Raw genomic sequence first — 57,103 nt, 5'->3', positions numbered from 1 at the left:
GAAATGTTTGACTTGCTCATTTGCTTTTTTGATAGTGTGTGCTCACTTAAAATTTAACGTTGGCGCTTTGTTTTGTTCAGTTTTCAAAGAGCAATGTCTTTCGGAACAGCTTATTTATAATAACATTTTTCATTACTGTAAGTCAACAACTTTTTTTAAAAACTTTTTAAAGTTTGTAATCTGTTTGCAACTCGTTCGTAACGACAGATATAAATATAACACCATTACGTTAACTGCGCAATACCTTTTATAAAGTTTTTTTGAGATAATGTTGTTTTTCTTTCAAACCCTAGAATCCACTCTATTGAAAGACATGAAATTATAATTAAAAAACAAAAACCGAATTGGACTTACCAGGATCAAGAGCTACGCCCATGATCCCAGCCATCCGAATTCGGCCCTACAATCAAAACTCATTTTGCTTATATTAGCGATGTCTCATTAAAGGGAATAACAGGACGTCACGGATAGAAGGAGAATTGGTCAATAGCATAACCAAACGGTCAACACCAATTCCCAGTCCGCCAGTCGGCGGCATTCCGTATTCTAACGCCTCCAAGAAATCTTCATCCATTTCATGAGCTTCATCATTACCTTGCTCTCGTTCTTTCAATTGAGCTTCAAAGCGTTGACGTTGATCAATGGGATCATTAAGTTCAGTGAAGGCATTCGCGTGCTCCCTACCTACAATGAATAACTCAAAACGATCTGTGAAACGGGAATCTTCCGGATTTTTCTTTGCTAAAGGAGAGATTTCCACTGGATGCCCATAGATGAATGTAGGTTGAATTAACTTATCTTCGACCTTCTGTTCAAAGAATTCATTTACGATATGGCCGAACTCCATGGATTCCTTAACTTCAATCCCATTTTCTTTAGCAAGCTGCTGGGCTTCTTCTTTACTCATTTCAGTCCAGAAGTCTACACCAGTATGCTCTTTTACAGCGTCAACCATGTGAAGTCGTTTCCATTCCGGTTTTAACTCTATCTCATACTCACCATACTGGATGGTAGTCGTCCCAAGAACTTCTTGAGCTATATGGGCAATCAGGTTTTCCGTTAAACTCATGATATCTTGGTAATCCGCATAAGCTTCGTATAATTCGATCAATGTGAATTCAGGATTGTGCCTTGTGGACACTCCTTCATTTCTGAAAACCCGGCCAATTTCATAAACTTTCTCCAATCCGCCAACAATTAAGCGTTTTAGATGCAGTTCAATGGCGATCCTTAAATTCAAAGGCATATCCAAGGCATTATGGTGAGTAAGGAAAGGGCGTGCAGCAGCTCCACCAGCAACAGAGTGCAATAGCGGCGTCTCCACTTCAAGGTATCCATGATCGTCCAAATACCGTCTCATGGCTTGTACAATACGACTGCGCATGATCAACGTATTTTTACTTTCCTCATTTGTAATTAAATCGACATAACGTTTACGATAGCGCTCTTCAACGTCCTTCAAGCCATGAAATTTATCAGGTAACGGGCGAAGCGCCTTAGCAAGGAACACATACTCTTTAGCTTTAATGGAAAGTTCCCCGACTTTCGTTTTGAAGATAACGCCAGTTACCCCTACGAGATCACCAAGATCTGTTTGGTTGAAAATTTGGTAAGAATCTTCCCCTATATTATCCAAACGGACGTAGATTTGGATTTGGCCGCTAATATCCTGGATATGGGCAAATCCCGCTTTCCCTTTTCCGCGCTTCGTCATGACACGGCCAGCGATCGTAACTTCAATTTCTTTTTCTTCAAGATCTTCCTTTTCTAATTCACCATAAGCACTGATTATCTCCTGAGTGTTATGTGTGCGCTCGAATCTGCTCCCGAAAGGGTCTTGTCCATTATCAATCATGGCCTGCATTTTATCGCGCCTTACCTGCAGTTGGTCATTCAATTCTTCATGACTCATGAATATCATCTCCATCTTTATTAATAAATGCCTTATATAATTAATCAGAAATTCTTTTGCATACATATTTATTCTTACATAAAGTAAAGGAATTCAACAGCTTTTTATCTTAAAACGTTGTTTATGTACATATAAAAACTGCCAGGATTACTGGCAGTTAAGATAAGCGTATTATAGGAAAATAGGAAGGTAATGTCAAACATCAGACCATTTGGATATTTTGTTGCTTCGCTTCAATATCATCAACAAGTCCATAAAGAAGCTTTACAACATCTTCCCTTGTTTCACAATCATTAATTCCTTTGCGAGCCGTAGCATTCCCTTTAACACCCTTTAAATACCAAGAAGCATGCTTACGCATTTCACGAACAGCTACATTTTCATTTTTCAACGCAATCAGACGATCCATATGAAGCACGCAAACGTCCATCTTTTCACGAACTGAAGGTTCATCCATCAGTTGACCGGTTTCTAGATATTTTACAGTCCGGTAGATCATCCACGGGTTACCTAGGGCTGCACGGCCGATCATGACTCCATCAACACCCGTTTCCTTCAGCATTCTTTCCGCATCCTGTGGAGTTTCCACATCACCGTTACCGATAAGGGGAATATTAATCGACTTCTTCACTTCACGGATGATGTCCCAGTTAGCTTTTCCTTCATACATTTGAACTCGTGTCCTGCCATGCATGGAAACAGCTTTACCGCCTGCGCGTTCAACAGCCTGAGCATTCTGAATCGCAAAAACATGCTCATCATCCCAGCCAATGCGCATTTTTACCGTTACCGGCTTTTCAACGGCATCAACCACCGCTGAAACCATCTCATAAATTTTGTTTGGATCGAGAAGCCACTTCGCACCCGCATCACATTTAGTGATTTTAGGAACAGGGCAGCCCATGTTGATATCAATGATATCAGCATTTGTATTTTTATCTACAAATTGTGCAGCTTCGACCAAAGATTTCTTTTCACCGCCAAAGATTTGCAAGCTTAACGGCTTTTCTCTTTCATCTATATAAAGCATATTCATCGTTCTAGCATTTTGTAAAACGATTCCCTTATCACTGACCATCTCCGCACAAACAAGACCAGCACCAAATTCCTTGACGGTCAAGCGGAATGCCGAGTTACAGACTCCCGCCATCGGTGCCAGCACTACCGGATTCTTCATTTCTATATTGCCTATTTTTAACACGTTGACCTCCTATAACATTCTTTCATTTATCGTCAGGTGGCTGAAGCTCCTCAATGGAAACATGAAGAATTTCCGCCACTTCCAGTAAAAATGCCTCTGAAGGGTTGCGGTTCCCTCGTTCGACTTCTCCCAGCAAGGAAACGGAAACACCTATTTCCCTCGCAAACCCTTCCTGGGTATAACCCTTTAACTTTCGAAAAGCGCGAATACGCCTTCCCCATTTTTCACCTTCCATAATCGAACTCCTTCTTTATCCGAAATCTGTTCAAGCAGGTCGCTCAAAGGTGCAGCCATTTGCGGAAGTGATATATCAGGGTCCACTTCCATTAAAGGCACGATAACAAAAGCCCTCTCGTGCATACGAGGGTGCGGTACTGAAAGAATCTCTGTCTCAATATTTTCTTGATTATATAACAAAATGTCAAGGTCTATAGTACGGGGACCCCACCTGATTTCCCTTTTTCTTCCTAAATCTTTTTCTATTTTCATACAAGCGTGAAGTAAGTTTTCGGGTTCTAAATCGGTTTCCACTTTAAGAACAGCATTTAAAAAACAGTCCTGGTCTTCATATCCTATCGGGTCTGTTTCATATAAAGAAGAGCAAGCCACCATCTTGATATGCGGATTTTCAGACAATAATTGGAAAGCTCTTCGGAATGTTTCAAGGCGATCCCCTAAGTTCGACCCTATTGAAAGGAAAGCAATATTTACCACAATCAGCGTCCCCTTACAATCTCTATAGCAACCGACTCATAGTGACCTGCTATTGGGGGATCTGGTTTATAAACCTTCACGGTGCATGTCTCGATGGAAGAATATTTATTAAGTAGTTCAGAGGCAATTTTTTCAGCGACAGCTTCCACTAACTTAAAAGGTTCTCCCTCAACAACACTTTTACACACTTCATATAACTCGCCATAGTTGATTGAGTCTTCAAGCTTGTCACTATTCCCAGCCTTGGCTAAATCAGTCTGAACGATTAAGTCCACTTTAAACCGCTGACCAAGCTTCGTTTCTTCCGGAAAAACTCCATGATAACCATAAAACTCCATCTTATTCACATATATCTTATCCATTTCATTCACCTTTTCCTAATAGAGCGTCCATCATCTTTGCTGCCCGGGCCATTTCCTTCACATCATGTACACGAACCATCTGACAGCCTTGTTGAATTCCATGGCAAATTGTAGCGGCAGTGCCTTCCATCCTCTCACTAGGCGGCAGGTCAAGAACATGGCCAATCATGGACTTTCTCGATGTCGCCAGCAGCACGGGATAACCTAATGATACCAGCTTATCAAGATTCCTCATCATTTCCAAATTAAACTTTAAATCTTTCGCAAATCCAATACCTGGATCGAGAATGATGTTTTCATCCTTGACTCCCGCATCCTTTACCAATATGATGCTTTCGAATAAATCTTGAAGTACATCCCGGACAAAATGTCCATACTCCATATTATCCCTGTTATGCATCAAGATAATCGGCACCTTATATTCCGCAGCAACCTTTGACATCAAGGAATCGGCTTTACCTCCCCAAATATCATTTAATATATGGGCTCCTGCCTTTACCGCCTCTTCTGCAACTCTTGATTTATACGTATCGACCGATATTGGAATCTCAATATTACGCGATATCGCTTCAATAATCGGGGCGACTCTCTCTATTTCCTCTTCATCCGATATCCTCTCATAGTTAGGACGGGTTGACTCACCACCAACATCCAATATATCCGCCCCATCGTTGACCATTCGTTCGGCATGCTTTAAAGCAGCATCTATCCGATTATATTTTCCGCCATCCGAAAAGGAGTCCGGCGTAACATTCAAAATCCCCATGATTAAGGTTTTCTTGCTGTAATCCAAATCAAATGAACCGCATTTTATTTTTGATGCTCCTGCTAATGACATCCAACGTTCTCCTTCACCTAAAGAAATCTATATATACGAGTTTACCCATTTACATAGGTATAGTGCAAGCTCCATGAAAATCAGGGATACTTCAGCATACTTTGCTACAAAAAGAAAAGCAAAGCCCCTTAGGAACTTCGCTTCTCATTTAGTGTCTAGTCTTACTCAAAGTTATATAATGGTGTACTTAAGTAGCGTTCACCATTACTCGGTATTATGGCAAGGACCTTTTTGCCTTTTCCCAGTTTGTCAGCCACTTTAATGGCAGCTGCAATTGCGCCTCCAGAAGAGATTCCGCCTAGGATTCCTTCCTCTTTTGCTGCGCGGCGGGCATAATCAAACGATTCCTCTGTATTGACTTGAATGATTTCGTCATAGAGATCTGTATTCAAAATACTAGGAACGAAGCCTGCTCCGATTCCTTGGATTTTATGAGGTCCTGGAGTACCACCCGATAATACTGGAGAGTCCGCAGGTTCAACAGCGTAAATTTTAATGTCAGGGAATTTTTCACGCAGGACTTCACCGGCACCTGTTATGGTTCCGCCAGTACCGATTCCGGCAACGAATGCATCCAGGCCTTCATCTCCAAAGGCTTCAACGATTTCAGGGCCTGTAGTGTTCCGATGTACTTCAGGGTTGGCTTCGTTTTCGAATTGCTGTGGAATGAAGTAACCTTTTTCTTTAGACAGCTCAGTCGCCTTTGCGATTGCACCCTTCATTCCTTCAGGCCCAGGAGTAAGAACTAATTCTGCCCCATATGCGCGAAGCAAGTTACGGCGTTCCAAGCTCATCGTCTCCGGCATAACCAGAATTGATTTATAGCCCTTTGCCGCAGCTACCATTGCCAAACCTATTCCCGTATTTCCGCTTGTAGGTTCAATGATCGTATCACCTGGCTTAAGAGTACCATTTTTTTCTGCCGCTTCGATCATCGCAAGGGCGATACGGTCTTTTACACTACTGCCTGGGTTAAAATACTCAAGTTTCAAATAAATATCTGCACTGTTTTCATTTTGAAGCTTGTTTAACTTAACAATAGGTGTTTGTCCAATTAAATCGATTACAGAATTAGCTATACGTGCCATTTTCTCCACTCCCTTATCATTTCAATACCGAGTATGTTTATTGGTTTTATAATTTTAAAGTTACCAGTTTTAATAGTTCATTGTCAATGATTATATACTATATTCTAAATTTTCTCACACAACCATTGACCTACTTTTCTTCCTTCAATCCATAAAACCATTCTACATCAAATTCGTCCCAGAAAATTTTCCCTGAGACCGGTGCCTGAATCTGTTCAAGAGCTATTTGGCGATGAATCTTATCTTTAACTTCTTCATATTCATACTGCTTGCCCTCTATTCTTTCATGCAGGTAGAGAACGGCCCAGCCATCCTCCGTTTGGATTGCATCACTCCACTTTTTCACCTTCAATTTCTCGGCAGCGGTAATGTATTCCTTGGAGACTTGCTCGTTATCCTGGGATATATAACCCATGTCGCCTCCTTGATTGGCAGTGAATTCATCAAGGGACTTCTCCATTGCCAAGACATCAAAGGAGACACCTTTCTCCAGTTCACGTATGACTTGGTCTGCCTGCTTTTTTGTAGAAGTGGTGATATGGGAAATATGGAAAGCAGTAGGAATTCTGTAGATATCCTTATTATTATCATAATGACTCCGCATTGCCGTTTCGGAAACCGAAACGTCCTTAGTGAGGAGCTTCTCGAGAAGGAGACTCGACTGAATTTCCTGCCTCAGTTGATCGTTACTTTTATTAAGGTTCTGACCGGCAGTCCCATACATCGTTTTCATCATTTTAAGTTCCCGATCAAGCTCTTCATCCGAAGTCTTCACTTTGTATTTTTCAGCTGCCTGTTTCACTACCTCTTTATCGACCATTTCCTCAAGTACATCTTCCCCATATCTTTTTTCGAGCTCATTAATCCATGCTTCCCGGGAAATATCCTTGGATCCAACCTTTGCGGCGGTTTCTTCCCCAATGACGGATTTTGAAATGATTAGTGGTTTTATGACAAAGATAATGATAGTCAATAGGTTCAACAAGGCAAGGCCAGCAATAATCGCCCGAAGCTTTTGTTTTGGCAAACCCTTATCCCCCGTAAATTATTTTTTTGTTTCTGCCTCTAAGTCCTCGAGTTCTTCCTTCGAGAATTGGTAGGTCTGATTACAAAAATGACAATGCGCCTCCGCTTGTCCGTCTGTCTCAATGATATCCCGAATCTCAGCTTGCCCTAGGCTAATCAATGCATTCGCAATTCTTTCCTTGGAACATTGACAGGAGAATTGGACATTCATTTTTTCTAGTATATCCACATTACCCTCACCTAAAATTTCGGTTAGGATTTCTTCAGGAGTCATGCCACTTTGAATCATCTTGGAAACAGGAGTTATCGTGCTTAGCCGATTTTCGATTTTGGAAATCGTATCTTCGGATGTACCCGGCATCAACTGAATGATAAATCCACCCGCTGCAAGGATTGAATTATCCGGATTCACTAGAACCCCCACCCCCACAGATGATGGCACCTGTTCGGAAGTAACAAAGTAATAAGTGAAATCTTCACCTAACTCTCCCGATACAAGCGGTACTTGCCCCGAAAAGTAATCACGAAGACCAATGTCTTTGATAACAGTCAGCAATCCATCGGTACCCACCGCTCTCCTTACATCCAGCTTTCCCTGCTCATTCAAATCAAAGTGGGTTTGCGGGTGAGTGACATATCCGCGGACTTCTCCCTTTGCATTGCTGTCGACCAGGATGGAACCAATCGGTCCACCGCCCTCGATTTTAATCGTCAGCTTTTCTTCACCTTTTAACATTCCGCCCATCATAACGCCTGCCGTCATAGCCCGTCCAAGGGCAGCAGAAGCAGTAGGCCATGTATAATGGCGTCGCTGCGCTTCTCCTACGGTGTCTGTTGTTGAAACAGCATATGCCCGTACCTGTCCTTCATAGCCTAACGCCTTTATTAGATAATCCTTCATTTTTTTTGCTCCTTTCAAGCTTTGTATTACTTCTTCACTTGCTCACGGTTACGTTTATAAATCAGCTGCAGCCCCTTCAAGGTCAAAAATGGCTCCACAACGTCAATCACAGTGGACTCGTTGGCAATTAAGGTAGCCAGTCCGCCTGTCGCTATTACCGTTGGTTCTAGATTACTTTGCGCCTTAATTCGATTAACGATTCCTTCTACCTGTCCAACATATCCATACAAAATGCCAGCCTGCATGGCGGACACCGTATTTTTCCCAATAATCCCTTCCGGTCGGCTGATTTCTATTCTTGGAAGTTTGGCTGCTTTTGAATAAAGTGCTTCAGTAGAAATATTTATACCCGGAGCAATGGCTCCGCCCATGTATTGTTTATCCTCATTTATGTAGCAATATGTCGTTGCCGTGCCAAAATCCACGATAATGAGAGGGCTTCCATATTCCTGAATGCCTGCAACCGCATTAACGATTCGGTCAGCTCCCACCTCACGGGGATTTTCGTATTTAATATTCAATCCAGTTTTTATTCCAGGTCCAACTATTAGCGGTTTAATTCCAAAGTATTTTTTGCACATGCGTTCAAGCGCAAACATAATCGGCGGAACTACCGAAGAAATAATGATTCCATCAAATTGATCAAACGAAAGACCTTCATGTTGCAGCAAAGACTTTATGACCATTCCATACTCATCTTCTGTCTTGTGACGGTTAGTCTCTATTCGCCAATGATATTTTAAAATATCTTCATCGTATACGCCTAATACAGTATTCGTATTCCCAACATCCAATACAAAAATCATCGCTTCATCACTCCGGTAAATTATTCTCCAACATCATATCACACTGTTATTTCCCACGCTATTAGTCGCACTTTTCGAAGGGTACCCCCAAAAACTTTATCATAAGAGTTAAGAAAAGGGTATTTCCGAGGCGGAAATACCCTTTTGAATTTAGTCAACTTAAGACTTTTTATTGTCATCTTCGTTCGGGAAGGAAAGCGGCTGATCTTGAGGTGCACCTTCTTTGATTGGAGGAGTATTCAATCCTTCCTCCGTTATTTCAAGGTCCTCAGGTCCTCTTTTATCCAATGGATCTAATAGGGCCTCTTTTTCTTCCTTCTTCTTATTGATGTTCACCTTGACATTCTCATCAGTGGTTAAATTCCCATTCAGTGCCGTATAATCACGTTCTGGCAATTTACCATTATGGAATAAACTTTTGATTTGTTCAGCATCAAGTGTTTCCACTTCAAGCAAGGTTTTTGCAACCAAATCAAGTTTTTCACGATTTTCAGTAAGTATCTTCTTACATCTTTCGTAAGCTTCCTTGATGATACGTTGAATTTCAAGATCGATTTCATATGCTATTGCATCTGAATAGTTTTGATCATTGTTGAAATCGCGGCCTAGGAAGACCTGACCTTGAGAATTACCGAATTGAAGCGGCCCGAGCTTACTCATGCCATATTCCATAACCATGCTCCGAGCTATGCCCGTTGCACGCTGGAAGTCGTTATGCGCACCGGTACTCACTTCTCCGAATGTAACTTCTTCGGCTACACGGCCACCCAATAGTCCTACGATTTTATCTTTAAGCTCAGGTTCCGTCATGAAGAAACGATCTTCTTTCGGCAGCATAACTGCATAACCGCCAGCTTGACCACGAGGGACAATCGTAACTTTATGAACGACCTCGGCATCATCCAGAACCAATCCAATAATGGTATGGCCCGCTTCATGCCACGCTACGATATTTCTTTCCTTTTTGGAAATGACACGGTTTTTCTTGGCAGGTCCAGCGATAACACGATCCGAAGCTTCATCCAAATCGGACATGTCGATCTTCTTCTTATCTTGACGGGCAGCTACAAGAGCCGCTTCATTCAGTAAGTTTTCAAGATCGGCACCAGAAAATCCTGGAGTACGCTGAGCGATCGCTTTCAAATCGACTGTTTCTGCTAAAGGTTTATTGCGTGCATGCACTTTCAGCACTTCTTCACGGCCCTTGACATCAGGTCGCCCTACCGTTATTTGACGGTCAAAACGTCCTGGACGCAATAATGCCGGATCCAATACATCAGCACGGTTAGTCGCAGCAATGATTATGATTCCTTCATTACCACCGAAACCATCCATCTCCACCAGGAGTTGGTTCAATGTCTGTTCACGTTCATCGTGTCCGCCACCAAGACCTGCGCCACGTTGACGTCCGACTGCATCAATTTCATCGATAAAGATGATACATGGTGCATTCTTCTTAGCATTTTCAAACAAATCACGAACACGGGATGCACCGACACCCACAAACATCTCAACAAAATCAGAACCACTGATTGAGAAGAAAGGAGTTCCGGCTTCACCAGCTACTGCTCGTGCTAGTAAAGTTTTACCTGTACCAGGAGGCCCAACTAAAAGTACCCCTTTAGGAATACGGGCACCAAGCTCGGCATATTTGCGAGGGTCTTTCAAGAATTCAACGACCTCGACAAGTTCCTGCTTTTCTTCGTCCGCTCCGGCAACATCATTGAAGCGTACTTTTTTCTTATCATCATTATACAATTTCGCCTTACTTTTCCCGAAGTTCATGACGCGGCCACCACCGCCGCCTTGAGCTTGGTTAAGTAAAAAGAAGAAGAGGATAAAAATGATTACAAATGGAATGATGGAAGTGAAAAATGTCACCCAGCCACTTGTCTTTTCTGGAGGTTCGACAGTGATGATGTCTTTATCCAGCTTGGTTACAGCGTCATTGATCCGGCTTTGCGAATACTCACTGAAAGGCACGTACGTCACAAAGAATTTGTTTTCCTCATAACCTTTGAGCTTTCCTGTGATTTCAAATACACTGCTTTCGGGCTGCATCGTAAGTGATGTAACGTCCCCACTCTCCAAATGCTTATAGAATTCATCTTGGGTCAATTTTACGTTTGGTTCATTGTTATTATTAAAAATGCTTACAATCCCAATGATGACCAAAAAGATCAGTAAATAAAATATGGTATTACGGAAGATCCGATTCATCCCTTACCTCCTCCCACGGGTAAACAAACTATAGTAAATACTATCATACAAAATTAATGAATTACAATAATTTAACACCGCTGTTTTTATCTGGTCTTCTCTTTCAAACAGGTACGATTAATTCGAGTAAATTTCAGGCTTCAATATGCCAATATACGGGAGATTACGATACTTTTCCGCAAAATCTAGACCATATCCGACAACAAATGCATCCGGTACGATGAACCCGGCATAGTCCGGAGTGATATCCGCTTTCCTGCCTGTTGGTTTATCCAATAAGGTAACGATTTTAATTGATTTTGCTTTTCGGTAACGGAAAAGTTCCGCAAGATAGCTAAGAGTCAAACCGCTGTCGATAATATCTTCGATGATTAAAATATCCCGGCCCTCAACTGATGTATCAAGATCCTTGATGATTTTCACTTCACCGGAAGATACAGTGGAGTTACCATAGCTTGAAACATCCATAAAGTCCATTTCAAGATGTGTATCAACGCGTTTCAGTAAATCTGACATAAATGGCATGGCGCCTTTCAGCACTCCGATGGCCAACGGGAACTTACCTTGGTAATCAGCTTCAAGCTGCGCACCCAATTCCCTGATTTTCTTTTGAAGTTCTTCCTCTGTTATTAAAACCTTTTCAATGTCGTTTTGCATGGTCATTGTAATTAATTGCCCCCCATGAAGAATTAAGCTTTTTTATATTCTAAGTAGATTAAAGATTTTTCATCAGAAATTATATCCGGCTCAACATTCGATTTCTTTAAACCAGGCAGCCAAATGACCGTTCCCGTTTGATCGATGATGACCGGCCACACATTTCTTTCTAGCATCGGGATCTTTTCATTAATAAAAATATCCTTTAACTTTTTAGTTCCACCTAATCCCTTGACGGCCATCCGCTCGCCTTCATTCCTGGTTCGGACTGTAAGAGGAAGCTGAACAGCTGATTCGGGAAGCATAAAAGAATGATTTCCTCTAAGTACCGGAATTTCTTCTTTTATATAGTGCGCTTTAATCTTATATCCATTCGGAAGAATAGTCTCACCGGGAATTTGTAATTTAAAGGAATATTTATGGCTTTTTTGCCGGAAAAACCTAAACGTGCAAGTTTGATATGATTTTTCCGCAATAAGGCCCTCCGGAAGATGCAATTCTGCAGATGGTTGAGGACTCAAAAACAAAACTAAAAGTTGGTCAATATGTAATGCCGAAAGCGATGAAGGTCTCTCCAAATAAAGATAGTTTAATATTAGTTGAATCGCCCTTCTTTGTAAAGGTTTAGGCATCGCGAGAACCTTATCAATCTGAATAACCGCTTGATCTTTATCCTGTGTGATCCAAACATCGGACATTTTGCTTGAAACCAGGTTCATAAAAAACTCTTCGTCTTCATAAAGCTCTTCACTGAATCGTTGAAAATGCTCATGAACCTTGCCATTTTCTTTCTTTAAAAATGGAAGGACTTCATGTCTAAAACGATTTCTTGCATAGACACCCGTTTCATTGCTCGGATCAAACCTTGGTTCAATATCATGAAGGCCCGCATATTCGATTATTTGGCTTTTCGTGATTTCAAGAAAAGGCCTGATCAGATTCCCGGTATGGAAACGTCTCTTTATAGGAATACCTGCCCTTGCCTTCCCCGTCGCCCCTCTTGTTAAACGCATAAGCATCGTTTCGATTTGATCATCTCCATGATGCCCCAGGACAAGAGTGGAGGCTTGGTGCTTATCCATCATTTCTTCATAAAAAGCAAAACGCAGCTTTCTTGACGTTATTTGTGAACTTTCCCCCGTCTGTTTCATCCGGGCAGGAACATCGATCCTTTTTCCCTCAAATGTAATGCCCCACCGTTCACATATATGCTCGACATATTTATAATCCTCATAGGATTCTTCACCACGAAACATATGGTCAACACTGGCAACGATCATCTCGTAATGAAAAAGAGATTGAATTTCCTTAAGGATATGGAGAAGCACCAATGAATCCGGTCCTCCGGAAACGCCTATTAGCAACTTCGAGTTTTCCTTAATCAATTCGTTTCTATAAATGGTGCTCAGAACTTTTTCCTTTAACATACAATCTTCCTTCTTTATGAACAGGCATTAGTTTTATACGATTCAATCATGAAATGGTTTCAATTATTCCATGGCATTCACCTAATAACTATATCATAACAACTGTTCATATATGTAAAGAACATAGAGCATCGATATGATGGCAACCAGCAAAAAAGTTTCAAAAAAACCGCCACTTTTCTTTTTTGAATGGTTTTGGGACCTTCTTGCTTGTCTCGTTGCAGGTTGAATTGTTTGTGACTGGCCGGTAGCTGCCTGGGTCGGACCCTTTTTCTTCGAGTGATTTTGCTTACTTAGCACCGTGACCAAATCCTCCCGCATTTGAAGGGCAGAATCATACTGCCCGTGAAGTGCTTTATCCAACATCTTTCTATATGGGTGCAATTCCTTTTTCTGCTTAATCAAGTCGTTAAGCTGTCTATACCCCTCCCCTTGCTTGTGGAAACGTCCAGGATAGGCCGAATTGATTATAATCATCGCCACAGCGAACAAGTCATATTGCGGATCGGCCTTTCTTGATCCAAGTCCCCAGTAACCCCTGTCAAAGAACTCGGTGAATTCTTTAACAGATCGCCCAATTAAGGTGGTTCCACCTACATCCACGCACCTCACCTTATAGGCTGGTGAAGTCACGATCAAATTCTCAGGTTTTAAATCGCCGAACACCCAGCCATTGGTATGCAAGGCAGACAAGCTGGTTAAAAGCTGAAGCATTAAGACTCCAATCCATGATGCCCCTTTCTTATCGATGAAACGCAAAAAATCGTGTCCGTGGATATATTCCATGACATAAAAAGGGAGCTGCTTTCCTGTTTTCATGAAATCATCCGCTTCCAAAAAGGAAGGTCCAAGGGTAGACCCCTGGACCTTTGAAAAGGATTTTAGGATATTCATCTCCGAAATAATGGACGTCCCATTATCACTGAGCTTTAAAGCATAATGACGATTTTTGCTTTCAACCAAATAGACGATTCCGTTCGCTCCACACCCCAATTCCTTAATTATTTTGTACTGGTTTTTATTCCATTTTCCAGTGACCAAACTGCCAGGCAGGAGTTTACATTGATTCCTCAAAGTATTGTTCATCATCATGTGATAACAATCCCCTCAATGAACGTTTTTTATTGAAATATGTTAAAGCTTCACGAATGGCTGGACCTGTCGGAGTGAGTCCCCCTGTACTAAGCTTAGGAAAAGTTGCCGTCAGGGCTTCAAGGTTCGGGGTCCAATCCAGCAACTTTTCAACATCATTTCTTTTCCCAGGAAATACGAATACGGAAAAACGGCTGTCACCCATTCTTGCATTCATGCTAAGGGAAAGATCTAATAAGGAATCTTTTACTGTAGGCAGTTTATGTTTCATGCTTGCACTGGTATCAACAAGAATCAGTACTTCGAGCTTGCTCGTTTCCCCAAGCTCATCGACCACCTCCATCACTTCTCCTCGTTTATCCGGCGGAAGATCCTCCATCGTTTTTGAATCTCCAAGTATTTGTTGAAGTTCGCGATTGATAACTCCCTGTATAGTTTGAGTCATTGCCTTTTGTGTCACCATTTGGACGGTTTGGGACAACTGCTGGGCATAGACTATTTGACTTACGCCACCTCCTGAACCAGCAATCTTCTCGATTTCCTTAAGACCCTTTTCATCTATCACATCATTTTCCATGACACCTATGACATTGATGGTTATGCCTTGCTTCCTTGCTAATTCAGCCATGGCAGACGGCTCCTCACCATGATTTGAACATCCGTCGGTTATAAGCAAAATCTGTCTTAATGTTCCTGCTTTCATGTTTTGCTCTCCCTTCCTATCAATTTGTTACCATAATTGACTAAAAAGGGGGAATTTATACGCTAAGACATCGCATCAAGTCACATCATGGAGCGGAGTGATTGAAAAGTCTCTTTACCTTTTAACCTTCTTCCATTTCACCACCTCATTTTTGGTTTTATTTATTTTATATATAAACGGCCTACTGGGCCTTTTTACGTTTTGGAGAAACGGGAATGGATGCCCATTTCGGTGTGTTATGCTTGATTTTCGATGTTACCACTGTCATGTCATCATCTATGATCCCTTTTGTTCGGATGACCTCTTCCAATATTAAATCAGAAATTTCCTGCGGATCGTCTGTTTCCATTTCCTTGATTTTCCGTTTTAGCCAGAACTCGATATTTTCGACATGTGAGGGGCCATCGAACACTCCATCGCTCATCATGATTAGTATGTCCCCTGCCTTGAGCTCTTCTGATACAACATCAACATCGAAATCCTGGATGATTCCCATAGGGAGGTTACTTGATTCAATTTTTATTATCCTATCCCCCCTTTTAATGAAACTCGGTATCGAACAGATTTTTAAAAACTTAGCCTTTGCGTCCTGAAGATCAATCATTGCCAAATCAAGAGTCGAAAATATTTCATCGGTAGTGCGTAGAGATAATACGGAGTTTACGGATTTAATGGCTATTTTTTCTTCAATTCCCGATTGTAAAAATTTTTGGAGCAGCTTCAATGTCTCTGTACTTTCAAAATGGGCCCTTTCCCCATTTCCCATTCCATCACTAATGGCTATTGCGAATTTGCCGCAGCCAATTTCCATGGTCGTATGACTATCTCCTGATACAAGCCCTCCCCCCTTGGCAGCATGAGCCACACCCGTTTCGACCGTGAATTTTTTTGCTGACCTAAATATCACCTCACATTGCCCGTTTGGATACGTTGCACACTCTTCTGAATGAACGACTATCGTTTCCCCTAAAATGTCAGAAAGCATAGGTGCAATCAATTTTTCACATTCCCCTCTGCCCTGGCAGTATGGGACACTCATCTCTATATCAACATTCCCTTGTTCTAGACTGTATATTTCTACATGCCCTATGTGCAGGCCAAAATCCTGGATGGCTTCCAAAATGGATTCTTCATGTACATGATGATTCTTCCTTTCCCTTTGAATTTCTTTCGCAAAATCATCCATTACTGCCGAAACGCCCCGCAGTTGATCCGCAACCAGTTTCCGGCTTTCCTTCACCTGCCTTTTTAATTTTTGGTTTGCTTCAAAATAAGTAAGCTCCTGTGATATCGCCCCAATGACCTGAGGCCCGCGGCTACAATATTTCCCCCATTCCTTCGAAGTCTTTTGGGGGAGCTGACCATTATTTTCACTTAATTGAAGCATAATTTCCTGCATGCCGTCATAGGTTGTATTAAAGTTCTTGGACCAGCACTGTTCCTTTTTAAAACAAAGCTGGCACGTCTTTTCCGTTACATTACTTAAGAAGTAGTCGAATTCTTTCTCATCTTCCTCCAATCTCCCCCTTTCATCCACTTGGGAAAAGCTATTGGAGAGCGCCTCAAATACATGTGAGAATTGCTCCACCCTTTGAGCTGTGACATCCCTCACTTTTCGGGCATACTGCTGCTGTTCATCAGAATTCTCGACTGTTCCCGGTATATGTTTCGCTATTTTGTTGATTATGGATGACGGTGTCAATATAAATAGGGCCACAGCTATAATTGATTCATAGAGGGTCACCATAATATTGCTGGTGCCCTCACCATATAAACCTATCAGTAATGTAGCAATCATGAGGCCTGCGGCAACCCCTATCTTCCTTCCCTCCTTCAACAAACCGCCCAGAAGCCCGGAAAAAGCGAGAAGGCTCATTTGATAGAGACTAGCAATACTTGCCAGGCTGAATATCAATCCAGTAACTACACCTACAGTGGAGCCTATGGCGGCCCCTCCCGCCAGCCCGAAGAGGAGGACCAAGTATCGCGAGAATATATGGTCGAGTGATAGATCGTATATCATCCAGCCGATGGTTCCGGTCATCACCGAAGCCAGCAGGATGATGATGCTGACGATTTCCTCCGTCTTTAATGATTGGGACTTTGTCCGAATGGTCAGCATCGGGATGGACTGTATGAAGATTAAAGTTAAGATCATTGCGAGTCCCGCCTCTACTCCTATCATCATCAAGTCGTACAGCTGAATCGTTCGGAATACCAGATATTGCTCGGCAAGGTTGACCAGGAATAGTGAAGCAAAGACGTACATCGACATCGTCTTGAATTGTCCTTCCACGGCGGGCCTCTTGATTTTATGAAATAACAGGAGCAGGAACGCCGATGCAAAGATGACTAAACTATTCGAATAGTGAACGGTCAGCCCACCTGCAATCAATCCGAATAAAGCAAGTGGTGCCCTGTCACGTCTCATGAGAAACACGGCTGCGAAAAACGGAAGTCCAAATGGTGCCAGCTGCGAAAGAATTAATGCCCGTCCTAATAAAAAACCGATGATTGCTAAAGAGATACCTTTTTTTATGAATATGTCTTCCGTCTTCATTTGCAGTTGTTGGATCCAATTGATGGCCTCTGCCTTCGCTTCTTTTAACTGAACATCACCAAGAGGTTCCATCATAGGTCTTTCTACTTTTTCCATTTCAACACCCCATTCGTATTAGTGATTTTTATTATATAGAGGGCTTGTCTATTTTTTTGTCAGAATTTTATAAGCGGATAAGAAAAACGTTCGACGAAATTCTTCTTGAACAATCATTTGTATACAGGTTTTTGTACCTTTTTTTCCAATACAGAAACGGGTGTTCTTTTTTTTTTGAAGAAAAGCAAAGTTTTTAGGTTATTTTTGCGGAAAATAACACGAATAAATAATCAGGGAATGGAAACCGACAAACTTTATTTTTTTTGTTGACATTTATTCTTCACGAATGTAAGATATAACTTGTGCTTCAGTAGCACTTACCATTATGGCGGCGTAGCTCAGCTGGCTAGAGCGTACGGTTCATACCCGTGAGGTCGGGGGTTCGATCCCCTCTGCCGCTATCTTTTTTTCATGAAAATAATGGCCCGTTGGTCAAGCGGTTAAGACACCGCCCTTTCACGGCGGTAACACGGGTTCGAATCCCGTACGGGTCATCAAATACAAAAGCGCCTCTGAACACTTATCTCAGTAAGTGTACAGAGGCGCTTTTTTTATGTTGTTGATAATTAAAAGAAGACAAGCCGGCAAGCTTGCCTTTATCTACACTATGAATAATTTCACAGGAAAAGTTGCTAAACTATTATTTTCAGCAGCAGTTTTATCCGCGTCTTCCTCCTCGACCTCCCCGTTTCGTTTCGGTGCTACGTTTAAGGGTCGTTAAGCGGTCTTCGCTATCTTTTAAGAATTTAGCCATTTTTTGCTCAAAGTTTTCCTTCGGTTGGAAACCATTACCTTTCGAGCGGAAGTCTTTGGAACGGCTGTCATTCCCTCTTCCTTGGCGCGGACGTGGTGTGTATGCAGGTTTTTGCTCAGCTTCAGGACGGTCTATCGCTTTTTTTATGGACAAGCCAATCTTGCCATCTTTAACATTGATGACTTTGACCTCAACTGTATCGCCCACTTTTAAATGATCATTGATATCCTTGACATAGTTATCAGCCACTTCACTGATATGGACAAGACCGGTTGAACCTTGAGGTAGCTCTACAAATGCACCAAAATTAGTTATGCCTGTTACTTTACCTTGTAACTTGCTGCCTACTTCGATTGACATAAAAAAAATGTTCCTCCTTAGAAATGTTAAAAAATCTCTTCTCTCTATATTATAACGAAAGTAAAAAAACAGTGTCAATATTAGTCACTATCTTCCTTCCCTTTTGGAAGGGTAAATATGATTTCGCCTTTTTCAGATAAGAAATAATCCCGTCTGGCTATTTTCGCTATATAGTCGTCGTCATTAAGCTTTACGATTTCTTCTTTAAGAAGGGTCTCGTCTTTTTTCAATTCAGCTAACTTTCCCTTCAATTCTTCCTTCTGTTGTACTTTCTCATCCAGTGCAACATTTTGCGTTATGAGGGTGGAAACGGCAAAAATCAAAAAGACAGCGGCGAAAACTGAGTAAAGAGTTAATCTACGCATTAGACCACGCTTCTTTTTTTCTACGGTTTGTACTTTTTTCTCTTGTTGAGCGACGTAGGGATTTTCTATTTTTGCCACTTTCCTTTTACGCAGGCTACTCATTTTTTATCGCTCCTCATTTCTTTTTATTTCTCCATCTATTTAGCGTTCTAAATATAGAATTCTTTATTTTCAATAAAATCCCTTTTCCTTTATTATAAAACTTCCCGACGTTTTTCGTAACAAAAACCGGCAATAAATTCCATATATAGATCAGAATCCATTTTAATGGCCTCCAGAAAATATTCAAAATAAAGAGAAGTATTTTCCCCGCCCATTTTAATATTGCTAAAACGAACTTACCTATCCCGAAGATGATGGCTATTACAGATACTATTACCCATTTTATCGGAACAAATATCAGCATGTGAACCGAATTCGTTATAAATCTCGCCAACTTTATCACAAGTATTATCAAAAACTCTAAAAAACGTTGATAGAAACCTTTGAAAAGTGCTTGATAAGCTGAAAAACCGCATAATAAGGCCAAAAATAAATAAAGGCGAAACTCTCCCTCATTCACTAAAAACAAAACATAAAAAATTAGGAGACCCTGAATGATCCAGAAAAGGAAGTCATGGATGAATACAATCCACCTTTTCCTTTCTGATCGTTTCAGGAACCGGCTATACGTATCCAGGGCAGCTCCAAAGCCACTGCCCATGCCTATCATCGCAAGCAACGTATAAAATTGAATCGTTAAGGTCATTTGAACAATTTGCCAAAGAAGCCTTTAGCTTTCTCCCCTGATTGCTCATCTAAATAAACAAGGTCGAAAATCTTTCCCTTAATGGAGACGATGCCTTTATCAACGTCTAAATTCTTCATTTGCAAGTTTTGGCCCCGGATAGATAAGAATCCCATTACAGTTTCGAGCAGAAACTCCTCATTATCAAAACTTTCAACTTGTTTGACACCGGTAATATCAAGTAAACGGCGGCCTTTCATCGTTACATCATGTTCTTGGGTCGTTCCCTTTGTGTAACCAGCATTCGGATCATTATATTGGCTCATTTCTTCATCCCTCACAGTACCACTGATTTTGTACAAGTGTATGTCCGTAAGAGCGGAATTAGAACCAAGCCTGTCCTTACTCCTCCGCTAGCTTTTCTTCCTTTACGATGGTATACATATCTGCAGCCGCTTCTTTTTTCGTCGTTTCTTGAATTTTATCGACACGTACCGTAACGAGCTTTTGACCGAATCGTACAGTCAATTCATCGCCATCTTTCACATTCGAACTTGCTTTGGCCTGTTGTCCGTTAATCGTGATTCTCCCTTTATCCGCAACCTCTTTCGCAAGTGTGCGGCGCTTGATCAACCTTGAAACTTTTAGGAATTTATCCAATCTCATCGACATTAAAATCTCTCCCTTAATTAAAGTCCTTTAGCTTTTGCTTCATCCCAATATGAATCCAGTTCTTCCAATGTATAATCCTCAAACTTTTTGTCTGCCCTTTGAATGCACTCTTCTATATATGTAAAACGCCGATGGAATTTCTGGTTTGCTTTGTAGACGGCTTCTTCCGCTTGTATGTCATAATAACGTGAAATGTTGACAAGCGCAAAAAAGAGGTCGCCGAGCTCTGATTTTATTCTTTCGACATCCCTGTTCGGGCTTAATATTTCCTCTTCCAATTCCTGCACTTCTTCCCTGACCTTTTTCCACGCTTCGGAAACCTCATCCCAATCAAATCCGACCTTCGCAGCCCTTTTTTGGTACTCTTCGGCCCGAAGTAAGTTTGGCAGCGATTTCTCAATCCCATCCAGTATGGATTGCGGAGCTTTTGTTTCGCTCCCTTTTTCATTCTCTTTGATTTTCTGCCAGTTCACTAATACATCTTCCTCGCCGTTCACTTCAACATCTCCGAATACATGAGGGTGGCGTCGAATCATTTTCGCCGTAATGCCTTCAATCACATCATCTATCGTGAACATGCCCTCATCTTCACCGATTTGTGAATGAAGCATCACTTGAAGCAGGACATCCCCAAGTTCACCAACCATGCCCTCATCGTCCTCTTCATCGATGGAATCAATCAGCTCATATGCCTCTTCTATTAGATATTTCTTCAAGCTTTCATGAGTTTGTTTCTTATCCCAAGGACATCCGTCAGGACCTCTAAGTTCTGCGATGACCTGACGCAGCTTAGAAAACTCCCTGTATCGTAAAGCTTCTTCCTTAACAGGCGGGACATAAACACTCGTCAAGTTACTTAACTCCATCTGACGGTCGAGTTCGAACAGAGCGCATTTTGTCACTTTTTCCTGACTGCTTCCTGCTGCTGTAACGATATATACCTCGTAGTCATCCGGTAGCTTTTCCATTAAAGTCAGCTTCACATTGGACGCACTGAATGCGTCATACACCTGTCCGATTATCATATGCTGGGTAATGTGCAAATCATCTGGTGAAAGATCTGTTCCATCCAATAGCTGGAACCCTTCAATCGGATCGATTTTAACAGCCTGAAACAAGGGATCAAGGAAACTTTGCCCGCCTTCCAGCTTAATGGCTATTCCAAGAGCCGGACCCTTTTCGAGCAAAAGCTGAACCGTTTTTTCCGCTACCATAGGATGCCCCGGAACTGCGTAAAGAACGGAACGGTTTGAAGCCTCTTGCAATAATGTTCCGGCAATTTCTTCATATACCGCTTCAAATTGGTCGTGCTTTTCATATATCCCGTCAAACGCCGTGAAATTGATTCCTTCCCTTTTCAAATCCCCGATTACCGGATGATCAATCGTTCTGACGAAACATTGTTCTGTTTGTAGCAATTTTTTATAAATTCCTAGTGGAAGCTGATCTAAATCCCCTGCACCAAGGCCTATTATCGTAATCTCATTCATGATTTCGTATACTCCTATTCGTTATTATAAATCGTTTAAGCTTTGAACCTGCAGGTATAAGTGCAAGTTCTTCTTCACCAAATAAGCCTGCACGAATGGCGGTCATCACAAAAACGGCTGCACCGATCCCTACACCCGTCAAAGCTTGGATCGTAGCTAACAACCGGCTTTCGCCTGAGGACATCAATTCGAATAAGCCATTGAATAAAACAACCGCCGCACCCATGTAAACCGTACTCTTCAAGATTATTAACACGTGCTTCTTTTCAATTAATGTCTTTTTAATATGTACTCTCAATACCACATAAAATAAAACAGTCATGATCATAAACGCAAGCACTGTTGCCGAGGCTGCTCCCGCGATTTTGTAATGGGGCACCAGGACAAGGTTCAAAGCCCACTTGCTGACCACACCCACAAGCGTAATGACCACCGGTATGAACGAATAGCCTAAGCTTTGAATCACTGCCGCTTCTGCCATCATGACGGATGTGAATAAGATCGATAAAGAGAAAATTGCTAAAGTAATGGTCCCTTTAACATCCATGAACAGCATATGATTGACAGGCTTCATCGTCACCACCAGCCCGATCGCAGCTGCGAGTCCTATCGTTGCGCTTACACGAAGCGCCAGTTTGATTTTATTCAATAATTCATGTTCACTTTTCCTCTTGACGAATCCGGATATTACAGGTACAAGCGCCAATGCAAAAGAATTAGCCACGACTGTACCTAGCTGAAGCAAAGGCTGTCCCCGGTCATATACCCCTTTCCATTCTTTGGCTTCCTTTTCCCCCATCCCCGTTTCCCTTAGTAGGGAATATAGGTGCAGAGAATCGACAAACTGAAACAAGATAAGGATCAAGCCAGTTATGCAAAAGGCCAACCCTTGGAAAACCAGGACTTTGGAGATTTTGATGAAATTTACCGGTTTGATTCTCATCCGTAAAAAAAGCTTCCATTCTTCTCTTAAAATAACGAAAGCAATAAGCAGTACCAGGCCAGTTATGCCGCCGGTTATCGAACCGAGGACCGCCCCCTTGCCGACCACATAAGGAGAGTAGCCCTGATGCACGAATATTGTGGAAAGAACCAGTATCGTCAACACACGGATGCATTGTTCAGCGACCTGTGAACTTGCCGTCGGTAACATGTCGTTTATTCCTTGAAAATAACCTCTTAAAACAGATGCAATCGGCATTAATAGATAAGAATAGGCAACGATTCTCAGCAGACCGGCTAAATGCGGATCCTTCATCCACCCTGCAATCCAATCAGCGCCAAGGAACAGTGCAGCAAACATCATGACTCCTATCGAACTTAAGACTACGAATGATGTCATTAAAATGTCATTGACCGCAAATTTATTTTTGGAAGACTCCCGTTCAGCAATAAGTTTGGATATGACTACCGGAAAGCCGAGTGTTGATAATGTAAAAGCAACACCGTAGAAGGGATATACCTGTTGATAGATATAAAACCCGATGTCACCCGCAATGTTCTGATAAGGTATGCGATAGGCCGCACTCAATACTTTTACGATAATCGCTGCTGCGCTCAAAATCAGCGCACCTCGAAACAGTTCATTTGATGTTTTATAAGGCTTTTCAGCCATTCTTTTTCCCCTTTTCACTCATATGTGGTAGTTATTATAGCATAATTCTAGTGGTTATTTTTCAATCCCAGCCATACTGTTAATTATTTTCCATATCCACTTTTTTTTAGAATTGCAAAAAGGACAGCGCGATTGCTGCCCTTTCCACCTTTAAAAATATAATGGCATGTCCAAAGTTACTGTTCCATTTGCCTAGCTAGGAAGCTTGCTGCTGTTTCAACCGATTTCTGTTCCACTTCACCAATGGTACTATCTTTAGAGAAAATCAAGACGGCACCAATCGGGTCGCCACTCGCAATGATCGGAGCTGCAGTATAAGATTGGACTTCTTCATCATTGGAATCAACGAATGAAACTTGTCCGTTCGGAGACTCGAGGACAGGATTTCTTTCTTCCATGATTTTTTCCACTAGTTCACTAACACTTTTATTTAAGTATTCTTTTTTGGAGCCGCCTGCCACTGCAATGTAAGTATCCCTGTCACAAATCATAACTGGGTTTCCAAGGCTATCATAAAGTGCTTCTGCATATTCCCTAGCAAAATCGCCTAATTCACTAATAGGAGAGTATTTCTTAAGGATGACTTCTCCATCTCTATCCACAAATATTTCCAGTGGATCTCCTTCACGGATACGGAGGGTCCTGCGAATTTCTTTCGGGATGACGACTCTTCCTAAATCATCAATTCGGCGAACGATACCAGTTGCTTTCATCTAATGTTGCCTCACTTTCATCTAATTGATTTGATAAATCCTCATTTTGTAGCAAAATCATCACCAGCTATTGTACTTAGTATTTTTCTAATGGTAAGTTCTATGCACTTTGAAAAAATTTTTCTTTTTGTTGCATTTTTTTACCATGGTACCTAAAAAAATTCTTCAAGAGGACTATCATTCAATTTTAGTTTTTTGTGGCTTGCGTCTCTTTTTTTACATACTGTAAACCCTTGGTCATCTCAAATAAGATATTAAGCCATTTGCTTTGTTCTACGCCTTTTATGTGCAGGACCAGCTTCATTCTATTGCCGTCCATGCCGAAGCCGACCATACGGCCATACTTCGATCCCAGCTCGAACACCTTTTGTCCATCCACATTGCTGCTGACCTTTTCCCTAAGGATAATGCTGATTTCCTGCTTTAATTGCTTAATGCTTTCAATTCCGGCCTTTTCAGCATATACCTTCATTTCGGCAATCATGAATAAATAGGAAACTTCTTCTGGATACTCTCCGAAACGATCGATCATTTCATCCTGTAATTCTTCCACTTCTTCAAGCGAAGCAATACCTCTGAACCTTTTATACATTTCTATTTTCTGATGTCCATCCATTATGTAGGCATCAGGGATATAAGCATCCACTTCAACGTCGATTTCAAGGGTGTTCTTTTCTTCGGCAGGTTGGTCATTACGTTTCGCATCTACCGCTTCTTTCAGCATTTGTGAATACAGATCAAAACCAACTGAATCGATGAAGCCATGTTGTTGAGCCCCTAGAATGTTCCCAGCTCCCCTAATGGATAAATCACGCATCGCGATTTTGAACCCTGAACCCAATTCTGTAAATTCCTTAATGGATTGAAGACGTTTTTCTGCAACTTCCGTCAACACTTTATCTTTCCTGTAAGTGAAGAATGCATATGCCACCCGATTGGAACGTCCTACACGCCCACGCAGCTGATAGAGTTGTGAAAGTCCCATTCTATCCGCTTCATTCACGATAAGCGTATTGACATTCGGAATATCGACACCTGTCTCTATAATGGTTGTACTTACCAAAACATCATATTCACCTTCTAAAAAGCCGAACATGACGGCTTCCAGTTCTTGCTCTGTCATTTGCCCATGAGCATAGGTGACACGGGCATCGGGCACCAACATGGAAATTTCTTCTGCTTTTCTTGCTATATCCTCTACCCGATTGTAAAGGAAATAAACCTGACCATCCCTGGCCAATTCCCGTTCTATCGCTTCCGTTACCAACGAGCCATTATACTCCATGACATAAGTTTGGATCGGGAACCGGTTCTCAGGCGGTGTTTCGATGACGGACAGATCCCTCACGCCCAACATGGACATATGAAGGGTCCTCGGAATCGGCGTCGCAGTCAAAGTCAGTACATCCACATTAGTTTTTAACCGTTTGATCTTTTCCTTATGTGTAACGCCAAAGCGCTGTTCTTCATCAATGATAAGCAATCCCAAATCGCGGTACACGATATCTTTGGATAAAATCCTATGCGTGCCAACCACGATATCCACCGTGCCGGCCTTCAATCCCTTGATCGTCTCGGTTTGCTGTTTTTTAGTCCGGAAACGGCTCATGAGACCGATCGAAATCGGATAATCCTGAAAACGCTCCCTTAATGTTTCATAATGCTGCTGGGCGAGGATTGTGGTCGGAACAAGAAATGCAACCTGCTTGCCATCCATTATGGCTTTAAAAGCGGCCCGGATGGCCACCTCTGTCTTCCCATATCCAACATCACCGCATAATAAACGATCCATCGGCCGTTCCCGTTCCATATCCTTTTTGATTTCGACGATGGAACGTAATTGATCTTCCGTTTCGTTATAAGCGAATGATGTTTCGAATTCCCTCTGCATATCACCATCAGGTGAAAAGGCATAGCCCTTTGCCGCTTCCCTCTCTGCGTATAACTTGATTAAATCATCGGCAATATTCTCAACGGATGATTGAACCTTGCTTTTGACACGTTTCCATTCCGTTCCGCCTAGCTTATAAAGCTTCGGTTCCTTTCCTTCAGAACCGACATATTTTTGGACAAGATCAATCTGGTCGACAGGAACATACAATTTGTCATCCGCTTGATAACGAATATTCAGGTAATCTTTATGGACCCCGTTAATCGTAAGGGTCTCAATACCCAAGTATTTACCGATTCCGTGGTTAACATGAACGACATAGTCACCGATCTTCAGTTCGGAATAACTTTTGATTCGCTCCGCATTCGATAGTTTCTGTCTCCGTATTGATTTCTTTGACTTCTTATTGAACAATTCCGTTTCCGTAATGATACTGAATTTTTGCATAGGTAATTCAAAGCCGCTATTCAGACTGCCGCGTAAAATCTGTACTTTACCTGGAAGAATGCTGTCCGCATTAAACAGTTCTGCGGCCTCTATATCATAATCGGCTAGTACTGAATGCAGCTTTTTTACCCGTTCTTCATCCTGTCCAAGTATGACGACTGTGTATTTCCCTTTTTTCCAACGTTCCAATTCAGCTTTGAACACATTCATCTGTCCATGGAAATTTTGCATTTGTTTACTGGCAAAATTCAGGATATTCTGAGGATTCGTATGAGGTACATGCCGTAAAAACAATGAAAGGTATACAAACGGCCTGCTGGATTTCACTATTAATTCCTGCATGGGATGAGCCAATTTTATATCATGGATAATTTGTCCCTGACTTAAAAGGTCCGTGTACCACCCAGCTTCTTCCTTTTCCAAAGAATCATTGATTTCCTGGATTCTACTGATTTCATCTAAGAAAACCAAACCATTTACCGGTAAATAATCTATTAAACTAGCTGGATCTTCATACGCTAAACTTAAGTATTTAAAGATTTTGTCGGGTATATTCCCCATTTTCAGCTGTTCAAGTTCATAACTGATCGTTTGAACCAGCTGTTCCTTGGTTTTCTCGTCTTTAAGTTTCTTCAAGCTTTTACTTAATCCGCTCTCGAGCCTTGTTATGATTCTTTCGATATGCTCCGTCTCTAGCAAAGCCTCACTGACGGGACCAATCGTCACCTTCTTGAGTTTCTCGATGGATCGCTGATCTTCGCTTGAAAAGGTCCTTATTGAATCTATTTCGGTATCGAATAATTCAATTCGTATTGGATTAGGTTCGGTGATCGGATAAATATCGATTATGCCGCCCCTGATACTGAATTCACCTGGGGAAGCAACCATTTCAGATCGGTTATAACCCATGGCAATGAATTTATTAAGCGTTGTTTCAAGCTCGATGTCTTCCCCTAAATTAAAGATAAGCTGATGCCTCTTCCAAATATCCTTTGGAGGAAGCACACGACGCACCCCGGGAATTGGCGCAATGACAATCCCTTTCTTTCCTGCCGCCCAAAAGTTCAATGCCTCTACACGTTGGGCCCTTAATTCCGGGCTGGCTACACTCAAATCAGCCGCGATCAATTCATTGGCTGGATATATATATAATTCTTCCTCGGGAATGAAACTGGATAAGTCCTCATGGAATTTTTGTGCTTGCAATAAATTATGGGTAACCAATAAAATAGGCCTATTCGTCTTTTCATATACGGAAGCCAGCAATAGTGATCTCGAGGAACCTGTCAGACCAGAGACGATTTGCTCCTTAAGTCCTTCATCGATGCCGGCTATTAACGAATGAACATCATCTTGTTTGGAGAACAAGTTCTGTAATCCATTCATTTTCTTCCCCCCCTCTCTTAACGTGCGAAAACCATTTGAAATCTTTGTATTAGAACTTGGCCAATTAACCAAGCGTCCTTTTTATTAACGGCATTTTTTTGTGCCCTGGTATTCCAGACAAACGGAAAAATGCTTTGGATTTTGTCCAAAGCCCTCTCCCGCTAATGAATAATATAATCGTTTTCATATAAATCAGGGTTTCTTTGCAGCGATTCATGACAGTCTTCACATATCGCCCTTACATGCATATCCCCTTCAGAATCATAAACGATCATCTCTTGTCGCTCTTCATCGGTAAGTTGATTAAAACCTAACTGCTCCGTACTCAGTGAGTGTGCCTCGATTGAGCCCAGCTTAGTTCCGCAATGTCGGCATCGATAATGGAGAGCCATTTGGTAACCCCCTATTTTAGTAATAGTGTTAGTATGTACAAAAGTAGAGGGGTTTTATTCAGCGAAACAGGAAGATATTATTCTTTACTTATATCTACTCACTGCTTATTGGTTATATTCGTTCATGACCTGTAGAAATGGTTTTTCCAACCAGGCTTCACAAGAAGCTGCGCTTTTTTCGATCGTTGCCCCGACATGATCCCATTCTTCAGGCGAAAAACGCCCTAAAACATAGTCAGATACCGGAATACGGCCAATCGGGCGGCCAATGCCTATTCTGATTCGATTGAATTCTTGCGTACCCAAATGGGCAATTGAAGATTTTATCCCATTATGACCGCCTGCACTTCCTTTTTGACGAAGGCGAAGCTTCCCTGGAGGCAAATCAAGGTCATCATATATAATGACAACATCCGCGATATCCACCTTAAAGAAATGCATGACAGCTGAAATGGATTCTCCTGACAAATTCATGTAGGTTAAGGGTTTAAGCAATAAAACTTTTTCTCCCTTTACCATTCCTACACCATAGATCCCCTTATGCTTTGCTTGATCAAGTGGGATCGACCATCTTTTGGATAACTCATCTATTACTTCAAATCCGACGTTATGCCGAGTTTTTTCATATTGTTTACCTGGGTTCCCTAACCCTACAATAATTTTCATGATTCACACTCCGTCATTACGGTTATTTAGGGAGTTACGCTGGGACGAAGTTTTTCCAAGATCATTGACCTTAGAAAAATAGTACCCTAATTTCAACCTTGCCTGCAAGCGTCCGGAGAACTAATTAGGAAAACCCGAATTAAAGGAGTCCATCACGAAAAAATGGTCCGGCTTAAATGGATGCATCCAGAGATTGAAAAGACGTAACTCGTTAAGAGCTACGCCTATTATATCACGATTCACTTGTTTAATCCCGGCATCATGACTCTGGTGATGCCTTGGTTTCCCTGCCTTCTTCATTTTCAGGGATACCTCCATCTTGCTGTTCACCTGTACTTATTTCCTCTTCCTGGCGAGGAGCCAAAACAGATGCAACGACTTCTTCACCATCGTTGCCGATTGTAACTTGTTTATTCGTTTGGATATCGGATATGTAGATTGTATCTCCTACCTGAAGTTCGGTAACGTCAACATCGATGGAGTCAGGAATGTCATTAGGTTTAGCTGTAACCGTCACTTCATGAAGAGACTGCTGAAGGACCCCGCCGTCTTTCACGCCTTTACAAACACCGACAAGGTTAATGCGTACTTGTGCCTGTAATTGGGCGGACATATCTACAATTAAAAAATCTGCATGATAAATGGAGTTCTTTATTGGATCCTTTTGATAGTCAGAGAGCATGACTTTATAATTCTTACCTTCCAAGTCCAAAGAAATGATTCCATTACGGCCTATTTCCTTGATTGTCTTTTGAAGCTCAATATTATTGACTGAAATGGCCGTACTGTCATTTTTATTGCCATATACTATCGCAGGGATTTCGCCGTTTTCTCTCAAATTCCTTAAATTAGAGTGTTTTGAATCCGTTCGTTCTTTTGCAGCTAATATATTACTCATACATCCTCCGCCTTCCTGAATATGAATTGCAAGTTTCTCTATATTTAACATTTCCCTAAATGGCGAATCATTAAACATGAAAGGTAAAATCCGAAGGGAGCAAGAAGGTGATAAACATATGGTAAACATAGGAATTTGCTGCAAAATCTTTTTTCATTTTTTTCTATGATTCAAGCGTGAATCGCCTTTTTTTCCATTTCCTCCTCAACTTGCATCACCCGGTTAAGGATTTGGGCTGCAAGTGATGAATATTGAATACTATCCTTTTTCCGCGGTCTCGGCAGATTGATTTCCTTATTCATGACGACTTTGCCTTCTTCGATTAATACGACACGGTCGGCAAGCATTACGGCTTCTTCAACATCATGCGTAACAAGCAAGGCAGTAAAGTCCCTTTTCCTCCATAGTTCTTCAATCAGCCTTTGCATGCCAATTCTCGTCAAAGCATCCAATGCCCCTAACGGCTCATCCAAAAGGAGTATGTCAGGTTGGTTCACCAATGCCCTCGCTAATGCCACCCTTTGTTTCTGCCCCCCGGATAAAACGGACGGCCACTCATTTGCTCGATCTGCAAGGCCCACTTGCTCCAGTAATTCCATAGCACTTGGCTTCCAATCCCCTTTCAAGCCTACACCAATATTTTCAAGGATTTTTTTCCAAGGAAACAGCCTTCCATCCTGAAACATCGTACGTGACGATTTATTTAATCCATTCAATGGCTTTCCATTCACCAGTATCTGCCCGTCCGTCGGCTTTTCCAGTCCTGCCACAAGACGAAGCAATGTGCTCTTTCCACATCCACTCTTACCGACAATGGCAACGAATTCCCCTTTTTTAAAAGTAAGGTCCATTCCCTTTAATACTTCAAATTCCCCAAAATCCTTTTTTACACCCTGCAACTCCAACGAATTTCCACTTTTCATGCAAATGACCTCCTCATTGGTATGATGGATGCCACTTTAAGCATCTTTTTTCAATTATTTTGGCCGCAACGTCCGATATTTTTCCCAATAAGGCATATAAGAGAATACTTAGAACAACAATATCCATCCTCATGAATTCCCGGGCATTCATAGCCATATATCCTATTCCGGAATTGGCGGATATAGTTTCTGCGACAATTAATGTGACCCACATGATTCCAAGGGAGAAGCGGATACCCACCAAAATGGATGGAAAGGCTGCAGGGAGGATCACATTCCAGAATAAAGAAAAACCACTTAACCCATAAACCCTCGCCGCTTCGATCAGTCCCTTATCCACCGATTTCACTCCATGAAATGTATTTAAATAGATAGGAAACAGAACACCTAAGGCGACAAGGAAGATTTTCGCTTCTTCTTCTATACCAAACCATAGAATCACCAGCGGTATTAAAGCTAAATGCGGAATGTTACGCAACATCTGAAGCGAGGTATCGAATAAGGTTTCAGCAATGGATGATAATCCATTTAATAAACCCAGTACAAAACCAATGACCCCGCCTATTAAAAAGCCGATGAAGGCACGCTGAGCACTGATGCCGATATAATCAATAAGTTCACCTGTCCCCAATAAAGCGACACCTGCTTGAAACACTTCAGTCGGGGCAGGCAATATCCGATCCGACAAAATTCCCCACAAAGACAGCAGCTGCCAAGTTACCAAAAGGAGAATGGGCACAAGCCATGATATGAGGTGGAACCTATTGAACTTTTTGTTTAACTTTTTCTGCATCTTCAATTTCACTTCCTTTTGTAGGGTGGTGGTCATTAGCCAGTATTTCCCCGAATGGGCTCGTGGCTTTTGAAACGGGACCTTGCAGCCGTTCAACAGGGAGTAAAGGGAATAATAATTCCGCAACTCTATACGCTTCTTCAAGATGGGGGTATCCAGATAAAACAAAGGATTCTATTCCGATTTCTTCATATTCCTTCATTCTGGCAGCAACATTTTCCGCACTCCCGACTAGTGCCGTACCGGCGCCCCCGCGCACTAGACCTACCCCTGCCCATAGGTTGGGGCTGATTTCAAGCGAATCCCTGTTTCCGTTATGGAGTTCTGACATCCGCTTTTGGCCCACTGAATCAAATCTCCCGAAAATATTTTGTGAATTTTCAATCATTTCATCATCCACATATTTAATGAGTTCGTCCGCTGCCTGCCAAGCCTCTTCTTCCGTTTCTCTTACTATGACATGCATCCGTATGCCAAACCTGACCTCACGTCCATGTTCTGCTGCTTTTTTACGTACCTTTTCAATTTTTTCAGCCACTTGCACCGGCGGCTCACCCCAAGTCAAGTACACATCAATATGCTTTCCTGATATATCGATGGCCGGATCGGATGAACCTCCGAAATAGAGTGGTGGGTACGGTTTTTGTACAGGAGGCAACAGGATATCCCCGCCTTCAACCTTAAGGTGCTCCCCTTCAAAGTCCACTTTGTCCCCAGTCATTTCCTTTCTCCAAATATCAAGAAATTCATCTGTTTGCCCATATCGTTCCCCATGATTTAGAAATACACCGTCACCGGCCAATTCGACCGGGTCCCCTCCAGTTACTACATTGATCAAGAGACGTCCATTCGACAGCCGGTCGAAACTTGAAGCCATACGCGCAGCTAAGGTTGGCGACATTAAACCTGGACGAATCGCAACTAGAAATTTCATTCTTTCCGTTGCGGAAATCAATGAGGAGCCCACTACCCATGCATCCTCACAGGACCGACCCGTTGGAAGCAAAGCCCCTTCAAAACCCAAATGATCGACTGCCTGTGCTATTTGTTTTAGATAAGGAAGTGTGATCGCCCGCCCTCCCTTTGTCGATCCTAAATAACGACTTTCCCCGTGTGATGGTAAAAACCAAAATACTTTCATTTTATTTCCCCCTTAATTTTTTTTAACATCTGCAGATGCATCTAGAACATTAATCTTGCTTGGTATTAATTTAAGATTGTAAAAAGTATCGGCAATCTTTTGTTGATCATCCAAAACCGAACTGGAAATCTCCTCAAGTCCATATTCTTTTCTTTTTAATGTTTTTTCTAATGCCTCCACACTCATTCCAATTTCCGGAGATAAGAACTCAGCGACATCCCTTGGGTTTTCTTCAATCCATTTATCAACTTTTATCAGTTCTTCTTTGATAATCTTCAAAGCCTCTTCGTTCCCGGCAAATGAATCAGTTGCCAAAAAGAATTCACGATTCGCCACCAGTCCTTCTCCATTCCGGATCGTTTTCGTTCCAAGTTCCAATTCCGCCGCTGATAAAAATGGATCCCATATTACCCAGGCATCGATTTGGTTTCCTTCAAAAGCAGCCCTCGCATCTGCCGGCGGCAAGTAGACGGGCTGTATGTCATCAAGAGTAAGGCCTGCTTCCTCTAACGCTTTGACCAATAGATAATGAACATTTGAACCTTTATTCAAGCCAACCTTCTTACCTTTTAAACCTTTCACATTTTTAATGGGTGAATCCTTTTGTACGACTATGGCCTCTCCTGATGGGTTTGCCGGTTGATTGGCAATATAGACAAGCGGAGCCTTGGCTGCCTGTGCAAATATCGGCGGCGCCTCCCCTGTGTGCCCAAAATCAATGCTCCCGACATTCAAGGCTTCAAGCAGCTGTGGTCCTGCAGGAAATTCAGTCCAATCTACGGTATATCCCACTTCTTTTAAATGTGTTTCCAGCTCCCCTTTTGATTTTAAAATATTTAATGTCCCGAATTTTTGATAACCGATTCGGATGGTTTTATCTGATTCTTTTGCGTCAGCACTTGTGGAACTGTTCTTTTCCTGCCCACATCCACTTACTATCAGCATGAAGATGCTGAAAATGGACAACAGCCATATTTTTCGTTTTTTCTTCATATTCTGCACACCCTTCTTAAACTATTTATATAAAAATAAAAGGCTCCTTTCCTTCACCAATAGGACAATAAGGCAAAATGATGCCTAATGTTCTATTGGTAAGTGAAATGGAGCCTTCGGTAGTCCGATCGGCGTTAACCAGTATGTATTTGCGTTAGTACGATTTTTCATTCCATGAATATGAATTGGATTTGTATAGCCATTTTATTATTACTATTCTCATCTGTCAACTATGAATTAAGTATATTCTGAAACTTTTAAACGAAAACACGGCGAGCCCGATGGCCCGCCGTGTTTTTGTTTATTATGTTTATCAATCGAATAATGTGCTGACTGATTGTTCCTCATGCACACGAATAATTGCTTCTGCAATCAAAGGTGCTACAGAAAGTCCAGTGATTTTATCGATTTTCTTATCTTCAGATAGGGCAATCGAGTTAGTCACGACCAATTCCTTGATCGTTGAATTTTGAATCCTTTCGATGGCAGGACCTGAAAGGACTGGGTGTGTACAACAAGCATACACTGCTTTAGCGCCATTCTCCACAAGGGCATTGGCCGCTAGTGTAATAGTTCCTGCAGTATCGATGATGTCATCAATCAGTATTGCTGTCTTCCCTTCAATATTACCAATGATGTTCATGACTTCAGCCACGTTCGGTCTTGGACGGCGCTTATCGATAATGGCGATCGGCGCTTTTAGGCGATCGGCCATTTTACGGGCACGTGTTACACCGCCATGATCTGGGGAAACGATGACGATATCACTTAAATCTTTTTCCTTGAAGAAATCAGCTAAAATCGGAACAGCAACAAGGTGATCGATCAGAATATCGAAGAAACCTTGAATTTGTGGTGCGTGAAGATCTAATGTGATTACACGGTGGGCACCAGCTGTTTCTAAAAGATTTGCGACAAGTTTAGCTGTAATTGGTTCACGCGCACGCGCTTTACGATCTTGTCGGGCATAACCGTAATATGGCATTACAATATTGATTGTTTTAGCTGAAGCACGTTTAAGAGCATCGATCATAATTAAAAGTTCCATTAAATTTTCATTGACTGGTTGGCTTGTTGATTGGATTACGTATACGTCACAGCCACGAATGCTTTCTTCAATATTAATCTGAACTTCACCGTCACTGAAACTTGTTACGCTACATTTTCCAAGTTCAACACCGATTGCAGCAGCAATTTCCTGAGCTAAATCGAAGTTTGAATTTAAAGAGAATACTTTTAAATTAGGATCTAAATACTGATTTGACATGATGACCTCCGTCGGTTATTTATTAAATTTCAAATTCTTCACATAATCTTCTTTGTTAACTTGACGAGCCCGAGCAACGGATAGGGCATCCTGCGGTACATCTTGCGTGATGGTTGACCCAGCAGCTACATATGCTCCTTCTCCTACCGTTACAGGTGCAACTAGATTAGAATTGCAGCCTATGAAAACATTATCTTCAATCTTCGTCAAATATTTATTTTTCCCATCGTAATTCACGGTAATAGATCCGCAGCCTATATTAACATTCTCCCCAACCTCTGCATCACCAATATAACTCAAATGCGATACCTTGCTTCCTTTGCCAAAAACGGTCTTTTTAATTTCGACAAAATTACCGATCTTAACGGAATCCTTAATATCTGATTGAGGTCTAACATGTGCGAATGGACCGATTTTTACAAAACTTCCAATACTGCTTTCATGTACAACCGATTGGAGGACTTCCGTTCCATCACCAATTTCACAATTACTGATTTCCGTATTCGGGCCAATTAAGCAATCCTGCCCGATAATACTTTTTCCTTTAATGAATGAACCAGGGTTAATGACTGTATCCTGCCCGATTTGTACATCCGCTTCAATGAACGTAGTAAGCGGATCGATGATCGTTACACCATTCCTCATATGCGTTTCATTGATGCGTTTCCGTAAAACTTGCTCAGCCTGCGATAAAGCCACACGGTCATTCACACCCAATGTTTCCTCGAAATCATTGGATTGGAAGGCCGTCACCACTTCGCCTTCCTGTTTTAAGATTTCAATGACATCCGGTAAGTAATATTCTCCCTGGACATTTTCATTTGAAACTTTTTTCAGCGCGTTAAACAATGCTTGATTGTCGAAGCAATATGTACCGGTATTTATTTCCTTAACATATCTTTCTTCATCAGAGGCATCCTTATGCTCGACGATTTTTTCCACAAGTCCGCCTTCACCGCGAAGGACCCTTCCATAGCCAGCAGGGTTATCTGCATATGCTGTTAAGATTGTTGCTTTCGCCTGACTTTGCTCATGCAATGCTATAAGCTCTTTCATCGTTTCCGCTTTAATCAGAGGCGTATCACCGCAAATAACAAGGGTCGTACCACTTTTTGCGGATAAAACGCTTTCCGCTTGCATTACAGCATGTGCTGTACCTAATTGCTGTTCTTGTAAGGCATACTTGCATGAATCACCAAGTTGTTCTTGAACTTTTTCAGCTCCATGCCCGATGACTGTTACAATTTCTTCTATTTGAAGTTGATTGACTTGATCGATAACATGTTGTACCATTGGTTTCCCGCAAACAGGGTGCAAAACCTTATAAAGCTTAGATTTCATCCTAGTACCTTGCCCAGCGGCCAATATTATTGCATAGCGATTACTCATAACAGGCCTCCATTTTCACCTTTTTATCCACTAAAAATATTATCTCAAATAGTGATTCTTTTCAAGGTAACAATTAAAAGTACATATAATTGTCAACCGATCAGGTGAATAAAGTTCGATTTCCGACAAGGTTAAAAATGTTATTATTGGAACTTGGAGAATTATATTACATCATGTTCGATGTCATTTTCATTAATAGCATAATACAGAAACAATGTCTCCTGCCTTTTATAACACCAGCCACCCCCAATATCCCAAAACACTGCCATGGTGCGCCATACCCTATGTACAAGCCATTTGGGCATACTTCACCCTTTATTAACTCCCATTCCGAAATCAGGTTACCAATTCATTTCATCTTCTATCAGATGGCTAGAGTAAGTGGTATACCTTAAATCCCACTTACAGGAATTTCAATATCTGGGTGGACAAAAAGGTTTAAAAATTAAAAAGGACGGGTACTTAAACTTTTGAAGATAACAACGTAGGTTTAACAATTCATTAAAGTAAATGTCTGCATGATGAGCGGACAAGTTCTAAACTTATCCGTTTTTGAATAATAAAAAAGAGCACTACTTATGAAGTAGGCTCTAGATGCACGAATTATAAATTTAAAGTTTAAAAGTAAAGCTATTTTAAGAAGCACCTGCTCCAGCTTCCTCTAATTCAGTTTCAAGTTCTCCCAATCGATGATATTCTGTCAAGACAGCTTCTTGAATTTTCCCGCGTGTCGATGAATTGATTGGATGAGCGATATCCCGGAATTCTCCATCTGGAGTTCGTTTACTTGGCATTGCTACAAATAAACCATTGTTTCCGTCGATCACACGAATATCATGAACCACAAATTCATTATCCAGTGTAATTGATGCGATAGCTCTCATACGACCGTCCGTATTCACACGGCGTAATCTTACGTCAGTTACTTCCATTTAAGCTCACCATCCCTTTTTGTTGTTGTTAAAACTTAAAGTACATATTCAACAAAAAAACGTGAACTCCTTCTATTATCTGTAATTTTTTTAGAAAATTCAGCCTAGTTTTTTTAAAACACTAAAAATCACCCTTATATTAAAGGAAAATTACCCATTACGAATAGCCTTTAAAAAAATAAAAAAACGCCCGTTTATTTAACGAGCGCTACCACTTCTATTTCCACTAGTGCGTCTTTTGGAAGCCGAGCAACCTCTACACAAGAGCGAGCAGGTTTGTGAGCAGAAAAATATTCTCCGTATATTTCATTAATCGAACCGAAATCGTCCATACTTTTAATGAATACTGTAGCCTTAATGACCGTTTCCAATGAAGCCCCAGCTTCTTTCAATACAGCTTGGAGATTCTTAAAGACCTGGTGTGTTTGTTCCTTTACATCCCCAGTCACCATCTCACCAGAAGCAGTAAGTGGGATCTGTCCTGAACTGAAAAATAACTTATCCACGATCACGCCTTGTGAATATGGTCCGATTGCTGCCGGTGCTTCATCAGTATGTATCGTTTTCATTTAATGATTCCCCCTATTCCTTTTTCGTAAAATAATTCCCACGGCTTACATTGATTTTCTTGTCTCTTTCAACCACCTGCGTCAACTTGATTAAAGAAACATAGTCCTCGACAAGGCACTCCTCCGTATGTTCGGATTCGACCAGCACCGCTATTCCGGCAACTGTTGCCTTAAATTCATCCAATAGGCTGATCATGCCATTAACGGTACCCCCAGCCTTCATGAAATCATCTACAATCAATACATTTGAACCCTCAACCAAGCTTCTCTTAGAAAGTACCATAGTCTGGATCCTCTTTGAAGAGCCTGAAACATAATTGATGCTCACTGTGGAACCTTCCGTTACTTTATTATTCCTACTTACAATTACAACTGGAACATTCAAATAATTTGCCACGGCGTATGCTAATGATATCCCTTTGGTTGCCATTGTCATGATGACCGAGATGTTTTTCTTGGCATACATTGAAGCGATTATCCTTCCAACCTTATTCACGGTTTGCGGATGTCCTAATATGTCTGTCATATATAGATAACCGCCAGGAAGCAACCTTTCTGGACTAGCGATCGTATCGCATAATCCGTCAATGAAGGCATTGGCTTCTTCTTCCTTGATGGAAACAATATATTTAACTCCACCGGCCGCACCTGGAACGGTTGTTAAAGATCCTATCCCGCGTTGTTCAAAGGTATCTTTGATGATTGTCAAATCTTCACTGATCGAGGACTTTGCCGAACTATATCTTTCAGCAAAATAAGTCAGCGAAACAAGTTCCCCCGGATGTTCTAATAAATAATTGGTCATATCGACTAGCCTCTCGCTGCGACGAAATTTCATTGAGACACCCCCTTTGTGAATTCCGAATATTATATAGCAACTATACCACTAATGTACGTTTCTATTCAAGATTGTTTCGATCACCCAGTAAACGGACCGCATAGACTTGATCACAAAATCCGCGAAGTCCATTATAAATTCTTTGCATGCGCGAATCATGTTCCACCAAACCAAAAACGGTCGGACCACTTCCGCTCATCAAGACCGAATCTGCTCCAAATGTCTTCATTTGATCTTTAATGTTCGCAACCTCTGGGTATAACTGCAATGTCACCTGTTCCAGAACATTGCCCAACCCCTCGCATACATCGTGATAATTGTTTTCCATAATAGCCGTAATCATTCCAGGTACATCCGGATGCTCCATTTTTGAAGTTTGGAGCCTTTTGTATATATCCGCTGTCGAAACGCCAATCGTCGGTTTGGCCAAGATGACCCAGCATTTTGGCGGTGCAGGAAGATGCGTGATTTTTTCCCCGCGCCCTCTGGCCAATGCCGTACCTCCGTATACACAAAATGAAACATCGGAGCCAATTTCAGCTCCTATTTCCGCAAGTTCATCCATGGAAAGACCTAGCTTCCACAGTCTATTTAAGCCTCTCAATGTAGCTGCGGCATCACTGCTTCCACCAGCAAGCCCTGCGGCTACAGGTATATTTTTCTCTATAGTTATAGAAACACCTTTATTGATTCCAAAACGTTCCTTTAGAATAAATGCGGCTTGATAAGCTAAATTCCGATGATCATCCGGAACAAATCGATTATGGGATAGAATTTGGATATGATTTCCCTTTATTTCCTTTAGTTCAATTCTATCGGCAAGGTCGACTGTCGTCATGATCATTTCCACCTCATGATACCCATCAGGCCGTTTGAAAAGCACATCCAAAGCCAAATTAATTTTAGCCGGGGCTTTTTCCATAAGCTTCAATATGTCCACCTACTTTAACGTTCTTAAAAGTTCTTGTCCTATTCTATCATATTTGTTTATATTCTAAAGGTTTTTTCATCGTAATTTCAATGTAATGAAGCTAAGATTGGCCTTTAGAGTGGAATGGACACATGTAGGCACATGGGAGAGCAGCCACTTCCTGAATCCCAAAAGACTTGCTACATATCCAAATAGCAATTACCGATACATAAAAAAACCAGACTCCTTAACTACAATGTAAGCAAAAATGAATAGAGCTATACATTGCATAAAGAGTCCGGCTACTTTCAACATGACGGCATGATACAATTAAGTGTTTATCTTACTCCTTGTTCACCAATTGACGTTGTGCTTTTTCGATAGCAAGTTTTACCATGTTCCCTGCGTCCCTGGCCCGGATTCCTCCCCAGCCTTCTTTCTGGACAACATCGTAAAATCCAAGTTCTTTAGCCAATTCCTCTTTAAGACCATTTGACATAATCCCTTTTTTCCTGCTCAAGCGAAGCAACCCCTTTCACATGCCGTCACATGCCTAGTGTTTGCATCATACGCTATTTCATTACATCCTTTTTAAGCCTTTATTGGGGCTCACAGGATATTTTATACAAAACAAAAAGCAGCAAACATAGTTGTTCGCTGCCTCGTCTAAGTTAAATCTCTTGTTGTTTGTTTAAAAATGTTAGTTCTACGGTTTCCGTTAAAACATCCGCATAGCTGTAAGATACTCTTTCAAACGCATTTTCATCTTGGTCGAGCTCAATTACAAAAACAGCCGGATAAGTTTCCGCCAAAGTTCCAAATCGTTCTACAGTCTTTCTTCTTCCACCGTTTGCTTTTAAGAGCAATCTTTTACCTAGGTTTGAATCAAGTGCAGTTTTAATATCAGCTAGAGTTTTTGGCATTTTCGGTCCACCTCACTAAGTTAAGTATATCACAATTTACAAATATACGCAAACAAAATAATAAATTATATCAGCACTTAAAAATGTAGTCAATATATTTTTATCTGAAATCCGGCAAAATCGCGAACAATTTTATTATATCCTGGGAAATGAAAAATTATGTAAACGAACTATATCATTAATTATTAAACCGAATTTTCGTAGTTAAATCATTACTTAGTGACATTACCAAACAAAAAACCCGTTTTTTTGTGAGGATATCCGAATTCTTCCCCACCAAAAGCAAGCTGCATTCTTTCAAAATGCAGCTCGTTCATTCTTCCTGAAATGGCTTGAAAGGCAACCCGGTCCGTAACACCCCTTTAGTCTCAATTCCCCCCAACCCCTTCTCTCCCGTTAATGTATTCCGAAGGACATCCCATACATGAATATGATCGGAAAAAGGTGTAAAGCTTATCTTTCCGACGATATATACCGGATCAAGAGCATGTATATTAACACGGGAGGGAGAACTTGCAAAATTTGCCCCCGCTTGGATTAATGATTCAAAATGCGATTGACAAGCCCCGGCAAATATAATCAGTTGGTCTAAATGGGAAACTCTCCTTCGTGCTTCTCTAACTGTCTGTACAAAATCCTTTGAGTGACGGTAAGCATTGATATCGGACATCGGCCCTTTTGATTTTGAATAGGCATCATGACCGGTGACAACAAGGATGTCCGGCCGATAATGGTCCAACAAACCCCCGATTCTTTGGGGCATTTCCTTTTCATTGCAATAGATGCCATTGACCGGAATACCGAATTTCTGATATAGATCCATGCATTTCCTTAAGTAAGATGCATCCCCATCAACATGGAGGACCCTCCCTGGTATCTGAAAATATTCACCGCTATACCGATAGCCATTACTCGATTGATAGCCATTTTTTTGTTGTTGCAGCTCTAGATCTTGTGTTAATAAGCGGTAAGATTGTTCTTGAAGTACCTCATTCGATCTTTGTCGATCATTTCTTTCATTATCATTAATGATCATTAAATCTTGAAAAGGTGCATCTGCAATCAGTCGGATATCTTCTCCATAAAGAATAGCTTCACGCCTTCCGTCAATATCACGGATATCGATTACCCGGAACAACACGTCGCATTTATAAGAAACCCGACCGACAATATCGTTTATTTGAATATTCATGGCCCCACCCCATGAGAAGACTTATTTTCAGCCCGCCCTAGTTTATTTTCATTCTTAAGTTATGCGAACCATTCTTGAATGGTGAAAGGTTGGGATTGATTACATTTTTGGGTACGTCCATCATGGTATGCCGATATCAAAATAAAAAAAGCCGGAAGCTGGGAGTGACCCCCATTCCGACTTTAATCTTTACATTATCTTTATTTGAAATTCGGCAATAACGCATCACTTAAGCGGCCAAATTCTTTGATGCTCAGTGTTTCTCCTCGTCTGGAAGGATCAACTTCTGCGGCTTCGAGAGCGGCAAGTATGAGTTCTTTTTTCGACTTACCATCCGGCAGCTGACTGGTTAAGTTATTTAATATCGTTTTCCGGCGCTGTGCAAAGCTCGCCCGGGTCACAGTGAAGAAGAAATCCTCATCCAGGACCTCAACGATTGGCTTATCGCGCAAGGTAAGGCGGATTACAGCTGAATCAACATTAGGCTGAGGCATGAATACCGTTTTGGGTACGATCATCACTGTTTCGGCTTCGGTATAATATTGAATCGCAATGGATAAAGAACCATATTCCTTTGTCCCAGGTTTTGCGGCAATTCGATCAGCCACTTCCTTTTGCAGCATGCACACGATGCCTCTAATGGGCAGGTCCTCGGACAATAGCTTTAAAATGATCGGCGTCGTGACATAGTATGGCAGATTTGCAACAACCATCAGGTCCGAGAAGCCCGCGAATTCCTCCTCGATTACCTTCTTGACATCAGCCTTGAGAACATCCCCGTGAATGATGTTTACATTGTTATAGGGAGACAGTGTATCCGATAAGATGGGCAGTAGACGCTGATCAATCTCAAAGGCCGCAACCTTTTTGCTGCTTTTCGCTAGTTGTTCCGTCAATGCCCCGATTCCCGGCCCAATTTCGATGGCGCCGCTTTCCTCTGTCAAATTGGCATGTTCGACAATACGTTTCAAGATATTCGTATCGATTAAAAAGTTTTGTCCTAAGCTCTTTTTAAAGGAGAATCCGTATTTCTTTAATATTTCTTTCGTTCTGACAGGGGTTGCAATATCCTTATTCATTATTTTCCTCCTGAATTATCTGTACCATCGCTTTCTCAAAAGCATCAGTTGATATTTGGAACATTTTTAGTCTCTTATATAACTGTTTACCATTGGTAAACCCGATTTTCAAAATAGATCCAAGTTTTTCCCTTCGTTCCTTGGCACCGGGCCCCCCGATTAAACCTGCATCTATTAAATCCTGCTGTGAAATCTCTTCTGAAGCCTCTTCATCCATTAATTGGACATCCTTTAAAGCATTACGAATCGCCTCAGGAGAAGCATGTTCCACACCAATTCCTCTACCTGACTTAGGAAGGGCTTCCTCCTTCGTTAAAAAGGCGTGTTTACAGCCTTTTACTTGTTCTGAAATGATGTTCCTGATTTTTTGACCAGGAAAATCAGGGTCTGTGAAAATGATGGCTCCACGCGTCTTTTGTGCAAGCCTCACCTGCTCGATACAGGACTCATTCACCGCGGAACCGTTGGTTTCTATTGTATCAGCATTAACAGCCCTTTTTATCGCTACCGTATCGTCTTTTCCTTCTACAACAATAATTTCTTTAATCTTTTTCATGGTTTCCTCCATACAGAAAAGCGCAAGCGCTTTGATTAGCTCTTGGATAAACGTAACCGGTCCCCCGTAAAATTTTTCTGGATAGAGAATCCAGTCAAGATCATTTATGAAAGTTTACACACATAAATTGAAATCTTATGGAATAGTGAGACGTCTATCTTATTAAAACAGTTTTACATAGGGTTTTTCAACAAGTGGAAAATAAAACGCAAAAAACAGGAGACGAATTCATCTCCTGCGAGAGAAACCTTATTAGTCCAATACGCGAACCTTTACTCTCTTTACACCCCAACGATAGGCATCATTTTTTGAGGAAAAGAAGACATCAATCCTATTTCCCTTTATTGCTCCGCCTTTATCGGCAGCTACAGCATAGCCGTATCCCTCTACATATACTTTCGACCCCATAGGAATTACGCTCGGGTCGACAGCAATGATCTTCGCACCCGGATTACTCTTAAGGTCTACGCCTGTAGACGTGACACCGGAACAGCCCTTACAACTGGCAGTATAAGCTGTTGATGATACGTATATTTCTTTTCCGCTTGAAGAACTAACGTTAGTTACTCCGCGTGATGCCTGGGCAACTGTCGTTCGAGTTCCGACCGTTACAACTTTATCCTGCTTTTTATTAACTACTTTTTCTGAAAGTAATTCTCTTTTGACCTCTTTGCCATTTTCCTTAACAACTTCATATTTCTTGGAAATGAGTCCGTCTTTTCCTTCTTTGACAATTTTCTCTTTCCCTTTTGATAAAGAGTCATCTTTTTTTGTTATGACAGCAAAGTCAACTGGTTCTTCCACTACATCGGTGACTTTTTCAATTCGAACTACGTTTACCGTATTCTCAGCTTCAACTTTTTCGGTTAAATCTGGTTCAACTCGATCCAAATCATTGAGTTTTACTCCTTGTTGCTTTAAAAAGTCAGCGACAGTAGTCGAAGTTGACCATACCTGCTTTTCGTCTCCACCTACCACTAATTTCAGTGAAAAGGCTTTGTCTATGGCAACTTCCATATTCGCTTTCAGCTTCGTATTTTTTGAAGGGGTGATCTTATCCTGTTCCTTCACACTAAGATCTTGATCTTTTAAAAGTTCATCTACCGTTTCGGCAGTGGACCAGACCTCCTCCGTCTTACCATCCTGTACCATGACGATTTTTTGTGCAGGCTTCCAAACCACCTCTAAATCATCATCAACCTTCGTGGCTCTTGATGGATGGACATAGTCTGCGGCTTGAACGGTAATCTCTAAATCTTCCAACATATCATTTACAGTAGCCGCGTGTGTACGCACTACCTCTTTTTTCCCGTCTAGCATGATTGTTACTGTATCCTTTGTACCTTGATATATTAATATTCCCAATGCTGTAGAAACAAGAATAGCACTGCAAATGGCAATTGCCATTCTCTTCTTCCCAAAAGGTTTGGGAATAAGGTTTTTCATAGTTTTTAATAGAATGAAAAACTCCTCCTTCCTCCCGGTGATTATATAGACTTAGTTATCAAGCTGTCAACCCATTCACTTCTCATTCAGGAAATTACTACCTATTATGGATATTCCATATTGAAAAGGAAAGGGCGACTTCTCGACATAATAAGAGCGAGATTTGTAGAAACTTTAAAAAAATGCGATTTTAGCTAGCGAAGCCCGGAAGATATTGTAAAATAAAATGTCAGTTAATGCCGAATAATTTCTTGGCATTTTCAGTTGTTGCCTGGGAAACTTCCTCTATTGTGAGTTGTTTGATTTCTGCAATTTGTTCAGCAACGAGCTTCACATACGAAGGTTCATTACGCTTCCCTCTATAAGGATGGGGAGCCAAATATGGACAATCGGTCTCTATCAGTAAACGGTCTAAAGGCACGGCTGCTGCCACTTCCTTTGGTTTTTTTGCATTCTTGAAGGTCACAGGGCCACCCAATGAAATATAAAAATTCATATTAATGCATTCCAAAGCCGTTTCCGCACTTCCGCTAAAGCAATGCATGATGCCTCCAACCCTTGATGCCTCTTCTTCCTTGAGAATATTCACGATATCCGCGGTCGCTTCCCGATTATGGATGATAATGGGCAGCCCCACCTTTTTTGCCAATCGGATTTGCTTCCTGAACACCTCCATTTGAACATCTTTCGGTGATTTATCCCAATGATAATCCAGGCCCATCTCACCAATGGCCACAACCTTTGGATGGTTAGATAATTCCTCGATCCATTGTAAGTCCTCTTCTGTCATATCTATAGCATCGACAGGATGCCAGCCGACTGCGGCATACATGAAATCATAAGCTTCTATCAATTCCATTGCCCTTTTAATAGTAGGCCGGTCAAAACCAACAACTACCATATTATTGACTCCTGCTTCCTTAGCTCTTTCTATTACGTCTTCGAGATCCTCGTTGAATTGTTCCGCATTAACATGTACATGTGTATCAAATAGCATTATTTTTCTTCCTTTCTAGCACTATTTTATAAAAAAATGAAAGTTTTATGTTTCACATTTAGGTAACAAACAGATTACAAAGGACTTTATATGCCCAACAAATAAATCCAGCACCAAAAACAAAACCTGTATAAAAGTACTTTTTCCAAAAGCATAAAGAAAAAAACATAAAAATGTTTCATATGAAACACCTTTATGTTTTCATCGGTTTATTTCACCTTTGAACCATTTGGAATCGATGAATCTATTGTAGCGACTGAGAGTACACCATCTTGGCTTCCCGCCAAAATCATTCCTTGCGAGAGCTCGCCACGAAGTTTAACAGGTTTCAAATTCGTTACGCATATCACTTTTTTGCCCACTAAATCTTCGGGTTTATAATGCTGTGCAATGCCTGAAACGACTTGCCGTTTCTCATAGCCCAAATCAAGCTGAAGTTTAAGAAGCTTATCCGCCTTCTTTACAGGTTCAACTTCCATGACCTGAGCAACACGAAGCTCCACTTTTGTAAAGTCATCAATAGTGATCTCATCAACCTCGGGAATCGCCACTTCCACTTTTTCCTCGGCCTTAGGTGCATCACCCTGCATTTGTTCTTTAATATATAAAACTTCCTCTTCCATATCCAAACGAGGGAAGATCGGGTCTCCCTTCAAGACTTTTGTTTCAGCAGGAATTTGACCGAACTCCGCTAAACTGTCCCAGGATTTCAACACATCATCTTTGATGCTAAGCTGTGCAAAGATTTTTTCCGGTGTTTGCGTCAAGAACGGTTTCAAAAGGATTGCCGTCCTGCGTAATGATTCCGCCAAATGAACCATGACACTAGCTAGGTCTGCCTTCCTTGATTCATCTTTAGCAAGAGTCCATGGCTGGGTTTCATCAATGAATTTGTTAGTTCTGCTCACGAGTTGCCAAATGGATGTTAGTGCAACTGAAAATTCCATGTTTTCCATTGCTTCCTCATACTTGCCTACCGTATCTTGATTCATTTCAAGCAAAGCCTTTTCGAATTCACCATTGGATCCATCGTAATTTGGAATTACGCCATCAAAATACTTATTGACCATTGCAACTGTTCGATTTAATAAATTCCCTAAATCATTTGCCAGGTCAAAATTAATCCGTTCAACAAACCCTTCCGGTGTAAATACTCCATCAGAACCAAATGGAACTTCACGCAATAAATAGTAGCGTAAAGAATCCAAACCGTAACGATCAATCAATGTAACGGGATCCACTACATTCCCTTTTGATTTGGACATTTTACCATCTTTCATGAGAAGCCATCCGTGGGCAAAGACTTTCTTTGGAAGCGGCACATCAAGAGCCATTAACATGATTGGCCAATAGATCGTATGGAAACGCACAATTTCCTTTCCGACCAGATGTACATCGGCCGGCCAATAATTCAAGTATTTAGAATCATTATCCGTTCCGTACCCTAATGCCGTTATATAATTGGTCAAAGCATCTATCCAGACATATATAACATGCTTTGGATCTCCCGGCACCTTGATGCCCCAATCGAAAGTAGTACGTGAAACGGCCAGATCTTCCAATCCAGGCTTGATGAAGTTATTGATCATTTCATTTTTGCGGGATTCCGGTTGAATGAAATCCGGGTTTTCCTCATAAAACTTCAGTAACCGATCCGCATATTTACTCATCTTAAAGAAATAAGATTCCTCTTTCACCTTCTCAACAGGCCTGCCGCAATCAGGACAGTTTCCATTGCTTTCTTCCACCTGACGTTCCGTGAAGAAAGATTCGCAAGGTGTACAATATAGCCCTTCATATTGGTCCAAGTATATATCACCCTGATCCAATAGCCTTTTGAATATCTTGGCTACAACCTCTTTATGGCGATCTTCCGTCGTCCTGATGAAATCATCATATGAAATATCAAGCTTTTCCCAGAGCTCTTTAATCCCTGATACGATATTATCTACATATTGCTGTGGAGTGATTCCTTCCTCAGCCGCTTTACGCTGGATTTTTTGACCATGTTCATCAGTGCCTGTTAAATACATGACATCGAAGCCACGCATCCTTTTATAACGAGCCATGGCATCCCCCGCAACTGTCGTATACGCGTGCCCTATATGTAAATTACCACTCGGATAATATATGGGTGTCGTGATATAGAATGTTTTTAATTTATCTTGCACTACGTTCCCTCCTCATCTTTTGAAAAACCGGCTAAAGGACTTGCCCAAGCCATAAGAATATATTTAAGTTATTATCTCTATTTTAACGCTATATGCGACAATAATCACTAATCTAATCATCGTGTTATTAGAATTAAAAAATTATATTTAAAAATAAGTGATCTGGACGTGAACTTCCCTTATGACAGCATTACCTCTTACCTCAACAAAATATACCTAAATTTCTTTTTTTGTGCAACAACTCACATATTCGTAAACTTTTTCAGAAAATTATCCTTAATTCAGAACTTTTGTTTTGAAACTAAATTATATTTAATCATATAATAATGAAGTATGTTTTATATGCACACTTTGTCGAAATCTGGTGAAGTGAGGGGTTCTCTGTAGCCTAGCTATTTCTTTACTTTTAAAGGCATAACCGATTTTTTCTCTTTAAAAGCCTTTTTGTTACACGAAATGAGCCATGCTATTTCTTACAAAAAAATGAAAATAAATCATTGACGAATTTGGGAATGGCTGGTATTATAAATTTATAAAAAAATTTGTCGAATAATGGCGAAAAAAATAGAAATAGGGTACTATATTGTAACTGAGAGGAGAAATTATAAAAATGAAATCTACAGGTATTGTTCGTAAAGTTGATGAGTTAGGCCGGGTGGTTATTCCAATCGAACTTCGTCGTACATTGGGTATCGCCGAGAAAGACGCTCTTGAAATCTATGTTGATGATGAGCGCATCATCTTGAAAAAATACAAACCAAACATGACTTGCCAAGTTACAGGTGAAGTTTCCGATAACAACCTTACACTTGCTAATGGTAAATTGATCCTTAGTCGTGAAGGTGCAGAATTACTTATTCAAGAAATTCAACAAAACTTCACTGCTTCTAAATAAATGATATAAAAAAACTTCCGGCCTTCGGAAGTTTTTTTATGTTTATTATTCTTGTATATCAATATGATACGCTTGATATACATCCCGTTTTTGCATATTGCGATCTTTTGCGACCTGCTTGATTGCATCCTTTGACGTGAACTGCTTGGTTTCCATATAATGATTAACATGATCGACGATGTCAAGTGCCATCCACCAAGCTTCTTCAGGTTCCTCCTCCGACCATTGCCCTCCTTCTATTATTAAACAGAACTCTCCGCGAATTTCGGATTCCATCGCCCACGTCAATGCTTCACTCACAGTCCCTCGAATGAACTCTTCAAACTTCTTGGTCAATTCCCGGCATAATACTATACGACGGTCACCTAAAATTTCATGCATATGTTTCAATGTTTCTTTCAATCGATGTGGCGACTCATAAACGATCCAAGTCGACTCCATTTTTTTTAATTTTTCCAGCTCCTTCTTTTTTTCTTTTGCTCCCCGCTGTAGAAAGCCATAAAAGTAAAAGGGCTGCGGAGTCAGTCCAGATGCAATCAATGCAGTTAATGCAGCATTTGCCCCAGGCAACGGGATGACTTTAAACTGTTCGGCAATGGCTTCTTTGACCAGTTCATATCCCGGATCGGATATCGTCGGCAAGCCCGCATCACTTACCAATGCAATGACCTCTCCAGATCGAAGCCTCTCAAGCATCTGCTTCCCGCTATATTCCTTATTATGTTCATGGTAACTGACGATAGGTGTCGAAATTTCAAAGTAGTTGCATAATTTCTTCGTATTTCGCGTGTCCTCAGCAGCAATGACATCCGCTTCCTTTAAGATTCTTAAAGCCCGGAAACTCATATCCTCTAGGTTTCCTATCGGTGTAGGAACCAGATACAGAGCTGGCTCCAATCCTTCTTTTTCAAAACTCTTTTGCTGCCACATATCATGTATCCTCCTTTGCCATCCACTTTTGCTTTTGTTTTCTTGTTAATTGCTTGAATTTATATTCAGCCTGCATGGCCAATGTCTGTGTTTCGAATATTTCATGATAAATCAGTTCAACCGGGGTCCGGCCACGTGTATACTTTGCACCCCTGCCTTGATTATGAGCATCAATCCTGCGGTCCAAATTATTTGTATACCCCGCATAATAGCTGCCGTCCCTGCATTTTAAGACATAAAAATAATGCTTATTCCTCTCCATATAAAATCCTTCTGATTTCCGGATTATACTCATTCTGATCATTATAGACAACAAGCGGAGGAAGAATCTTCAAATCAGGGTTGCCGTCCTTTATCCCTTCAATAAGAATCGTATTGGCTTCTTTTGAACTCTTTGGATAAACGAATTGCAGTCGCTTCGGTTCAATTCTGTACATCCTCATGAAATGCAGGATATCCATCAGACGTCCCGGTCTATGAACGAATGCTGCTTTCCCACCTTGACGCAGCAACTGACTTGAAACACGCATGACGTCCTCTAGATTACACATTAATTCATGTCGGGCAATTGCAAAATGTTCATTTTTGTTAATTTCCTCGATAGATGGCGTCGGAAAATAAGGTGGATTGCAAGTAACGACATCATATTTGCTATACCCTATCTGTTTTGGTATTTCCTTTATATCCCCATGAATCATCTCGATCTGGGAGGATACGCCATTATAGTCCACGCTCCTCTGGGCCATGTCATATAACCGTTCTTGAATTTCAACACCGGTAATTGTCCCTTTCGTTCTTGTACTCAGCAGCAAAGGTATGACCCCATTCCCTGAGCAAAGGTCTACGATTTTCCCTTTTTGGATCGGGACATTTACAAACCTTGATAATAAAACGGCATCTAATGAAAAAGAGAACACCGACGGGCTTTGGATGATCCTTAAATTCTCAGCCAATAGATAATCCAGGCGCTCATCTCCTTTAAGTTCTACCATTGCTGTTACCCTCCTAATCATGTATGGAAAAAGCATGTTTAGGTTCCATGCTTCGACATTACTATCGTACAAAAAGGGGCCTGACTCATAGTATGCGTCAGACCCCGAATCACTATATATTGTAAACGGTCTATCTATCACGTAAAAGAGATGGAACATCTTTTTTATTATTCCATTATCACTTCTTGTTTAAAAAAGATAAACAGAACAGGCAATCTCCTTCTTTTCTTAAACTGCCAAAATGCAGATTGCAAATGTGAAAGCCTTCTTGATAGATACGGGCTAAATTATCATAGCCTTCCCCGATATCCATAACCTTGTCCGCACTTGCAGTACGGTTTTTCACTTTTTGTTTGACCTTTACTGCAGCAGGAGCAGTTTCGACTTCCACAAGGCCCAACCGATGGCGCAAATGCTCGTTCTCCAGCTTGAGCGACTGATTTTCCTCAAGGATTTCAGCTAAGTTCTGCTTCAATTCTCCAAGCTGCTTATATAATTGGCCTATCTGGGTTTCCATATTGGTCACCGACTCAAAAATATCTTTCTTATCCACGCTCTCCCACCACCTTAATAATCTGTGGCTTGAATAGAAACGGCTCCCTCTTTTAGAATCTCATCTAGAGTATACTCTAATACTCTTTCTTGCTCGATTAGTTCAATCTGAAGTACGCGTTCTAGAATATTAAGCCCCACTACCTTGCCTTTGCCACCAGGCGTATTAATCATTTCACCTAAATCAGGAAGCATTTCCTTCGCACTTTCATACTCATCATTTTCATATTTCAGACAGCACATCAATCGACCGCATAAACCTGAGATTTTTGTAGGGTTTAATGATAAATTCTGATCCTTCGCCATTTTGATGGAAACCGGTTCAAAATCCCCAAGAAATGTGGAGCAACAAAGCATTCTGCCACAAGGTCCGATGCCACCAAGCATCTTTGCCTCATCCCTAACCCCAATTTGGCGCAGTTCTATGCGAGTTCTGAATATGGCAGCTAAATCTTTGACTAAATCACGGAAATCCACGCGACCATCCGCTGTAAAATAAAACACGACTTTATTTCTGTCGAAAGTATATGACACATCAACCAGCTTCATATCCAGTTTATGCTCCACAACCTTTTGACAACATATAGAGTAAGCCTCTTCTGCAGCCGCCTTGTTCTCGTCTACAATCAGCTTATCTTTTGCATCAGCGACCCGAAGTACTTTTTTCAATGGCAGGACAACATCGTTTTCATCTACTTGTTTACGGGCTGTAACGACTTTACCGAATTCAACACCGCGGACAGTCTCCACTATTACAAAATCGTCCTTAGGAATAGTGAATTCACCCGGATCGAAGTAGTATATTTTGCCCGCCTTTTTAAAACGGACACCTACAACATCATACAAATCATGATCCCTCCTGCAAATTCAGCACAAGCTGTTCCATCAACAGCTGTGGATTCGTGTTGGACATCAGCTTCCTTTTTGCTTCCAAAATGCAACCCATATGTTCAGCAAGGCGTCTTGGGGAAAGATGAAGAGCGTGAGTTTCAAATTCCTTCAGTTTATTTTGGAATACAACGAAGTCCTTTTTGTCCAACTGAATGTATAATAAATCCTTATATATAAGAAGTAACAAATCAAGACCTCTGTCAACCTGTTCTCTTTCTTTAAAGTGTGTGGACCAATCCGTCTGAAGGTACAGCAATGCCTTCAAGGAATTGAGTTTTAACACTTCATATAATTTTACCACTATTTTTTGAGCTTGTACAAACCATTCATCATGGCTAAGCTCGATTCCAGCTTCCACATTCTGTGTTATGTGTGCGATGACCGAGGCAAGCTGTGGTTCTAACTCCTGTTCTATCAGCTTCCGTCTCACATTCTCCGGAGATAATGGTTTGAATGAAATAACTTGGCACCTAGATAATATAGTCGGTAGAATCCTCTGAAGCTGTTCGGTCATCAATATTGCTACAGTATCAGCCGAAGGTTCTTCTAAAAATTTCAATAGACTGTTGGCTGCCCCCACCGACATTTTGTCCGCATCGGCAATCATATAAACCTTTCGATCTGCCTCTACGCTTTTTTTCGAAAATTCTTCCTGCAGCCCCTTGATTTGTTCTTTCTTTATTGAGAGACCGTCTCTTTCTATCAAATGGACATCAGGATGATTCCCACTTGAAATCCGTTTGCAATTCCGACAAAGTTCGCATGGCTCATAACCTGCTGTCGGGGCTTCACATAGTAAGCTTTTGGCAAAGGCATTGCTTATCTCTTGCTTACCTGTCCCTTTTTCCCCTTCAAATAAATACGCATGAGCCACCCTGTTCTTCGTTATGCTATTTTGCAGCATCGTCATTACCTGCGGCTGAATTTCATTCATGTCCTGCCATGTTTTATCCAAAACCATCAACTCACTTAAGTATATAAATTAATCAGCAGACCTTTAATCTCGCCAATCATTTCCAATATTTCAAGCGAGCTTTTCTCTTTATTAAGAATTTCCTCGCTTAACTCAACTAATCTTGCATCTATCGTTTCCACGGTTTTCAACGGCCGGCTTTGTCCATATTCGTTCCAGCTCGTAGATTGTTTCAGTTCCAGTCCATATTCAACCGCTTCTTTAACAAACCGTTTCACCAATGCTTTATATTTTGCCAATTCCCTAAAAGTACGTGACCTTACTAAACGCTGACCCGCCCCTTCAATATCGCCTATCAAACGGTTTAATGTTTGGATTTGCATCTTTTGATCCTGTGTCTGGACCATTTGTTGAAATCTTCCATTTCCTGTTTGAAACTGTTTTGCATCCTGACGCGATTTTTCCAGCTTAATAGGGATATCATGGTTGATTTTCATAATGAACCTCCCTGAAACTAACCGTTAAAATTGTAAAAAGTTTTCAACCGGCAGAACAAAAATGGTCGCACCGCCTACTTGAATCTCCACTGGGTAAGGTACATAGGACTCGGCATTCCCGCCCATCGGTGAAACCGGTGATACTAATTGGGATCGTGACTGACAATTCTGTTTGATTATCTGAATGGCTTGGTCAACACGTTCATCCTCTGTGCCAATCATAAAAGTCGTATTACCTGATTTTAAAAACCCGCCAGTGCTGGCTAGCTTGGTCGTTCCGAAATTATTTTCCACTAATTGATTCAGCAGGCGATGACTATCCTTGTCTTGAACGACAGCAATGATCATTTTCATTCTCATCATCCTCCGGTTACTCTGAATTTTTACTAACTCCATTATATCAACTAGTCCTTGCCTGGAATAGTATTGGTTGAATAATATGGAAACCTATATATTCAGTTTCCCGCTTTCGCTAAAAAATCCAACAAGCTGGTTTTCGTTTCTTCAAGTACTTCATCTATTGTACGGCCTGCATCCACGATAATGAAACGGTCTTTCCATCTATTTATAATGAACTGATACCCCTCACAAACTTTTTTATGGAAGTCGAGGGCTTCAAGATCCAGCCGGTTCACTTCCCTTTCCCCATTGGACTGGATACGTCTTAATCCCTCTTCTGGGTCGATATCAAAAAAGAGCGTGGCATCTGGCATCATATCTCCAATTGCGAATTTATTGATATTATAAACTTCTTCTATATCCAAACCCCTTGCATGGCCCTGATAGGCTAACGAGCTGTCTATAAACCGGTCACAGAGGACAATTCCCCCTCGTTCCAACTCCGGCATGACCACTTCCACTAAATGCTGACGCCTTGCTGCTGCGTATAATAAAGCCTCTGTTCTCGGGTCCATGGCTGTATTATCTTTATTAAGGATCACTTCCCTAATCTGCTCCGAAATGGGAACTCCACCTGGCTCACGCGTTAATAGTACTTGGTAACCTTCTTGTTCCAGAGCCTTGCCAAGCATTTGGGTAATTGTTGTTTTCCCGGCACCCTCAGGCCCTTCCATTGTTATAAAAATACCACGTTTCATCGATGTACCTCCAAGGTTCTTTGTTTGTAGTATAACATTTTAACCAGTCTGCCCGCTTTCATAAACGATCAATTCTCCGTTTGAAAGGGAGGAACCGCCATGAAACCTTGATCCCATTTCTAGCAGGCTTCTCAAAATGGATATATGCTCAGGAGTAATCATTTCCCCGGACATAATCAAAGGGATGCCCGGGGGATAAGGAATGACCATCTCGGCAGATACCTCACCCACTGCTTTGTGTAATGCGACAGGTTTTGATTTACTATGCTTCATGACGGAGTATGGCATTTCAAGTCCTGTCATTGACCTTCGATCAGGCAAGCTTTCCCCAAGATTCGCTTCCTTGAATCCAATTCTGCCTTCAGTGGCACTTTTTATAGTTTGAACGATTTCATGAAAAGGAAATTCGGCACCCATTTTTAATAAGGGTAAAATCAGTAATAAATTATCACGATCAGCCAATTCCGTAAAAATGCCCTCGGCTTCACATAGCTGCTGTAACTCAAACCCGCTTAAACCATTTGTTGATTGAATGACTACTTTCAACGGGTCCGCCGCGATGCCTAGTGGCGCCTCCAGCACCCTTACTGTTTCCAGGGCACCTAATTCGCCTCTGAAATCTAATATCTTTTCAATAAGGGAACTTTTATCTTCTGATGTAAAAGCGGCTAAGTAGGCTCTGGCCAAGTCGAGTGATCCCATTATTGGGTAAGATGGACTGCTCGACTGAAGCATTTGTAAATAGAATGCTACTTGATCGACATCAACTAAGGATGAATTCACATGAAGAAATGACCCCATCGTCATGGCCGGCAGTGTTTTATGCGCAGAATGGACAACGGCATCTGCCCCTGCCAAAATGGCCGGCTTTGGAAACGGACTTCCTAACTGAAAATGAGCGCCATGTGCCTCGTCCACCAGCACCGGAATCCCCTTTTGATGTGCGAGCCTTACCATTTCCGTCAAGTCTTCACCAAGACCATAATAATTAGGATAGGTAACAATGATGGCTTTTACATCTGGATGTACACTCAAGGCTTCTTCAATTAACTTTGATCTTACACCGCCAGCAATGCCCCATTTCTCATAATAAACCGGTTGTAAAAAGATCGGTTGTACATTCGCTAACATCAATCCATGTAAAATTGATTTATGGCAGTTTCTTTGGACAAGGACCTTATCGCCTTCCCGGCAGGTAGCAAGAATCATGGCAATGTTGCCTACGGTTGACCCATTAACGAGAAAATAACTCCGCTTTACCCCATATAGGTCAGCGAGTAGTTGCTCGGACTTTAAAATGGCGCCCTCTGGAGCATGCAGGTCATCTAAACCGCTTAACTCCGTGGCATCAATACCAAGCAGGGGGTTATATAAAGCTTGGCCCTTTTTACTAAACACCCATCCATTTTTATGTCCTGGGACATGCAGGGATATTGGGCTTTTTTTATGAAATGCACTCATTGCATCGAACAATGGTGTCTGAGATTGATTCATTTTTCTCTTCCCTCACGTCATAGTATTTTTTCATTTTATCAAATAAGTTCAATTTTATCTCATATTGCGACAATAGGAAGGCGATTATGTATCCCCAAACAAGTCTGGTTGCAGGTTGAAGCGTGTTGGCAACCATTCTTCTAAAGTACCAAAAAAAGAATCAGAGACTAAAGAAACACACCATTTCTTTTTTCTCTGACTCTTTAACTTTCCACAAACTATTTTTTCATGATAATATTTCAGGATTAGTGATTTTTCTCAATTTCTTTAAGTAATATTGGTACTTGGGATCGTTCGTATCCGTCCCGATCATATCCCTTTCGCATTCCTCGCAAATAAAAGTCGTATATAGATGTATACCCATTCCTTTTATTTGTTCACAAACCGCGCATGTTTCCCCTGCCGTTGTTTTGGTTGTTGTTGTCCCCAACATCTCCACCTCCATACCTGCATTCTCCCCAAAAACCATTGTTCGCATACATTAATTTAAATAGTTTAAGAGAACCGGGGATGCTTTTAACAATGTATGATGAAGAATTTCATTACGTGTATGTCTTTATAAAAGTTTCCATAATTGATAATCCCTTTATATCCAATGATTTTTCTTAGCATTATGCAAAAAAAGACCAGCCGGATGGCTGATCTTTTAAAATGGCTTGGCGGCGTCCTACTCTCACAGGGGGAAACCCCCAACTACCATCGGCGCTGAAGAGCTTAACTGCCGTGTTCGGAATGGGAACGGGT

At 41.3% G+C, this 57,103-nt stretch carries 58 protein-coding genes, 2 tRNA genes and 1 rRNA gene; 3 read left to right on the top strand and 58 right to left on the bottom strand.

All coding sequences use genetic code 11. The features are described 5' to 3' along the window. Positions 1-427: 427 nt before the first annotated feature. The 16 genes from lysS to spoIIE all read right to left on the bottom strand — a co-directional run bounded on the left by lysS (position 428) and on the right by spoIIE (position 17,603). On the bottom strand, positions 428-1,927 hold the full coding sequence (gene lysS, locus ACIQZD_RS25250; RefSeq protein WP_402907405.1) for a lysine--tRNA ligase: 1,500 nt from the start codon (positions 1,925-1,927) through the stop codon (positions 428-430). A 187-nt stretch (positions 1,928-2,114) separates the two neighbouring features. Then, on the bottom strand, positions 2,115-3,113 hold the full coding sequence (gene dusB, locus ACIQZD_RS25245; protein WP_402907402.1) for a tRNA dihydrouridine synthase DusB: 999 nt from the start codon (positions 3,111-3,113) through the stop codon (positions 2,115-2,117). 22 nt (positions 3,114-3,135) lie between these two features. Then, complete coding sequence (locus ACIQZD_RS25240; RefSeq protein WP_101225931.1) at positions 3,136-3,348, bottom strand: helix-turn-helix domain-containing protein; 213 nt, start codon at positions 3,346-3,348, stop codon at positions 3,136-3,138. Further along, positions 3,300-3,827 (bottom strand): 2-amino-4-hydroxy-6-hydroxymethyldihydropteridine diphosphokinase, encoded by a 528-nt coding sequence (gene folK, locus ACIQZD_RS25235; RefSeq protein WP_402907398.1) that lies wholly within the window; start codon positions 3,825-3,827, stop codon positions 3,300-3,302. Before folK ends, ACIQZD_RS25240 begins: the two co-directional genes overlap by 49 nt. 2 nt (positions 3,828-3,829) lie before the next feature. Then, entirely contained in the window at positions 3,830-4,189 is a 360-nt protein-coding gene (gene folB / locus ACIQZD_RS25230; RefSeq protein ID WP_402907395.1) for a dihydroneopterin aldolase, read from the bottom strand. Between the two features lies 1 nt (position 4,190). Continuing rightward, positions 4,191-5,027 (bottom strand): dihydropteroate synthase, encoded by an 837-nt coding sequence (gene folP, locus ACIQZD_RS25225; protein ID WP_387551991.1) that lies wholly within the window; start codon positions 5,025-5,027, stop codon positions 4,191-4,193. Between the two features lie 161 nt (positions 5,028-5,188). Continuing rightward, positions 5,189-6,115, bottom strand: a complete 927-nt coding sequence (cysK, locus tag ACIQZD_RS25220; protein WP_095394505.1) for a cysteine synthase A — start codon at positions 6,113-6,115, stop codon at positions 5,189-5,191. Positions 6,116-6,245: 130 nt separating this feature from the next. Next, a complete protein-coding gene (locus tag ACIQZD_RS25215) occupies positions 6,246-7,142 on the bottom strand; it encodes a peptidyl-prolyl cis-trans isomerase (RefSeq protein WP_402907390.1) in 897 nt (298 codons plus the stop codon). Positions 7,143-7,160: 18 nt separating this feature from the next. Beyond that, positions 7,161-8,042: an Hsp33 family molecular chaperone HslO gene (gene hslO / locus ACIQZD_RS25210; protein ID WP_402907387.1), complete on the bottom strand. Its 882-nt coding sequence runs from the start codon at positions 8,040-8,042 to the stop codon at positions 7,161-7,163. 26 nt (positions 8,043-8,068) lie between these two features. After that, positions 8,069-8,848: a type III pantothenate kinase gene (locus ACIQZD_RS25205; RefSeq protein WP_063235928.1), complete on the bottom strand. Its 780-nt coding sequence runs from the start codon at positions 8,846-8,848 to the stop codon at positions 8,069-8,071. Between the two features lie 159 nt (positions 8,849-9,007). Next, positions 9,008-11,068 carry an ATP-dependent zinc metalloprotease FtsH gene (gene ftsH, locus ACIQZD_RS25200; RefSeq protein ID WP_260358020.1) on the bottom strand — a complete coding sequence of 687 codons (2,061 nt, stop codon included), beginning with the start codon at positions 11,066-11,068 and terminating at the stop codon, positions 9,008-9,010. 117 nt (positions 11,069-11,185) lie between these two features. After that, positions 11,186-11,725 carry a hypoxanthine phosphoribosyltransferase gene (gene hpt / locus ACIQZD_RS25195; RefSeq protein WP_137018539.1) on the bottom strand — a complete coding sequence of 180 codons (540 nt, stop codon included), beginning with the start codon at positions 11,723-11,725 and terminating at the stop codon, positions 11,186-11,188. Between the two features lie 32 nt (positions 11,726-11,757). Further along, positions 11,758-13,152 carry a tRNA lysidine(34) synthetase TilS gene (gene tilS / locus ACIQZD_RS25190; protein WP_402907380.1) on the bottom strand — a complete coding sequence of 465 codons (1,395 nt, stop codon included), beginning with the start codon at positions 13,150-13,152 and terminating at the stop codon, positions 11,758-11,760. A 93-nt stretch (positions 13,153-13,245) separates the two neighbouring features. Next, a complete protein-coding gene (locus ACIQZD_RS25185; protein ID WP_402907377.1) occupies positions 13,246-14,244 on the bottom strand; it encodes a protein kinase domain-containing protein in 999 nt (332 codons plus the stop codon). Beyond that, on the bottom strand, positions 14,210-14,947 hold the full coding sequence (locus ACIQZD_RS25180; protein ID WP_402907374.1) for a VWA domain-containing protein: 738 nt from the start codon (positions 14,945-14,947) through the stop codon (positions 14,210-14,212). Before ACIQZD_RS25180 ends, ACIQZD_RS25185 begins: the two co-directional genes overlap by 35 nt. A gap of 181 nt (positions 14,948-15,128) precedes the next feature. Continuing rightward, positions 15,129-17,603, bottom strand: a complete 2,475-nt coding sequence (spoIIE, locus tag ACIQZD_RS25175) for a stage II sporulation protein E (protein WP_402907371.1) — start codon at positions 17,601-17,603, stop codon at positions 15,129-15,131. 327 nt (positions 17,604-17,930) lie between these two features. Between spoIIE and ACIQZD_RS25170 the strand changes: the two genes are divergently transcribed. Further along, positions 17,931-18,004: transfer RNA gene (locus ACIQZD_RS25170), tRNA-Met, on the top strand. Positions 18,005-18,025: 21 nt separating this feature from the next. Beyond that, positions 18,026-18,097, top strand: a tRNA-Glu gene (locus tag ACIQZD_RS25165). A gap of 164 nt (positions 18,098-18,261) precedes the next feature. Here ACIQZD_RS25165 and ACIQZD_RS25160 read toward each other — a convergent pair. The 30 genes from ACIQZD_RS25160 to metG all read right to left on the bottom strand — a co-directional run bounded on the left by ACIQZD_RS25160 (position 18,262) and on the right by metG (position 48,098). Then, entirely contained in the window at positions 18,262-18,717 is a 456-nt protein-coding gene (locus tag ACIQZD_RS25160) for a S1 domain-containing RNA-binding protein (RefSeq protein WP_101225920.1), read from the bottom strand. An 80-nt stretch (positions 18,718-18,797) separates the two neighbouring features. Beyond that, a complete protein-coding gene (locus tag ACIQZD_RS25155; protein WP_101225919.1) occupies positions 18,798-19,184 on the bottom strand; it encodes an FtsB family cell division protein in 387 nt (128 codons plus the stop codon). A 13-nt stretch (positions 19,185-19,197) separates the two neighbouring features. Next, entirely contained in the window at positions 19,198-19,830 is a 633-nt protein-coding gene (yabQ, locus tag ACIQZD_RS25150) for a spore cortex biosynthesis protein YabQ (RefSeq protein ID WP_402907367.1), read from the bottom strand. Beyond that, a complete protein-coding gene (gene yabP, locus ACIQZD_RS25145) occupies positions 19,827-20,135 on the bottom strand; it encodes a sporulation protein YabP (protein WP_101225917.1) in 309 nt (102 codons plus the stop codon). The genes yabQ and yabP overlap by 4 nt, the downstream gene beginning before the upstream one ends. A gap of 76 nt (positions 20,136-20,211) precedes the next feature. Continuing rightward, on the bottom strand, positions 20,212-20,475 hold the full coding sequence (locus tag ACIQZD_RS25140) for an RNA-binding S4 domain-containing protein (protein ID WP_034316386.1): 264 nt from the start codon (positions 20,473-20,475) through the stop codon (positions 20,212-20,214). Between the two features lie 23 nt (positions 20,476-20,498). Beyond that, positions 20,499-21,971, bottom strand: coding sequence for a bifunctional methyltransferase/pyrophosphohydrolase YabN (gene yabN, locus ACIQZD_RS25135; RefSeq protein WP_402907363.1), 1,473 nt, complete (start codon positions 21,969-21,971; stop codon positions 20,499-20,501). After that, on the bottom strand, positions 21,964-23,586 hold the full coding sequence (locus ACIQZD_RS25130; protein WP_402907360.1) for a putative polysaccharide biosynthesis protein: 1,623 nt from the start codon (positions 23,584-23,586) through the stop codon (positions 21,964-21,966). Before ACIQZD_RS25130 ends, yabN begins: the two co-directional genes overlap by 8 nt. 176 nt (positions 23,587-23,762) lie before the next feature. Then, the gene (spoVT, locus tag ACIQZD_RS25125) at positions 23,763-24,299 is read right to left on the bottom strand and encodes a stage V sporulation protein T (RefSeq protein ID WP_063574550.1); all 537 of its coding nucleotides are present in this window, start codon (positions 24,297-24,299) and stop codon (positions 23,763-23,765) included. Between the two features lie 187 nt (positions 24,300-24,486). Next, positions 24,487-28,023, bottom strand: coding sequence for a transcription-repair coupling factor (gene mfd / locus ACIQZD_RS25120; RefSeq protein WP_402907356.1), 3,537 nt, complete (start codon positions 28,021-28,023; stop codon positions 24,487-24,489). Positions 28,024-28,184: 161 nt separating this feature from the next. After that, complete coding sequence (fin, locus tag ACIQZD_RS25115; RefSeq protein WP_034316319.1) at positions 28,185-28,415, bottom strand: anti-sigma-F factor Fin; 231 nt, start codon at positions 28,413-28,415, stop codon at positions 28,185-28,187. A gap of 105 nt (positions 28,416-28,520) precedes the next feature. Continuing rightward, the gene (pth, locus tag ACIQZD_RS25110) at positions 28,521-29,081 is read right to left on the bottom strand and encodes an aminoacyl-tRNA hydrolase (RefSeq protein ID WP_402907353.1); all 561 of its coding nucleotides are present in this window, start codon (positions 29,079-29,081) and stop codon (positions 28,521-28,523) included. A gap of 259 nt (positions 29,082-29,340) precedes the next feature. After that, positions 29,341-29,979 (bottom strand): 50S ribosomal protein L25/general stress protein Ctc, encoded by a 639-nt coding sequence (locus tag ACIQZD_RS25105; RefSeq protein ID WP_350300849.1) that lies wholly within the window; start codon positions 29,977-29,979, stop codon positions 29,341-29,343. 170 nt (positions 29,980-30,149) lie between these two features. Then, complete coding sequence (locus ACIQZD_RS25100) at positions 30,150-30,902, bottom strand: ATP-binding cassette domain-containing protein (protein ID WP_402907348.1); 753 nt, start codon at positions 30,900-30,902, stop codon at positions 30,150-30,152. Between the two features lie 13 nt (positions 30,903-30,915). Beyond that, positions 30,916-31,695, bottom strand: a complete 780-nt coding sequence (ssuC, locus tag ACIQZD_RS25095) for an aliphatic sulfonate ABC transporter permease SsuC (RefSeq protein ID WP_402907345.1) — start codon at positions 31,693-31,695, stop codon at positions 30,916-30,918. Then, complete coding sequence (gene ssuD, locus ACIQZD_RS25090) at positions 31,664-32,836, bottom strand: FMNH2-dependent alkanesulfonate monooxygenase (RefSeq protein ID WP_402907342.1); 1,173 nt, start codon at positions 32,834-32,836, stop codon at positions 31,664-31,666. Before ssuD ends, ssuC begins: the two co-directional genes overlap by 32 nt. A 12-nt stretch (positions 32,837-32,848) precedes the next feature. After that, positions 32,849-33,829: a sulfonate ABC transporter substrate-binding protein gene (locus tag ACIQZD_RS25085; protein ID WP_402907339.1), complete on the bottom strand. Its 981-nt coding sequence runs from the start codon at positions 33,827-33,829 to the stop codon at positions 32,849-32,851. Between the two features lie 313 nt (positions 33,830-34,142). Beyond that, a complete protein-coding gene (locus tag ACIQZD_RS25080; protein WP_057276495.1) occupies positions 34,143-35,096 on the bottom strand; it encodes a ribose-phosphate diphosphokinase in 954 nt (317 codons plus the stop codon). Between the two features lie 15 nt (positions 35,097-35,111). After that, positions 35,112-36,485, bottom strand: a complete 1,374-nt coding sequence (gene glmU, locus ACIQZD_RS25075; protein ID WP_402907336.1) for a bifunctional UDP-N-acetylglucosamine diphosphorylase/glucosamine-1-phosphate N-acetyltransferase GlmU — start codon at positions 36,483-36,485, stop codon at positions 35,112-35,114. 635 nt (positions 36,486-37,120) lie between these two features. Then, positions 37,121-37,417, bottom strand: coding sequence for a septation regulator SpoVG (gene spoVG, locus ACIQZD_RS25070; RefSeq protein WP_034316332.1), 297 nt, complete (start codon positions 37,415-37,417; stop codon positions 37,121-37,123). Between the two features lie 194 nt (positions 37,418-37,611). Beyond that, positions 37,612-37,986: a RidA family protein gene (locus ACIQZD_RS25065; protein WP_053537019.1), complete on the bottom strand. Its 375-nt coding sequence runs from the start codon at positions 37,984-37,986 to the stop codon at positions 37,612-37,614. Positions 37,987-37,999: 13 nt separating this feature from the next. Next, positions 38,000-38,824 carry a pur operon repressor gene (gene purR / locus ACIQZD_RS25060; RefSeq protein WP_076372944.1) on the bottom strand — a complete coding sequence of 275 codons (825 nt, stop codon included), beginning with the start codon at positions 38,822-38,824 and terminating at the stop codon, positions 38,000-38,002. Between the two features lie 61 nt (positions 38,825-38,885). Continuing rightward, a complete protein-coding gene (gene ispE / locus ACIQZD_RS25055; protein WP_101225906.1) occupies positions 38,886-39,755 on the bottom strand; it encodes a 4-(cytidine 5'-diphospho)-2-C-methyl-D-erythritol kinase in 870 nt (289 codons plus the stop codon). Between the two features lie 322 nt (positions 39,756-40,077). After that, positions 40,078-40,254 (bottom strand): small, acid-soluble spore protein, alpha/beta type, encoded by a 177-nt coding sequence (locus tag ACIQZD_RS25050; RefSeq protein ID WP_101225905.1) that lies wholly within the window; start codon positions 40,252-40,254, stop codon positions 40,078-40,080. Positions 40,255-40,405: 151 nt separating this feature from the next. Continuing rightward, positions 40,406-40,657, bottom strand: coding sequence for a biofilm formation stimulator Veg (gene veg / locus ACIQZD_RS25045; RefSeq protein WP_061440325.1), 252 nt, complete (start codon positions 40,655-40,657; stop codon positions 40,406-40,408). A 313-nt stretch (positions 40,658-40,970) separates the two neighbouring features. Then, entirely contained in the window at positions 40,971-41,849 is an 879-nt protein-coding gene (yabG, locus tag ACIQZD_RS25040; protein WP_402907329.1) for a sporulation peptidase YabG, read from the bottom strand. A 200-nt stretch (positions 41,850-42,049) separates the two neighbouring features. Further along, a complete protein-coding gene (gene rsmA, locus ACIQZD_RS25035; protein WP_402907326.1) occupies positions 42,050-42,928 on the bottom strand; it encodes a 16S rRNA (adenine(1518)-N(6)/adenine(1519)-N(6))-dimethyltransferase RsmA in 879 nt (292 codons plus the stop codon). After that, positions 42,921-43,484 carry a ribonuclease M5 gene (gene rnmV, locus ACIQZD_RS25030; protein ID WP_402907323.1) on the bottom strand — a complete coding sequence of 188 codons (564 nt, stop codon included), beginning with the start codon at positions 43,482-43,484 and terminating at the stop codon, positions 42,921-42,923. Before rnmV ends, rsmA begins: the two co-directional genes overlap by 8 nt. A gap of 252 nt (positions 43,485-43,736) precedes the next feature. Then, on the bottom strand, positions 43,737-44,891 hold the full coding sequence (locus ACIQZD_RS25025; protein ID WP_402907320.1) for a ubiquitin-like domain-containing protein: 1,155 nt from the start codon (positions 44,889-44,891) through the stop codon (positions 43,737-43,739). 268 nt (positions 44,892-45,159) lie between these two features. Continuing rightward, positions 45,160-45,927: a TatD family hydrolase gene (locus ACIQZD_RS25020; RefSeq protein WP_305162162.1), complete on the bottom strand. Its 768-nt coding sequence runs from the start codon at positions 45,925-45,927 to the stop codon at positions 45,160-45,162. A gap of 209 nt (positions 45,928-46,136) precedes the next feature. Continuing rightward, entirely contained in the window at positions 46,137-48,098 is a 1,962-nt protein-coding gene (gene metG, locus ACIQZD_RS25015) for a methionine--tRNA ligase (RefSeq protein ID WP_402907317.1), read from the bottom strand. Positions 48,099-48,708: 610 nt separating this feature from the next. Here metG and ACIQZD_RS25010 point away from each other — a divergent pair. After that, positions 48,709-48,993: a transition state genes transcriptional regulator AbrB gene (locus tag ACIQZD_RS25010; RefSeq protein WP_048689982.1), complete on the top strand. Its 285-nt coding sequence runs from the start codon at positions 48,709-48,711 to the stop codon at positions 48,991-48,993. 45 nt (positions 48,994-49,038) lie between these two features. Here ACIQZD_RS25010 and rsmI read toward each other — a convergent pair whose 3' ends face one another. The 12 genes from rsmI to rrf all read right to left on the bottom strand — a co-directional run. After that, entirely contained in the window at positions 49,039-49,923 is an 885-nt protein-coding gene (gene rsmI / locus ACIQZD_RS25005) for a 16S rRNA (cytidine(1402)-2'-O)-methyltransferase (protein ID WP_402907314.1), read from the bottom strand. A gap of 1 nt (position 49,924) precedes the next feature. After that, entirely contained in the window at positions 49,925-50,185 is a 261-nt protein-coding gene (locus ACIQZD_RS25000; RefSeq protein WP_101225897.1) for a GIY-YIG nuclease family protein, read from the bottom strand. After that, positions 50,172-50,915, bottom strand: a complete 744-nt coding sequence (locus tag ACIQZD_RS24995; RefSeq protein WP_402907311.1) for a tRNA1(Val) (adenine(37)-N6)-methyltransferase — start codon at positions 50,913-50,915, stop codon at positions 50,172-50,174. Before ACIQZD_RS24995 ends, ACIQZD_RS25000 begins: the two co-directional genes overlap by 14 nt. A 178-nt stretch (positions 50,916-51,093) precedes the next feature. Further along, on the bottom strand, positions 51,094-51,432 hold the full coding sequence (gene yabA, locus ACIQZD_RS24990) for a DNA replication initiation control protein YabA (RefSeq protein ID WP_269467095.1): 339 nt from the start codon (positions 51,430-51,432) through the stop codon (positions 51,094-51,096). Positions 51,433-51,482: 50 nt separating this feature from the next. Next, entirely contained in the window at positions 51,483-52,313 is an 831-nt protein-coding gene (locus tag ACIQZD_RS24985; RefSeq protein WP_241594416.1) for a PSP1 domain-containing protein, read from the bottom strand. 1 nt (position 52,314) lies between these two features. Next, positions 52,315-53,313: a DNA polymerase III subunit delta' gene (holB, locus tag ACIQZD_RS24980; protein ID WP_402907307.1), complete on the bottom strand. Its 999-nt coding sequence runs from the start codon at positions 53,311-53,313 to the stop codon at positions 52,315-52,317. Between the two features lie 14 nt (positions 53,314-53,327). After that, positions 53,328-53,768, bottom strand: coding sequence for a YaaR family protein (locus ACIQZD_RS24975; RefSeq protein WP_402907304.1), 441 nt, complete (start codon positions 53,766-53,768; stop codon positions 53,328-53,330). Between the two features lie 24 nt (positions 53,769-53,792). Beyond that, on the bottom strand, positions 53,793-54,122 hold the full coding sequence (locus tag ACIQZD_RS24970) for a cyclic-di-AMP receptor (protein WP_034316369.1): 330 nt from the start codon (positions 54,120-54,122) through the stop codon (positions 53,793-53,795). 101 nt (positions 54,123-54,223) lie between these two features. Then, positions 54,224-54,865, bottom strand: a complete 642-nt coding sequence (gene tmk, locus ACIQZD_RS24965) for a dTMP kinase (protein WP_402907300.1) — start codon at positions 54,863-54,865, stop codon at positions 54,224-54,226. Positions 54,866-54,904: 39 nt separating this feature from the next. Further along, complete coding sequence (locus ACIQZD_RS24960; protein ID WP_402907297.1) at positions 54,905-56,359, bottom strand: aminotransferase class I/II-fold pyridoxal phosphate-dependent enzyme; 1,455 nt, start codon at positions 56,357-56,359, stop codon at positions 54,905-54,907. 226 nt (positions 56,360-56,585) lie between these two features. After that, positions 56,586-56,804, bottom strand: coding sequence for a sigma factor G inhibitor Gin (locus ACIQZD_RS24955; RefSeq protein ID WP_241594411.1), 219 nt, complete (start codon positions 56,802-56,804; stop codon positions 56,586-56,588). Between the two features lie 209 nt (positions 56,805-57,013). Next, a 5S ribosomal RNA gene (gene rrf / locus ACIQZD_RS24950) occupies positions 57,014-57,103 on the bottom strand; the annotation flags it as partial.

It is taken from the genome of Peribacillus sp. NPDC096447, assembly GCF_044762725.1.
Lineage (GTDB): Bacteria > Bacillota > Bacilli > Bacillales > DSM-1321 > Peribacillus.
Note: the sequence above shows the minus strand (reverse complement) of the source record. Positions and strands in the feature narration are given on the sequence as shown.

Coding starts and splice junctions, on each gene's coding strand:
- ACIQZD_RS24970 (WP_034316369.1), bottom strand. CDS start 54,122: ATGAAAATGATCATTGCTGTCGTTCAAGACAAGGATAGTCATCGCCTG.
- ACIQZD_RS25180 (WP_402907374.1), bottom strand. CDS start 14,947: ATGAAAGCAGGAACATTAAGACAGATTTTGCTTATAACCGACGGATGT.
- spoVG (WP_034316332.1), bottom strand. CDS start 37,417: ATGGAAGTAACTGACGTAAGATTACGCCGTGTGAATACGGACGGTCGT.
- ACIQZD_RS25000 (WP_101225897.1), bottom strand. CDS start 50,185: ATGGAGAGGAATAAGCATTATTTTTATGTCTTAAAATGCAGGGACGGC.
- yabG (WP_402907329.1), bottom strand. CDS start 41,849: ATGAATATTCAAATAAACGATATTGTCGGTCGGGTTTCTTATAAATGC.
- ACIQZD_RS25065 (WP_053537019.1), bottom strand. CDS start 37,986: ATGAAAACGATACATACTGATGAAGCACCGGCAGCAATCGGACCATAT.
- yabN (WP_402907363.1), bottom strand. CDS start 21,971: ATGAATGAGATTACGATAATAGGCCTTGGTGCAGGGGATTTAGATCAG.
- veg (WP_061440325.1), bottom strand. CDS start 40,657: ATGCCAAAAACTCTAGCTGATATTAAAACTGCACTTGATTCAAACCTA.
- ACIQZD_RS25010 (WP_048689982.1), top strand. CDS start 48,709: ATGAAATCTACAGGTATTGTTCGTAAAGTTGATGAGTTAGGCCGGGTG.
- ACIQZD_RS25105 (WP_350300849.1), bottom strand. CDS start 29,979: ATGAGTAATATATTAGCTGCAAAAGAACGAACGGATTCAAAACACTCT.
- ACIQZD_RS25130 (WP_402907360.1), bottom strand. CDS start 23,586: ATGGCTGAAAAGCCTTATAAAACATCAAATGAACTGTTTCGAGGTGCG.
- ssuC (WP_402907345.1), bottom strand. CDS start 31,695: ATGCAGAAAAAGTTAAACAAAAAGTTCAATAGGTTCCACCTCATATCA.
- mfd (WP_402907356.1), bottom strand. CDS start 28,023: ATGAATGGATTACAGAACTTGTTCTCCAAACAAGATGATGTTCATTCG.
- ACIQZD_RS24995 (WP_402907311.1), bottom strand. CDS start 50,915: ATGGTAGAACTTAAAGGAGATGAGCGCCTGGATTATCTATTGGCTGAG.
- purR (WP_076372944.1), bottom strand. CDS start 38,824: ATGAAATTTCGTCGCAGCGAGAGGCTAGTCGATATGACCAATTATTTA.
- pth (WP_402907353.1), bottom strand. CDS start 29,081: ATGAAAATTATTGTAGGGTTAGGGAACCCAGGTAAACAATATGAAAAA.
- ACIQZD_RS24975 (WP_402907304.1), bottom strand. CDS start 53,768: ATGAAAATCAACCATGATATCCCTATTAAGCTGGAAAAATCGCGTCAG.
- hpt (WP_137018539.1), bottom strand. CDS start 11,725: ATGCAAAACGACATTGAAAAGGTTTTAATAACAGAGGAAGAACTTCAA.
- ssuD (WP_402907342.1), bottom strand. CDS start 32,836: ATGAAAGTATTTTGGTTTTTACCATCACACGGGGAAAGTCGTTATTTA.
- spoIIE (WP_402907371.1), bottom strand. CDS start 17,603: ATGGAAAAAGTAGAAAGACCTATGATGGAACCTCTTGGTGATGTTCAG.
- lysS (WP_402907405.1), bottom strand. CDS start 1,927: ATGGAGATGATATTCATGAGTCATGAAGAATTGAATGACCAACTGCAG.
- rsmI (WP_402907314.1), bottom strand. CDS start 49,923: ATGTGGCAGCAAAAGAGTTTTGAAAAAGAAGGATTGGAGCCAGCTCTG.
- fin (WP_034316319.1), bottom strand. CDS start 28,415: ATGGCTCTCCATTATCGATGCCGACATTGCGGAACTAAGCTGGGCTCA.
- folB (WP_402907395.1), bottom strand. CDS start 4,189: ATGGATAAGATATATGTGAATAAGATGGAGTTTTATGGTTATCATGGA.
- ACIQZD_RS25155 (WP_101225919.1), bottom strand. CDS start 19,184: ATGAGTAGCCTGCGTAAAAGGAAAGTGGCAAAAATAGAAAATCCCTAC.
- yabQ (WP_402907367.1), bottom strand. CDS start 19,830: ATGACCTTAACGATTCAATTTTATACGTTGCTTGCGATGATAGGCATG.
- ACIQZD_RS24955 (WP_241594411.1), bottom strand. CDS start 56,804: ATGGAGGTGGAGATGTTGGGGACAACAACAACCAAAACAACGGCAGGG.
- yabA (WP_269467095.1), bottom strand. CDS start 51,432: ATGGAAACCCAGATAGGCCAATTATATAAGCAGCTTGGAGAATTGAAG.
- ftsH (WP_260358020.1), bottom strand. CDS start 11,068: ATGAATCGGATCTTCCGTAATACCATATTTTATTTACTGATCTTTTTG.
- rsmA (WP_402907326.1), bottom strand. CDS start 42,928: ATGAATAAGGATATTGCAACCCCTGTCAGAACGAAAGAAATATTAAAG.
- hslO (WP_402907387.1), bottom strand. CDS start 8,042: ATGAAGGATTATCTAATAAAGGCGTTAGGCTATGAAGGACAGGTACGG.
- ACIQZD_RS25085 (WP_402907339.1), bottom strand. CDS start 33,829: ATGAAGAAAAAACGAAAAATATGGCTGTTGTCCATTTTCAGCATCTTC.
- cysK (WP_095394505.1), bottom strand. CDS start 6,115: ATGGCACGTATAGCTAATTCTGTAATCGATTTAATTGGACAAACACCT.
- ACIQZD_RS24960 (WP_402907297.1), bottom strand. CDS start 56,359: ATGAATCAATCTCAGACACCATTGTTCGATGCAATGAGTGCATTTCAT.
- ACIQZD_RS25080 (WP_057276495.1), bottom strand. CDS start 35,096: ATGTCAAATCAGTATTTAGATCCTAATTTAAAAGTATTCTCTTTAAAT.
- yabP (WP_101225917.1), bottom strand. CDS start 20,135: ATGAGCCAATATAATGATCCGAATGCTGGTTACACAAAGGGAACGACC.
- ACIQZD_RS25020 (WP_305162162.1), bottom strand. CDS start 45,927: ATGCTATTTGATACACATGTACATGTTAATGCGGAACAATTCAACGAG.
- ACIQZD_RS25240 (WP_101225931.1), bottom strand. CDS start 3,348: ATGGAAGGTGAAAAATGGGGAAGGCGTATTCGCGCTTTTCGAAAGTTA.
- tmk (WP_402907300.1), bottom strand. CDS start 54,865: ATGAAACGTGGTATTTTTATAACAATGGAAGGGCCTGAGGGTGCCGGG.
- ACIQZD_RS25185 (WP_402907377.1), bottom strand. CDS start 14,244: ATGATGATGAACAATACTTTGAGGAATCAATGTAAACTCCTGCCTGGC.
- ACIQZD_RS25025 (WP_402907320.1), bottom strand. CDS start 44,891: ATGGCAATTGCCATTTGCAGTGCTATTCTTGTTTCTACAGCATTGGGA.
- glmU (WP_402907336.1), bottom strand. CDS start 36,485: ATGAGTAATCGCTATGCAATAATATTGGCCGCTGGGCAAGGTACTAGG.
- folP (WP_387551991.1), bottom strand. CDS start 5,027: ATGTCATTAGCAGGAGCATCAAAAATAAAATGCGGTTCATTTGATTTG.
- ACIQZD_RS25160 (WP_101225920.1), bottom strand. CDS start 18,717: ATGTCAATCGAAGTAGGCAGCAAGTTACAAGGTAAAGTAACAGGCATA.
- ACIQZD_RS25205 (WP_063235928.1), bottom strand. CDS start 8,848: ATGATTTTTGTATTGGATGTTGGGAATACGAATACTGTATTAGGCGTA.
- ACIQZD_RS25100 (WP_402907348.1), bottom strand. CDS start 30,902: ATGAAAAGTGGAAATTCGTTGGAGTTGCAGGGTGTAAAAAAGGATTTT.
- spoVT (WP_063574550.1), bottom strand. CDS start 24,299: ATGAAAGCAACTGGTATCGTTCGCCGAATTGATGATTTAGGAAGAGTC.
- rnmV (WP_402907323.1), bottom strand. CDS start 43,484: ATGAAAAAGATTAAAGAAATTATTGTTGTAGAAGGAAAAGACGATACG.
- ACIQZD_RS25140 (WP_034316386.1), bottom strand. CDS start 20,475: ATGAGATTGGATAAATTCCTAAAAGTTTCAAGGTTGATCAAGCGCCGC.
- tilS (WP_402907380.1), bottom strand. CDS start 13,152: ATGTTAAAGGAAAAAGTTCTGAGCACCATTTATAGAAACGAATTGATT.